General features: G+C 69.2%; 49 protein-coding genes (2 of these 49 running past the window's edge). 19 read left to right on the top strand and 30 right to left on the bottom strand.

The genetic code is table 11. From position 1 onward, the window contains the following. Both oxlT and ABVN73_RS23925 read left to right on the top strand, forming a co-directional pair. A protein-coding gene (oxlT, locus tag ABVN73_RS23930; protein WP_353861079.1) for an oxalate/formate MFS antiporter crosses the window boundary here: on the top strand, positions 1-1,120 show its 3' portion. The gene continues 209 nt to the left of window position 1, outside the view; 1,120 of the gene's 1,329 nt are visible here — the last part of the coding sequence; its start codon lies off the left edge, out of view; the stop codon is at positions 1,118-1,120. Between the two features lie 167 nt (positions 1,121-1,287). Beyond that, a complete protein-coding gene (locus ABVN73_RS23925) occupies positions 1,288-1,773 on the top strand; it encodes a hypothetical protein (protein ID WP_353861078.1) in 486 nt (161 codons plus the stop codon). A gap of 90 nt (positions 1,774-1,863) precedes the next feature. Here ABVN73_RS23925 and ABVN73_RS23920 read toward each other — a convergent pair whose 3' ends face one another. Genes ABVN73_RS23920 through ABVN73_RS23905 form a run of 4 tightly spaced genes read right to left on the bottom strand, consistent with a single transcriptional unit; the run spans position 1,864 to position 4,084 of the window. Next, a complete protein-coding gene (locus ABVN73_RS23920) occupies positions 1,864-2,586 on the bottom strand; it encodes a Bax inhibitor-1/YccA family protein (protein ID WP_109469072.1) in 723 nt (240 codons plus the stop codon). 60 nt (positions 2,587-2,646) lie between these two features. Next, on the bottom strand, positions 2,647-3,213 hold the full coding sequence (locus tag ABVN73_RS23915; RefSeq protein ID WP_353861077.1) for a hypothetical protein: 567 nt from the start codon (positions 3,211-3,213) through the stop codon (positions 2,647-2,649). Further along, entirely contained in the window at positions 3,213-3,533 is a 321-nt protein-coding gene (locus ABVN73_RS23910; RefSeq protein WP_353861076.1) for a hypothetical protein, read from the bottom strand. Before ABVN73_RS23910 ends, ABVN73_RS23915 begins: the two co-directional genes overlap by 1 nt. Positions 3,534-3,535: 2 nt before the next feature. Continuing rightward, positions 3,536-4,084: a sigma-70 family RNA polymerase sigma factor gene (locus tag ABVN73_RS23905; RefSeq protein WP_353861075.1), complete on the bottom strand. Its 549-nt coding sequence runs from the start codon at positions 4,082-4,084 to the stop codon at positions 3,536-3,538. Positions 4,085-4,261: 177 nt separating this feature from the next. Here ABVN73_RS23905 and ABVN73_RS23900 point away from each other — a divergent pair, with 177 nt between their 5' ends. Continuing rightward, positions 4,262-4,546 (top strand): HU family DNA-binding protein, encoded by a 285-nt coding sequence (locus ABVN73_RS23900; protein WP_014241890.1) that lies wholly within the window; start codon positions 4,262-4,264, stop codon positions 4,544-4,546. Positions 4,547-4,632: 86 nt separating this feature from the next. Beyond that, positions 4,633-4,827 carry a hypothetical protein gene (locus tag ABVN73_RS23895; protein ID WP_353861074.1) on the top strand — a complete coding sequence of 65 codons (195 nt, stop codon included), beginning with the start codon at positions 4,633-4,635 and terminating at the stop codon, positions 4,825-4,827. 9 nt (positions 4,828-4,836) lie between these two features. Here the strand turns inward: ABVN73_RS23895 and ABVN73_RS23890 are convergent, their stop codons facing one another. The 7 genes from ABVN73_RS23890 to ABVN73_RS23860 all read right to left on the bottom strand — a co-directional run bounded on the left by ABVN73_RS23890 (position 4,837) and on the right by ABVN73_RS23860 (position 12,385). Continuing rightward, complete coding sequence (locus ABVN73_RS23890; protein WP_353861073.1) at positions 4,837-5,211, bottom strand: response regulator; 375 nt, start codon at positions 5,209-5,211, stop codon at positions 4,837-4,839. 113 nt (positions 5,212-5,324) lie between these two features. Continuing rightward, complete coding sequence (locus ABVN73_RS23885; RefSeq protein WP_353861072.1) at positions 5,325-6,056, bottom strand: helix-turn-helix domain-containing protein; 732 nt, start codon at positions 6,054-6,056, stop codon at positions 5,325-5,327. 177 nt (positions 6,057-6,233) lie between these two features. Then, a complete protein-coding gene (locus ABVN73_RS23880) occupies positions 6,234-7,541 on the bottom strand; it encodes a four-carbon acid sugar kinase family protein (RefSeq protein WP_353861071.1) in 1,308 nt (435 codons plus the stop codon). Continuing rightward, positions 7,538-8,809: a ribulose-bisphosphate carboxylase large subunit family protein gene (locus ABVN73_RS23875; RefSeq protein ID WP_353861070.1), complete on the bottom strand. Its 1,272-nt coding sequence runs from the start codon at positions 8,807-8,809 to the stop codon at positions 7,538-7,540. Before ABVN73_RS23875 ends, ABVN73_RS23880 begins: the two co-directional genes overlap by 4 nt. Before the next feature lie 8 nt (positions 8,810-8,817). Continuing rightward, a complete protein-coding gene (locus ABVN73_RS23870) occupies positions 8,818-9,357 on the bottom strand; it encodes a VOC family protein (RefSeq protein ID WP_035679790.1) in 540 nt (179 codons plus the stop codon). A 44-nt stretch (positions 9,358-9,401) separates the two neighbouring features. Beyond that, positions 9,402-11,252, bottom strand: a complete 1,851-nt coding sequence (locus tag ABVN73_RS23865; protein ID WP_353861439.1) for a TRAP transporter large permease subunit — start codon at positions 11,250-11,252, stop codon at positions 9,402-9,404. A gap of 89 nt (positions 11,253-11,341) precedes the next feature. Then, entirely contained in the window at positions 11,342-12,385 is a 1,044-nt protein-coding gene (locus ABVN73_RS23860; RefSeq protein ID WP_353861069.1) for a TRAP transporter substrate-binding protein, read from the bottom strand. A 134-nt stretch (positions 12,386-12,519) separates the two neighbouring features. Between ABVN73_RS23860 and ABVN73_RS23855 the strand changes: the two genes are divergently transcribed. After that, positions 12,520-13,605, top strand: coding sequence for a LacI family DNA-binding transcriptional regulator (locus ABVN73_RS23855; RefSeq protein ID WP_353861438.1), 1,086 nt, complete (start codon positions 12,520-12,522; stop codon positions 13,603-13,605). On the opposite strand, the gene ABVN73_RS23850 is transcribed toward ABVN73_RS23855, so the two are convergent. From ABVN73_RS23850 to ABVN73_RS23800, 11 genes are all read right to left on the bottom strand, one after another. After that, entirely contained in the window at positions 13,571-14,509 is a 939-nt protein-coding gene (locus tag ABVN73_RS23850) for a DMT family transporter (RefSeq protein WP_063922713.1), read from the bottom strand. The two genes, ABVN73_RS23855 and ABVN73_RS23850, sit on opposite strands and share 35 nt — an antisense overlap. 236 nt (positions 14,510-14,745) lie before the next feature. Next, positions 14,746-15,690 (bottom strand): 3-keto-5-aminohexanoate cleavage protein, encoded by a 945-nt coding sequence (locus tag ABVN73_RS23845; RefSeq protein ID WP_353861068.1) that lies wholly within the window; start codon positions 15,688-15,690, stop codon positions 14,746-14,748. 60 nt (positions 15,691-15,750) lie between these two features. After that, complete coding sequence (locus ABVN73_RS23840; protein ID WP_353861437.1) at positions 15,751-17,298, bottom strand: acetolactate synthase large subunit; 1,548 nt, start codon at positions 17,296-17,298, stop codon at positions 15,751-15,753. 26 nt (positions 17,299-17,324) lie between these two features. Continuing rightward, positions 17,325-18,386 carry a histone deacetylase family protein gene (locus ABVN73_RS23835; RefSeq protein WP_353861067.1) on the bottom strand — a complete coding sequence of 354 codons (1,062 nt, stop codon included), beginning with the start codon at positions 18,384-18,386 and terminating at the stop codon, positions 17,325-17,327. Positions 18,387-18,447: 61 nt separating this feature from the next. Then, positions 18,448-19,677 carry a Zn-dependent hydrolase gene (locus ABVN73_RS23830; protein ID WP_353861066.1) on the bottom strand — a complete coding sequence of 410 codons (1,230 nt, stop codon included), beginning with the start codon at positions 19,675-19,677 and terminating at the stop codon, positions 18,448-18,450. Between the two features lie 27 nt (positions 19,678-19,704). Beyond that, positions 19,705-20,670, bottom strand: coding sequence for a 2-dehydropantoate 2-reductase (locus ABVN73_RS23825; protein WP_353861065.1), 966 nt, complete (start codon positions 20,668-20,670; stop codon positions 19,705-19,707). A gap of 10 nt (positions 20,671-20,680) precedes the next feature. Beyond that, complete coding sequence (locus ABVN73_RS23820) at positions 20,681-22,345, bottom strand: ABC transporter ATP-binding protein (protein WP_353861064.1); 1,665 nt, start codon at positions 22,343-22,345, stop codon at positions 20,681-20,683. Further along, on the bottom strand, positions 22,345-23,217 hold the full coding sequence (locus ABVN73_RS23815) for an ABC transporter permease (protein ID WP_353861063.1): 873 nt from the start codon (positions 23,215-23,217) through the stop codon (positions 22,345-22,347). The genes ABVN73_RS23820 and ABVN73_RS23815 overlap by 1 nt, the downstream gene beginning before the upstream one ends. Continuing rightward, entirely contained in the window at positions 23,214-24,194 is a 981-nt protein-coding gene (locus ABVN73_RS23810) for an ABC transporter permease (RefSeq protein ID WP_014241864.1), read from the bottom strand. Before ABVN73_RS23810 ends, ABVN73_RS23815 begins: the two co-directional genes overlap by 4 nt. Before the next feature lie 122 nt (positions 24,195-24,316). Continuing rightward, the gene (locus tag ABVN73_RS23805) at positions 24,317-25,927 is read right to left on the bottom strand and encodes an ABC transporter substrate-binding protein (protein WP_353861062.1); all 1,611 of its coding nucleotides are present in this window, start codon (positions 25,925-25,927) and stop codon (positions 24,317-24,319) included. 25 nt (positions 25,928-25,952) lie between these two features. After that, positions 25,953-27,227: an ArgE/DapE family deacylase gene (locus tag ABVN73_RS23800; RefSeq protein ID WP_353861061.1), complete on the bottom strand. Its 1,275-nt coding sequence runs from the start codon at positions 27,225-27,227 to the stop codon at positions 25,953-25,955. 275 nt (positions 27,228-27,502) lie between these two features. Here ABVN73_RS23800 and ABVN73_RS23795 point away from each other — a divergent pair, with 275 nt between their 5' ends. The 4 genes from ABVN73_RS23795 to rffA all read left to right on the top strand — a co-directional run bounded on the left by ABVN73_RS23795 (position 27,503) and on the right by rffA (position 33,684). Beyond that, on the top strand, positions 27,503-28,501 hold the full coding sequence (locus tag ABVN73_RS23795) for a LysR family transcriptional regulator (protein WP_353861060.1): 999 nt from the start codon (positions 27,503-27,505) through the stop codon (positions 28,499-28,501). Positions 28,502-28,807: 306 nt separating this feature from the next. Next, positions 28,808-31,621: a carbohydrate-binding domain-containing protein gene (locus ABVN73_RS23790; protein WP_353861059.1), complete on the top strand. Its 2,814-nt coding sequence runs from the start codon at positions 28,808-28,810 to the stop codon at positions 31,619-31,621. Positions 31,622-32,195: 574 nt separating this feature from the next. Further along, complete coding sequence (locus ABVN73_RS23785) at positions 32,196-32,321, top strand: hypothetical protein (RefSeq protein WP_353861436.1); 126 nt, start codon at positions 32,196-32,198, stop codon at positions 32,319-32,321. A 73-nt stretch (positions 32,322-32,394) separates the two neighbouring features. Further along, positions 32,395-33,684, top strand: a complete 1,290-nt coding sequence (gene rffA / locus ABVN73_RS23780) for a dTDP-4-amino-4,6-dideoxygalactose transaminase (RefSeq protein ID WP_353861058.1) — start codon at positions 32,395-32,397, stop codon at positions 33,682-33,684. Positions 33,685-33,776: 92 nt separating this feature from the next. Here the strand turns inward: rffA and ABVN73_RS23775 are convergent, their stop codons facing one another. Genes ABVN73_RS23775 through ABVN73_RS23750 form a run of 6 tightly spaced genes read right to left on the bottom strand, consistent with a single transcriptional unit; the run spans position 33,777 to position 43,546 of the window. Then, entirely contained in the window at positions 33,777-35,042 is a 1,266-nt protein-coding gene (locus ABVN73_RS23775; protein WP_353861057.1) for a glycosyltransferase, read from the bottom strand. After that, positions 35,039-36,409, bottom strand: a complete 1,371-nt coding sequence (locus ABVN73_RS23770; protein WP_353861056.1) for an O-antigen ligase family protein — start codon at positions 36,407-36,409, stop codon at positions 35,039-35,041. The genes ABVN73_RS23775 and ABVN73_RS23770 overlap by 4 nt, the downstream gene beginning before the upstream one ends. Beyond that, positions 36,406-37,632, bottom strand: coding sequence for a glycosyltransferase (locus tag ABVN73_RS23765; RefSeq protein ID WP_353861055.1), 1,227 nt, complete (start codon positions 37,630-37,632; stop codon positions 36,406-36,408). Before ABVN73_RS23765 ends, ABVN73_RS23770 begins: the two co-directional genes overlap by 4 nt. After that, a complete protein-coding gene (locus tag ABVN73_RS23760) occupies positions 37,619-38,896 on the bottom strand; it encodes a hypothetical protein (RefSeq protein ID WP_353861054.1) in 1,278 nt (425 codons plus the stop codon). Before ABVN73_RS23760 ends, ABVN73_RS23765 begins: the two co-directional genes overlap by 14 nt. Then, entirely contained in the window at positions 38,893-41,133 is a 2,241-nt protein-coding gene (locus ABVN73_RS23755; protein ID WP_353861053.1) for an NAD-dependent epimerase/dehydratase family protein, read from the bottom strand. The genes ABVN73_RS23760 and ABVN73_RS23755 overlap by 4 nt, the downstream gene beginning before the upstream one ends. A 52-nt stretch (positions 41,134-41,185) precedes the next feature. Continuing rightward, a complete protein-coding gene (locus tag ABVN73_RS23750) occupies positions 41,186-43,546 on the bottom strand; it encodes an AAA family ATPase (RefSeq protein WP_353861052.1) in 2,361 nt (786 codons plus the stop codon). Positions 43,547-44,106: 560 nt separating this feature from the next. Here ABVN73_RS23750 and ABVN73_RS23745 point away from each other — a divergent pair. The 9 genes from ABVN73_RS23745 to ABVN73_RS23705 all read left to right on the top strand — a co-directional run bounded on the left by ABVN73_RS23745 (position 44,107) and on the right by ABVN73_RS23705 (position 54,447). Then, the gene (locus ABVN73_RS23745; protein ID WP_200476798.1) at positions 44,107-45,054 is read left to right on the top strand and encodes a UDP-glucuronic acid decarboxylase family protein; all 948 of its coding nucleotides are present in this window, start codon (positions 44,107-44,109) and stop codon (positions 45,052-45,054) included. Positions 45,055-45,130: 76 nt separating this feature from the next. Continuing rightward, positions 45,131-46,729, top strand: a complete 1,599-nt coding sequence (locus ABVN73_RS23740) for an undecaprenyl-phosphate glucose phosphotransferase (RefSeq protein WP_353861051.1) — start codon at positions 45,131-45,133, stop codon at positions 46,727-46,729. A 51-nt stretch (positions 46,730-46,780) separates the two neighbouring features. Continuing rightward, positions 46,781-47,860 (top strand): NAD-dependent epimerase/dehydratase family protein, encoded by a 1,080-nt coding sequence (locus ABVN73_RS23735; RefSeq protein WP_353861050.1) that lies wholly within the window; start codon positions 46,781-46,783, stop codon positions 47,858-47,860. Next, positions 47,857-48,663, top strand: a complete 807-nt coding sequence (locus ABVN73_RS23730; RefSeq protein WP_353861049.1) for a WecB/TagA/CpsF family glycosyltransferase — start codon at positions 47,857-47,859, stop codon at positions 48,661-48,663. Before ABVN73_RS23735 ends, ABVN73_RS23730 begins: the two co-directional genes overlap by 4 nt. 195 nt (positions 48,664-48,858) lie before the next feature. Further along, positions 48,859-50,103 (top strand): glycosyltransferase family 4 protein, encoded by a 1,245-nt coding sequence (locus ABVN73_RS23725; RefSeq protein WP_353861048.1) that lies wholly within the window; start codon positions 48,859-48,861, stop codon positions 50,101-50,103. Positions 50,104-50,161: 58 nt separating this feature from the next. Next, the gene (locus ABVN73_RS23720; protein WP_353861047.1) at positions 50,162-51,241 is read left to right on the top strand and encodes a GDP-mannose 4,6-dehydratase; all 1,080 of its coding nucleotides are present in this window, start codon (positions 50,162-50,164) and stop codon (positions 51,239-51,241) included. Between the two features lie 27 nt (positions 51,242-51,268). Then, positions 51,269-52,276 (top strand): SDR family NAD(P)-dependent oxidoreductase, encoded by a 1,008-nt coding sequence (locus tag ABVN73_RS23715; RefSeq protein ID WP_353861046.1) that lies wholly within the window; start codon positions 51,269-51,271, stop codon positions 52,274-52,276. An 80-nt stretch (positions 52,277-52,356) separates the two neighbouring features. Then, positions 52,357-53,793 carry a UDP-glucose/GDP-mannose dehydrogenase family protein gene (locus ABVN73_RS23710; RefSeq protein ID WP_353861045.1) on the top strand — a complete coding sequence of 479 codons (1,437 nt, stop codon included), beginning with the start codon at positions 52,357-52,359 and terminating at the stop codon, positions 53,791-53,793. A gap of 123 nt (positions 53,794-53,916) precedes the next feature. Then, the gene (locus ABVN73_RS23705; RefSeq protein WP_353861044.1) at positions 53,917-54,447 is read left to right on the top strand and encodes a DNA-binding response regulator; all 531 of its coding nucleotides are present in this window, start codon (positions 53,917-53,919) and stop codon (positions 54,445-54,447) included. Here ABVN73_RS23705 and ABVN73_RS23700 read toward each other — a convergent pair. Then, positions 54,416-55,129 carry a response regulator transcription factor gene (locus ABVN73_RS23700; protein ID WP_353861043.1) on the bottom strand — a complete coding sequence of 238 codons (714 nt, stop codon included), beginning with the start codon at positions 55,127-55,129 and terminating at the stop codon, positions 54,416-54,418. The two genes, ABVN73_RS23705 and ABVN73_RS23700, sit on opposite strands and share 32 nt — an antisense overlap. An 806-nt stretch (positions 55,130-55,935) precedes the next feature. Here ABVN73_RS23700 and ABVN73_RS23695 point away from each other — a divergent pair. Further along, complete coding sequence (locus ABVN73_RS23695; RefSeq protein WP_353861042.1) at positions 55,936-56,703, top strand: response regulator transcription factor; 768 nt, start codon at positions 55,936-55,938, stop codon at positions 56,701-56,703. 203 nt (positions 56,704-56,906) lie between these two features. Here the strand turns inward: ABVN73_RS23695 and ABVN73_RS23690 are convergent, their stop codons facing one another. After that, on the bottom strand, positions 56,907-57,092 hold the final stretch of the coding sequence (locus ABVN73_RS23690; RefSeq protein WP_353861041.1) for a response regulator transcription factor. It continues 687 nt past the right edge of the window; only the last 186 of its 873 coding nucleotides appear in the window; its start codon lies beyond the right edge, outside the window — the gene reads right to left on this strand; it ends in the stop codon at positions 56,907-56,909.

Here is a 57,092-nt window from a genome sequence, read left to right as displayed (position 1 = left end):
CCAGACCTGGCTGACCCCCATCGAAGGCTACTTCATCGACCGCTACGGCCCCCGCGTCATCGTCGCCTTCGGCGGCGTGATGACCGGCCTCTCCTGGATCATCGACAGCTACGCCGGCTCGCTCGGCATGCTCTATGTCGGTTCGGCCATCGGCGGCATCGGCGTCGGCTGCGTCTACGCCACCTGCGTCAACAGCGCCATCAAGTGGTTCCCGGACAAGCGCGGCCTCGCCGTCGGCCTGACCGCGGGCGGCTACGGCGCCGGCTCGGCCCTGACGATCCTGCCGATCGCCAACATGATCCATTCCTCGGGCTATCAGGCGGCCTTCTTCTGGTTCGGCCTGCTGCAGGGCACGATCATCCTCATCGCCGCCTACTTCCTGCGCGCCCCGCAGAAGGACCAGGTGAAGGCCTCGACCAAGGTCCTGCAGTCCCGCCGCGACTACACGCTGAAGGAAGCGCTGCAGACGCCGGTCTTCTGGGTCATGATGGTCATGTTCATCTGCACCGTGTCCGGCGGTCTGATGGCGGTGGCCCAGCTCGGCGTGATCGCCCACGATCTGGGCGTGAAGGAAGCCCCGATCAGCCTGTTCGGCATCACCATGGCGGCTCTGCCCTTCGCGCTGATGCTCGACCGCGTGATGAACGGCATCTCCCGTCCGCTGTTCGGCTTCATCTCCGACCACATCGGCCGTGAAGCGACGATGTTCATCGCCTTCACCTTCGAAGGCATCGGCATCCTGATGCTCAGCCGCTTCGGCCACGACCCGATCATGTTCCTGATCCTGTCGGGCATGGTGTTCCTGGCCTGGGGCGAAGTGTACAGCCTGTTCAGCGCGACCTCGGCGGACACCTTCGGCACCAAGCATGCGGCGAAGATCTACGGCGTGCTCTACTGCGCCAAGGGCATCGCGGCCCTCCTGGTCCCGCTGGGCAATCTGCTGATGGAAGCCACCGGCACCTGGGCGACCGTGCTCTACATCTGCGCCACCATGGATCTGTTCGCGGCGGTCTGCGCCATCACCGTCCTGCGGCCCATGCTGCGCAAGCACCATGCCCGCAACGCCGAACTCGCCGCCCAGCAGGGCAGGGGGCCGGTCACGGCGGCAGCCAGCCCGTAACCTCCGCTTCAGCGGATCGACCGGAAGGGGACCACGCGCGTGGTCCCCTTTTCGGTGTTCCGGGCCGGCCTCCCACAACGGGGAAAGAGTGGAACGGGCCGGAACGGAACGGGGCGATGAGGCATGTCGGCGGAGGGGGCATGGGCAATCGACAGCGGGGGGAAGGAATGGCAAAGGACGACGGCAGTTTCCGGCTGGTGATCGCCTGTTCGCTGGGCGGAGTGGCGGTCAGCGTGGCCCTCGGCTCGCTGCTGCTGTCGCGTTGGACGCCCCGGACGGAGAACACGGTGGTCGAGCGGGCGATCCACAACATGGACCGGGAGACCTGCGAGCGGGTTCTGCACTCCTTCACGCAGCCGCAGCCGGTGGGCACCCGCGTGCTGTGGCTGTGGGCGGAGGAATCGACGCCGGGCGTCTTCACCGGCGCACCCTGGACGTCGCGGGTGACCGGGCCGGGCGTGCAGACGGCCGCCGCCGGAGCCGGGGCGGGTGCGGGAGGGGGGGCGGGCCGCTCCCCCCGCCCCTACGCCTTCGACCCGGCCTCCCAGGCGGCGCCGGACGCGGCCTGCTCCTTCCCGAACAACTCCCTGCACATCGTGTCGGTGGAGTATCCGCCCAAGCCGGACGCCGCGCCGGCGACGGGCAAGCCGTAAAGGCGGGCAAGCCGCAAAAAGGAAAAGGGCCGGCCGCGGGAAGCGGCCGGCCCTTTCCGGCAGGCGGTGGCGCCGGATGGATGCGCCGCCTTACTCCTCGCGGTTGCCCATGAGCTGGAGGAGCATCTGGAAGAGGTTGATGAAGTTGAGGTAGAGGGAGAGGGCGCCCATGACGGCGAGCTTGGTGTTGCCCTCGTGCCCGTAGCCCTCGGCGTACTCCTCCTTGATGCGCTGGGTGTCGTAGGCGGTCAGGCCGGTGAAGATGACCACGCCGATGACCGAGATGGCGAACTGCAGCGCGCTGGAGCCGACGAAGATGTTGACCAGGCTGGCGATGACGATGCCGATCAGGCCCATCATCAGGAACGAGCCCATCTTCGACAGGTCGGCCTTGGTGGTGTAGCCCCACAGGCTCATCGCCGCGAACATCGCCGCGGTGATGAAGAACACCCGCGCCACGCTGGCCCCGGTGAAGACCAGGAAGATCGACGCCATCGACACGCCCATCACCGCGCAGAAGGCCCAGAACAGACCCTGCAGCGCACTGGCCGACATCGCATGGAAGCGGAAGGACAGCACCATGATGAAGGCCAGCGGCGCCAGCATCACCACCCACTTCAGCGGGGTCGTGAAGATCGGGACGTACAGCGCCGGCGTGCTCGCCACGAACAGCGCCACCAGCCCCGTCACGCCAAGGCCGAGCATCATGAAGTTGTAGACCCGCAGCATGTGCTTGCGCAGGCCCTCGTCGAACGCCGCGCCGTAGGCCGGCGCCGCGCTGCCGAATTGGTTGCCGTAGAAGGGTCCGCTCATTGTCTCACCATGTCCTTCGGATGCTTGTCGTTCAGAGGCTTGTCGTTCAGCGCGCTTGGTTCAGAACCACGCCATGCGGGCGTCGCGGGCGTGGGCCAGGATTTCCTTTTCCGGCTGCTCGCCGCACAGCGCGTAGACCGTCGTCCCGACCTGCCAGTAGGCGACCGAGACGTTGCCGATGCGCTCGGCCTGGGGTTCGGTGACGGCGAAGCGGTCGACCTCGCTGGCGAACAGCGTGATCAGCTGCGACCCGCCGTGGCGGTAGGCCGCCTGCACCGCGACCCCGCCGTCCCAGGCCACGGTGCGCAGCCCGTCCGGCGCCTGCCCGATGTCGAGCTGCGGGATCGGCACCGCGACCTCCGGATTGGTGGAGGCCAGACGGTTCACCAAAGAATTTGCGGCGTCGGCGAAGGGCTTGAAGTCGATCCCGCTGTGCAGCGCCTGCTGGTGGGTCTGGGCCGCGATGGTGATGTAGTGGGTGGCCGCGTGGGCCGTGGCGACCGGGTTGACCGACAGGGACGACACTGCGCTGTGCGCCGTCCAGCCCAGCCCGACGAGGCACAGCGCCGCGACGGCGCGCCGCCCGCGGCCCGAGCCCGTGGCGGCCCGCGCCCGCGCCCGGTTCATCAGCTCCGCCGCCGGGCGGCGCCACAGGGCGCCCCACTGCTTGCGGCGCGGCAGCGGCGCGCCGGCGCCGACCGCCGGCTGGGCCGGGGTGGGGCCGGTTCGGCGGCGGGTTGGGGCGTGACCATCTCGGCCGCCGCCTTTTCCACGGCGGGTCCGGCCATGAACAGGCCGATCTCGTCGCGGACCCGCATGTCGTGCATGACGCGGGCGGCCTCCTCCGGATTGGCCTCCAGATAGGCTTCCACCTCGATGCGGCGCTGCGCGTCAAGCTCGCCGTCCACATAGGCGTTCAGGTCGATGTCGCTGATCGGTTCGTTCATCGTCATTTCACCACGCGCAACGGGGGGCGCTGGACCCGGTCTGATTGGCTTCGGTCGGACTGGTCTGACGCCGGCTGGCGCCCGCCGCCCGTCTTGGCCCGCAGCGCGTCGCGCGCACGGCCCAGGCGGGACATCAGGGTGCCCACGGGGATGCCCAGGCATTCGGCGGCGTCCCGGTAGGACATGCCGTCGAGCGCCACCAGCACCAGGGCCTCCCGCTGTTCGACCGGCAGGGTCATCAGGGCCGCTATGGTCTGGCCGAGATGGACGTGGCTCATCTGCGCCGGCGGGGAGCCTTCCTCCGCCATCGAGATCAGTTCGCCGGTCGCCTGGCGTTCGGCCTGCTGGCGCCGCCAGCGGTCCACGAAGGTGTTGTGGACGATGGCGAGCAGCCACTTGCGCAGGTCGCGCCCGTCCGTGAAGGACGACGCCCCCTCGATGGCCTTGACGAGCGCCTCCTGGACGAGGTCCTCCGCCTGGTCGGGGTCGCGCATCAGGACCAGGGCGTAGCGCCGCAGAACGTCCAGATGCTGTCCCAGCTCGTCTTTCATCACCGTCCCGGATTGGTTCTTCACACTCGGCATACGGATCATGCCGTGGCTTAATCCGTTCCGGGGGAAAAAATCGCCACGGGATTGGCTTGCGCGCGGACGCCGGGCGGAGTAGGTCAGAAGCGCCTGGAGCCCTGGAGGATGCTGGGGTTCCGCCATGAACAAGGGGAGTAGGGAATGACGAAGGCCGATCTCATCGACGCGATCGCCGGCAAGCTGGGCGGCACCAAGGCCGACGCCGGCAAGGCGCTGGACGCGGTTCTGGAGAGCCTGCAGGACGCGCTGGTCAAGGGGGAGACGGTCAAGCTGCCGGGCTTCGGCCAGTTCGAGATCGCCGAGCGCGGCGAGCGCACGGGCCGCAACCCGCAGACCGGTGCGGAGATCAAGATCGCCGCCTCCAAGGCGCCGAAGTTCTCCGCCGGCAAGGCCCTCAAGGACGCCGTCAACGGCAAGGCCGAATAAGCCTTCCGCAAGGACGATCCTTGTATCGGATGAAGGGGCGGCGGCAACGCCGCCCCTTTCGTCTTTCCAAATTTCTTGGTGACGTCATGAGCAGCAACAGCGTCTACCGCTGGATCAAGGTCGAGGGACGATGGGAGCCGGCACAGCAACTGGCCGATGGCTCCTACATGCCGATCGGTGACATCGTGCCGCTGTCCGCCCGCAGCGTGAAGGTCGGCCCGGTGATCGAACCGCCGCCCCGCAACGCCGCACCCAAGGACGGCGTCGACGAGCAGGGCTGACTCCCGGCTTTACCCGGCCGTCCCGGTTTGGTCGAGCATCGCGCGGACCGCGCCGATCGCCGACTGGAAGCTGAAGGGCTTGTGCAGGACGCGCAGCCGGTCCGACTCCGGGTGCCAGAGGGCGCCGCTGTCGGCGGTCATGACGATCACCGGCAGGGTGGGCCGCCGCGCCCGCGTCCGGCGAATCAGCTCGTTGCCATCCATCACCGGCATCCGCAGGTCGGTCATCAGCAGCGACGCCGGGCCGTTTTCCAGGGCGGTGATGGCCTCCAACCCGTTGTGGGTCAGCGTGACGCGCAGACCCTGGCCTTCCAGCGTATCGGCGAGGGCCAGGGCTTCGAGACGTTCATCCTCGGCGACGAGGATGTGGGGGACGGACTCCATGATTCGGCCTGACGGTGCAACGCAAAGGGAGTAAGGGGTACGTTGCGGCCGGCCGAATGGATTTCCCTTGATTGCGGAGGGTGATCGGAACGCTGGCGATCAGGCGGCGTGGATCAGGCGCATTCGGCGAGTTCCGCCAGGGCTTCGGCGTCCAGCAGTTCGACGCGGCCGCCGTCGAGGATGCGTATCAGGCGCGAGGTCTTCAGCTTGGTGAAGCCGCGGGACACCGTCTCGGTGGTCAGGCCGAGATGGTCGGCGATGTCGCAACGGCTCATCGGCAGGGCGATGGTCCGGCCCGAACCGGCGCGGCGGCCCAGCGCCAGCAGGAAGCTCGCCAGCTTTTCCAGCGCCGACTTGCGGCCCAGCAGCAGCATCTGGTCCTGCGCCGCCACCAGCTCGGAGGTGGTGACCGACAGTAGCCGTCGCGCCAGGGCGGGCTGGGAGTCCAGCAGGGCGTCGAGCTGGCAGCGCGGGATGCGCTGGACGGTGGAGGCGGTGATCGCCTCGGCGGAATAGAGGTAGCGGTCGGCGAAGGCCAGCCCGACCATGTCGCCGGCCTGGAGGAAGCCGATGATCTGACGGCGCCCGTCCGGCAGCAGCTTGTAGAGGCGGATCATGCCGTCGACCACCCGGAAGACGGCGTCGGCGGCCTCGCCCTCGGCGAAGATGGACTGCTCGCGGTCGAACACCCGGAACTGGGCGATGTCGGCCAGCGGGTCGGCGTCGTTGGCGGCGAAGCCGGCGGCATGGCGGGAGGGGGCGACACGCGGCATCGCCATCGCGACGGCCTGATGGCCGTGCGGAACGCGCGTCGGCTGGGCGGCGATGGCGGTGTGAGCGTGCATGTCGGGCCCCTCGGCGTTCGTGGAAGCGGCCCGTCCCCGTGGGGCAACCGCTCGATGAGCCGAAGTTATGCGCTGCGGGGTACCCTGTGCAGTTCGGTCTTGTACCTAAGGGGCTTTGCGTACGTAAGACTACCTAGGGGCCATGGGTGACGGGTGGGCGGAGGGGAGCGAGGACGCTCACCCTCCGTGCACCAGCCGTTCGAACAGGTCCTCCGACCCCATCTGCCCGCCCTTGAGCATCAGCTCGACGCCATCGGTGGGCGGGTGGGCGCTGTGGGTCAGGCTGACCGTCACGCCGGGGCTGAGCGCCGTCCGGAAGGACAGGCCCCACAGGCCCAGCGCCTTGACCGCCTTGCTGGAGGTGTCGCCCCCGGCGATGCCCAGGCGGCGCAGCGGCACCGCGCGGGCGACCGAGGCCACGAAGTCGGCGGTGGCGTCGGCGATGGCGGCGGACTGGGCGGTGTCGGGCGTCTCGCCCTCCGCCGGGGCGGTCCACACCAGCACGTTGCGGCCCTGGCCAAGAAGCGCCGCGATCTCGGCCCGCAGCCGCTCGCGGTAGGCGGCATCGCGGCACAGGGCGCCCGCGTCCGCCGGCATGCGGTGGAAGGAGGAGGCTGCGGCGATCTGCCGGCGCGTGACCGGCGACAGGCTGCCGGCCAGGACGAAGACCGGCCCCTCCGCCGGGGCCAGGGGCGTGTCGCCGACCGTGTCGTCGCGCTCCCATTGGGTGCCCAGCGCCTGGACCACCCCGCTCGGCCCGACGGTCAGAAGGGGCGAGCGCCGCGCCCGCTCCCAGATCAGCCGCCCGACGGGCGCCAGATCCATCGGCTGAGCGATGTCCAGCAGGACGGCGGATACGCCGCCCGCCACCATCCGGTCCAGCTTTTCGTCCAGAGCCCCGCTGACCAGCCCGTAATCCGGGTAGTGCAGGGCGCCCATCCCCTCCAGCCCCTGCGCGGCGAGGTGAAGGCGCAGGTCGGCCTCCGTCATCGGCGTCACCGGGTGGGCCTTCATCGTCGGGTGGCGGTCGATGCGGTGGACCGTCCCGCCCGTGCCCGCCGCGGCGAACAGCGTGCTGAACAGGCAATAGCGCCCGATGTTCGGCTGGCCGCCAACCACCGGCAGGAAGCGGTTGGGGAAGAAGGGCCGCAGGGCCGCCACCGCCGCCCCGATGCTGCCGACCTGCGGCGCGCTGTCGAAGGTCGAGCAGCACTTGTAGTGCATCACCGGCACGCCGAGCCCGGCGAAGAAGCGCCCCACCGGCTCCAGCTCGGCCCGCAGGGCTTCCGGGTCCATGGTGCGCGACGCCCCGGCGATCCCCAGCGCGTCCAGTGGGCCGAGCCCGGCCAGCCGCTCCGCGTCGGGGATCTCCAGCAGCAGCAGCGCCCGCTGCCCGGCCTTCGCCAGCGTGGCCAGCGTGTCGGTGGCCCCGGTGAAGTCGTCACCGTACCAGCCCAGCCGGGGCGGCGGGTGCGCCGCCGTCACTTGCCCGCTCCGAAGAACTCCATGGCGCGCTTCAACTCCGGCCGGGTCGCTGCGGCGTCCGGCAGGGTGACGCCCTCGCGCACCGCCGCCCAGGCCTGACGGATGCTGGTCACGCCGGCGGCGGGGCCGTCCGGGTGGGCCATGATGCCGCCGCCCGACATGAACAGCAGATCGTCCGTCCCCACCGCGTCCCAGGTGACGGGAACGGTCCCCGCCCACTGGCCGGACGAGAAGGCCGGCATCACCGCGTCGTCGCAGCCCTCGGCCAGCGGGGCGAGGCAGGACGTGGCGCCGTCGATGACCTCCGCGTCGGGCTGGGCGAACTTGCCCTGGAGGCCGTGGACGTGCATGTGGTCCACCCCGGCCAGCCGCCACAGCGTCTGGTAGGCGTCGAAGCCGATGCCCAGGCTGGGGTGGCGCGACAGGGCGCCGAAGCCGTTGCGGTGCCCGTGCAGCACCAGCCCGCTGTGACGGCGCAGCGTCTGCACGGCGGAGAAGCCGCACCAGTTCAGGCTGACCATCACGCAGCTTCCGCCCTCGCGCTCCACCAGATCGGCGTGGCGGCGCATGGCGTCCGTCTCGTCGCTGATGTTGAACGCGACCATGACGTGCTTGCCGGTGCGGTCCTGGTGGCGGCGCACCCGGTCCATCACCGCCGGCACGCGCTGGGCCAGCGGGGCGTGGACCGGATCGGCGCAGATCTCGTCGTCCTTGATGAAATCCAACCCGGCGGCGCAGAGCGTGCCGACCAGCTCGCCGGTCTCCTCCGCCGACAGGCCGAGGTTCGGCTTGATGATGGAGCCGACCAGCGCCCCGCGCTCCACCCCGGTCAGCCGCCGGGTGCCGGCCACGCCGTGCCGCGGCGCGTCGAAGCGCTGGCGGTACGCGGCGGGCAGGCGGACGGAGTCGAGCCGCAGGCCGGTGACCTCGCCCAGGTCGAACAGGTTGCCGGCCACCGTCGCGGCCAGCGTCGGCAGGTTGGTGCCGACGTTGCCGATGGGGAAGCTGATGGTAACGCGGGCGCGCCGCCACGGTCCGGGCCGCTTCTGCCGCTCCAGCCATGTGTTCGGCAGGCTGGGGGAGGCGGCGGGTTCCAGCTCCTCCACCCGCTCCACCACGGCGCGGGCGCGGGCGCGCAGGTCGTCCGTCTCGCCGTGGACGCGGGTGAAGGTGCCGCAGGACTGCTCCCCCGCCATGATCTCCGCCACCTTGGCGGGGTCCATCGGGGTCTCGATCAGATAGGTCGCCTCGAAGCGGTCGGAGCGCATGGCGATGCTCACAGCCGGCTGAGGTCGGGGAAGGGCCGGACCGGATCGCGGCCGTCCCAGTCGAGGGAGGCGTTGCGGATCAGGTCGAACATCTTGCCCTTCGGCCCGGCGACCTCCGACAGCTCGATCACCGTGCCGGGGTGGTACTCGGTGTCGAAATAGACGAAGCGGCCCTTCTCGCCGACCTCGCCGCTCATCACCGGCTTGAAACCCTGACCGGTCAGCCGCTCCAGGTCGGCGTCGTAGTTCTCGGTCCAGTAGGCGACGTGCTGGAGGCCGGTGCGGCCCGCCTTCAGGAAGTCGCGGTACATCGACGGCGCGTCGTTGCGGGTCTGGATCAGCTCCATCTGGAGCGGACCGGAGTTGGCGAGCGCCACCGAGTTGTGAACCTCGTACCGCTCTCCGCGGTAGGTGTAGTTCTTGATCGGAACCCGCTCGTTGTAGAACCACGGGCCGATGCCCAGGGTGCGGCTCCAGTAATCCATGGCGGCCTCGATGTCGTCGACGACGTAGCCAGCCTGCCGGATCTGGCCGAAGAATCGGCTCATGAAGGAACTCCTGATTTTATCGTTATGGGGGGACCGGCAAGACTTCAGTAGGGAAGGAAGCCGGTGGAAATCCACGGAATGGCGGCGACCACGATCAGGCCCACGAGAAGGGCGGCGACGTAGCCCCAGATGTGCTTCAGGCCTTCGTCCGGGCTGACCTTGCTGATGGCGCAGGCGCCGTAGTAGCCGACGCCGAAGGGCGGGGCGAACAGGCCGATGCCCATGGCGAAGATCACGACCATCGCGTAATGCACCTCGTGCACCCCGGCGTCGCGGGCGATGGGGAACAGCAGCGGGCCGAACAGGACGATGGCGGGGATGCCCTCCAGCACGCTGCCCAGGATGATGAAGGCGACGATGGAGATGGCGAGGAAGCCGTAGCCGCCGCCGGGGATGTCGGCCATCCACAGGGCCAGCGCGCGGGAGAAGCCGGACTGCGTCAGGCCCCAGGCCATGGCGGTGGCGCAGCCGACGATGAAGATGATCGCCCCGGTCAGCGACGCCGTCTCGACCAGCATCGGCTTCAGCCGCGCCCAGTCGAACTGGCGGTAGACCAGCAGACCCATGATGGTGGAGTAGGCGATGCCGATGGTCGACACCTCGGTCGCCGTCGCCACACCTTCCACCACCGCGGCGCGGATGACGAAGGGCAGCAGGATGGCTGGCAGGGCAGCCACGGCCAGACGGGCGATCTCCGACGCCGGCGGGCGGCGGATGTGGCTCAGATCCTCGTGGCGGTAGCGCCACCAGACGACGACGCAGAGCGCCGCGCCCAGAACCACCGCCGGCAGCAGGCCGCCCGCGAACAGCGCCGCGATGGACACGCCGGTGACCGAGCCGATGGTGATGAGGACGATGGAGGGCGGAATGGTCTCGGTCTGCGCGCCGGTCGCCGACAGCAGGGCCACGAGGTCGCCGGGAGGGGCGCCGCGCTTCTTCATCTCCGGGAACAGCACCGGCGCGATGGCCGCCATGTCGGCGATCTTCGAGCCGGAGATGCCCGACACCAGATACATCGCCCCGATCAGCACGTAGGACAGGCCGCCACGCACATGGCCGAGCAGGCTGGCGAGGAACTGGATCATGGCGCGGGCCATGCCGGTCATCTCGATCAGCAGGCCGAGGAAGACGAACAGCGGCACCGCCAGCAGGATCAGGTGCGACATGCCCTCATCCAGCCGCCCGACCATGACGAGCAGCGGGGTCGAGGTGGTCAGCGCCAGATAGCCGAAGGTGGCCAGCGCGAAGGAGAAGGCGATGGGAACGCCGCCGAACACGCAGGCGGCGACCACGCCGACGAAGAAGATGACGAGGTTGGCCTGCCCCAGCGGCTTCAGCACCGGGCCGGCCAGCCAGAAGGCGACGGTGACCGCCACGGTGAGGGCGATCGCCGCCAGGGTCAGCCGGAGGTTGCGCGTCCGCATCAGCCGGATCAGCGCGACCACGGCCATCAGCCCCAGCCCGGTCGGCAAGGCCGCCGCGCGCCAGGCGTTGCTGATCTCCAGCGCCGGGGTGACGATGAACTGCTCCTCCATGGCGTAGTCCAGGGCGGGGTGCAGGATCATCGCCAGGAAGGCGATGGGTGCCGTGATCGCCAGCGTCTCCAGCAGGGCGCGGGCCGTGGGGCCGACGCGGCTGACCAGACCGGTCATCCGCATGTGCTCGCCGCGGCGCAGCGCCACCACGGCGCCCAGCATGGACAGCCACAGGAAGAGGATGGAGGCCAGCTCGTCCGACCACACCAGCGGCGCGTGGAAGACGTAGCGCGCCGTCACCCCGGCCAGCAGGATGGCGATCTCGGCCAGAACGATGAGGGCGGCGGCACCCTCCACCGTCGCGGCGAGGCCGCGGTCCAGCCGATCGGTCCAGGAACCGCCGGACGCGGCCCCTGGCATGGCGCCGCCCTCGTCGAGCGCCGTCGCGTGGTGAGACAAAGCCGCACCCTCCCTTTCCGTGTTGTCCACAGCCGTTCTTCAGGCCGGCGTCAGGCGAGCTTGCCGACGGCGCCTTCCAGCAGCGCCCAGGCCTCGTCGCCGAAGCGGCCCTTCCATTCGCCGTAGAAGCCGCTGTCGCGGAGCTTGGCGCGGAAGCTGTCGGGCGACGGCTGGTTGAAGGCGAGGCCCTTGGACTGGAGGTCGGCCTGCACCGACTGGTTCAGCGCCTTGATGTCCTCGCGCTGCTGGACGCCGGCGTCGTTGATCGCGGTGGAGACGATCTTCTGCAGGTCGGGAGGCAGGCCGCGCCAGGCGCGCCCGTTGGCGATGAACCAGAAGCCGTCCCAGATGTGGTTGGACAGGGCGCAGTACTTCTGCACCTCGTACAGCTTGGCGACCTGGATGATCGGCAGCGGGTTCTCCTGCGCGTCGACGATGCGCGTCTGCAGCGAGGAATAGACCTCCGAGAACTGCAGGCTGGCCGGGGCGGCGGACAGCGACTTGAACATGGCGATGCTGAGCGGGCTGACCGGCACGCGGATCTTCAGCCCGTCCATGTCGGCGGCGGTCTGGATCGGCTTGGCCCCGCTGGTCATCTGGCGGAAGCCGTTGTCCCACATCTTCTCGAAGGCGTGCAGGCCGACCTTGGAGATGGCGCCGCGCACATGCTCGCCCAGCTTGCCGTCCATGGCGGACCAGACCTGCCCGTAGTCGGCGAAGGCGAAGCCGACGGCGTTGATGGCGGCCACCGGGACCAGCGTGGCGATGACCAGCGCCGAGGGCGTGAAGAAGGTGATGCCGCCGCTGCGCACCTGCGACAGCATGTCGGTGTCGCCGCCGAGCTGGTTGTTCGGGAAGATCTGGATGTCGACGCGGCCGTTCGTCTCGCGGCGGATGCGCTCCGCCGCCTCGTGCGAGCGGACGTTCAGCGGATGGGTCAGCGGCAGGTTGTTGCCGTACTTGAAATCGAACTCGGCGGCGCGGGCGATGCGCGGCGCGCCGATCAGGGTGGCGGTGCCGGCCCCCGCAGCGAGTCCGATCGCCGGCGTGGCGGCCAGCCCCTTGAGCATCGTGCGGCGCGACAGCGGGTTCATGCTTTCCTCCCGGGAAACGTTGATGTAGTTTGATGTTCGACGGTGATTGTTGGTTGGACGGTATGTGCGCGAATGGCCGGTGTCAAACGCGAATGATGATGTGATTTGATGGGATCGGAGGGTTTTGAACCGTGATGCAGGATGATGCGGACGCCGTCGCCGCAACCCCCGAACATTCCCGCGGGCTGCCGCGGATCGCCGACATCGCGCGGCTGTCGGGCGTGTCCACCGCCACCGTGGACCGCGTGCTGAACCACCGCCCCGGCGTGCGCCCGGCGACCGTGCAGCGCGTGATGAAGGCGGCGGCGGAACTCGATTACATCCCGGAATCGGACCTCAGCGCGGCGCTGGCGCCCAAGCCGACGCGGCTGGCCTTTCTGCTGCCGGACGGAACGAACCGTTACCTGACGCGGCTCGGCCAGCTCATCCGCCAGTCGGAGGCGGCGCTGGCCCCGCTGGGCATCCGCGCGCAGGTGGAGTTCATCAAGAGCTTCAACCCGGACCTGCTGGCGCGCAGCCTGCTCCAGCACTGGCGCAAGGTCGACGGGGTGGCCTTCATGGCGCTGGAGCATCCGGCGGTGCGCGAGGCGGTGAACGAGCTGGCGGCGCGCAACGTGCCGACGGTGACGCTGATCTCCGACGTGCAGAACTGCCGGCGGGCGGCCTATGTCGGACTCGACAACCGGGCGGCGGGGCGGACCGCGGGCTATCTGTTCGCGCGCTTCCTCGGCGGGCGGGCGGGGAAGGTCGCGATGATCGCCGGCAGCCTGAGCTACCGCGCGCACGAGGACCGCGAGCTGGGATTCCTGAACGTCCTGAAGGAGATGGCGCCGGCCCTCGAGGTGGTGGGCCTGCGCGAGGCCCACGACGACGAGGCCAAGAGCTACCGGCAGACGCGGACGCTGCTCAGCCACCACCCCGACCTCGCCGGCATCTACACCATCGGCGGAGGGGCGGAGGGCGTGGCCCGCGCGCTGAAGGAGGCGCGGCGGGAGCGCGAGGTCGTCTTCATCGGCCACGGCTTCACGCCGGAGACGCGGGCGCTGCTGATCGACGGCACGATGGAGGCGGTGATCACCCAGGACCCGCGCAGCGCGCTGATGGGCTGCGCCGCCGTCTTCGCCAATCTGCGCGCGGGCCGCGAGGCGATGCACGGCGTGGAGCCGCCGCGCATCGAGGTCATCTTCAGGGAGAACCTGCCCCCCGCGGCTCCGCCGTGACCGGCGCTGGGGTGGGCACGGGCCGCTTGTCGCGCACCATGACGACCAGCAGGACGGCGCAGAGGATCAGCGCCAGCGCGGCGTAGGTGCGCAGCGGCGGCGTCTCGCCCAGCACGACGATGGCGCCGGTCACGCCGATCACCGGCACGATCAGCGAACTGACCGAGGCCTGGGCGACGCTCAGCCGCCGCACGATGGCGAACCACAGCAGATAGCCGCCGACCATCGCCACCAGGATGTGGAAGACCAGCGCGACCAGCACGCGGGGCTCCAGCGCCAACGTCGGGGCGGGGTCGAGGGCCAGCGCGAAGGGCAGCACCACCGGCAGGGAGATGGCGAACTGCCAGCCGGTGATGGCGTTCGGCCCCATGGTCCAGGCCGTCCGCTTGATCAGGACATTGCCCAGCGCCCAACTCAGCGCTCCGGTCAGCATGAAGGCGGGGCCGAGCGGCAGGGCGCCCAGCCGCAGCAGATCGGGGCCGAGCAGCACGGCCAGGCCCGTCAGCCCGCAGGCCAGCCCCATCCACTGGCGCGGCCCCGGACGCTCGCCCAGGATGGGGATGGCCAGCAGCGTCGCCCAGGCCGGCATGGTGTAGGCGATGATCGCCGCTCCGGAGGTCGCCATGTTCATCTGCCCGAAGGCGGAGCAGATGTTGAAGCCCGCCATGTTCAGCAGCGCGACGGCGGCCAGAGGCCAGCGCTGCCCGCGCGGCACGGCCAGCGATTCCCCGCGCGACCGCGCGTAGGCGAACAGCACCGCCGCCCCGACGGCGAAGCCCAGGCTGCGCAGCGTCCAGGGCTGGATCTGGGTGAGGATGATCTTGACGGCGGGCCAGTTCAGGCCCCAGCAGACGCTGATGAGGCCGACCAGCGACAGATCCAGCGCCCGAGCGCGGCTTATCATGGCATGGGATTCCGGGTGTGGGGTGGATGCGCGACCTTCACAACTCAAATTCCCTCTCCCCTCCGCTCACGCGCAAACGAAGTTTGCGCTGACGCGACAGGCGGACCTTTGGTCCGCCGAAAGCGGGAGAGGGTTGGGGTGAGGGGGATGCACGTGGCGGGACGTCCGGCAAAAGCGCAACCCCCTTACCGGCCCTCCGGGCCACCCTCTCCCCAGAGGCGAGAGGGTTCTGCCGGTCAGAACCTTACCGCGTCGCCGCCCTTCAGGGACAGCATGGCGCGAGCCTCGTCCGGCGTCGCGACCTCAAGGGCCAGCCCCTCGATCAGTTTGCGGACCATGGCGACCTGTTCGGCGTTGGAGGTGGCGAGACGGCCCGGACCGGCCCACAGATTGTCCTCCAGCCCGACGCGCACGTTGCCGCCCAGGGCCAGCGACTGGGTGGCGATGGGCATCTGGTTGCGCCCGGCGCCCAGCACCGACCACACATACTGCTCGCCGAACAGCCGGTCGGCGGTGCGCTTCATGTGCATCACGTCCTCCGGATGCGGGCCGATGCCGCCCAGGATGCCGAACACCGACTGCACGAACAGCGGCGGCGTCACCAGCTTGCGGTCCAGGAAATGGGCCAGCGTGTAGAGGTGGGAGATGTCGTAGCACTCGAACTCGAAGCGCGTCCCGTTGCCGGAGCAGGTCTTCAGGATGTGCTCGATGTCCTTGAAGGTGTTCTTGAACACGAGGTCGCGGCTGTTTTCCAGATAGGTGCGCTCCCAGTCGTGCTGGAACTCGCTGAAGCGGTTCAGCATGGGAAACAGGCCGAAATTCATCGAGCCCATGTTGAGCGACGCGACTTCCGGCTGGAACTGCGCGGCGGGGCGCAGCCGGTCTTCCACCGTCATGGCGGCGCTGCCGCCGGTGGTGATGTTCACAACGGCCTTCGTCGCCTGCTTGATGCGCGGCAGGAAGCGCTGGAACAGCTCCGGGTCCTGGGTCGGGCGGCCGGTCTCCGGGTCGCGGGCGTGCAGGTGGACGATGGCCGCCCCGGCCTCCACCGCGGCGATGGCCTCCGACGCGATCTGGTCCGGCGTCACCGGCAGGTGCGGCGACATGCTGGGCGTGTGGATGGAGCCGGTGACCGCGCAGGTGATGATGACTTTGCGCGCGCTCTTCTTGGGCGTCGTCATGTTGTCCTCCCTTGTCTCCTCCCCCGCCCCGTGAGGGGGCGAGGGGGATGGTGTTGTCCGTCAGATCACCGCTTCGATCAGGAAGGGGCCCTTGCGGGCGAAGGCGGCCGACAGCAGGCGGTTGAAGCTCTCCGCGTCGGTGGCCTGTCCGCCCTCCACCCCCATGCCGCGGGCGAGCGCCACCCAGTCGAGGTCGGGGCGGCCCAGCTCCGTGCAGTTGCGGGCGTTCGGCCCCATGTCGCGGAAGCCGAGGTTGCCCAGTTCCCACTGCAGGATGCCGTAGCGGCGGTTGGCGAAGATGATCGTCACCACGTCGGCCTGCTCGCGCGCCTGGCTCCACAGGGCCTGGAGCGTGTACATGCCGCTGCCGTCCGCCTGCACGGTCACCACCTTGCGGTCGGGGCAGGCGATGGCCGCACCCAGCGCCAGCGGCATGCCGATGCCGATGGCCCCGCCGGTGATGGTCAGCCAGTCGTGCGGGCGCGCCCCGGCGCAGGCCGTGTAGACCATCGGGCTGGAGGAAATCCCCTCGTCCACCACGATGGCGCCCTCCGGCAGCAGGGCGGCCAGCGACTGCCCGACGCTGTCGGCGGTGAGAGCGCCGGTCGCCGGGGAGGGCGGGGCGAGCGGCTGCGCCGGAGCCGGCGTGCCGGCGGCGCCCACCGCCTCGACCAGCCAGCGCAGGGCGGCCAGGGCGTCGCTGCCCGGCGGGGCGACGGTGTGGATGCGGCAGTCCTCCGGCGCCAGACGGCTGGGCTTGTCGGGGTAGCCGAAGAAGCCGACCGGCTCCCCCGAACCGATCAGGACGACGTGCTTGGCCCCGGCCAGCGCGGCGATGCCGAGGTCGATGGGGTAGGGGAAGCGCTCCACCGTCACGCGGCCCGCCCCGCGCTCGATGCGGGTGGCGCCGGTGTGGGCGTAGAGTTTGGCGCCGGTCGCGGCGGCGATTTGCCCGGCCAGCGCCAGCCCCTCCGCGCGCGTGGCGCGGCCGTTCAGCAGGACCACCACCCGCTCCCCGCTTCGCAGGGCGTCGGCGGCGGCGCGCAGCGCCTCGGCGTCCGGGGCGGCGGGGACGGGCGGCTCCACGATGATCGGCTCCGCCGCCGCCGTGTCGTCCCAGGAGGAGTCCGACGGCAGGATCAGGGTGGACACGCCGCAGGGCGGGGTCAGCGCGGCGCGGATGGCCTCCGCCGTGTCCGCGGCGACCGAGGCGGCGTCCGGCACCGTGCGCACCCAGGCCGACATGGGCTTTGCCAAGCCTTCCACGTCGGAGGTCAGCGGCGCGTCGACGCCGCGGTGCCACGTCGCGTGGTCGCCGACGATGTTGACCATCGGCACGCGGGCGCGCCGGGCGTTGTGCAGGTTGGCGAGACCGTTCGCCAGCCCCGGCCCCAGGTGCAGCAGCGTCGCCGCCGGCCGGTCGGTCATGCGGGCGTAGCCGTCAGCCGCGCCGGTCGCCACGCCTTCGAACAGCGTCGGGACGCAGCGCGCGCCGGGCATGCTGTCGAAGGCGGCGAGCGCGTGCAGCTCCGACGTGCCGGGGTTCGCGAAGCAGGTGTCGACGCCGTTCGCCATCAGCGTCCGGACCAGCATTTCCGCGCCCGGGATTTTCGCGCCCGGGATTTTTACGCCGCTCATCGTGCCGCCTCCGTAAGCCCGCCCTCGAAACCGTCCAGGAAGCTGGCGAGATTCACCGCCAGCGCGTCGCAATCGTAGCCGCCCTCCTGCACGACCACGGTCGGCAGGCCGGCGCCGGCGATCTTGCGGCCCAGCGTGGCGAAGCCCGGCGTGGTCACCTTGAAGAAGGCCAGCGGGTCGCCGACGTAGGTGTCGAAGCCCAGCGACAGCACCAGCGCCTCCGGCCCGAAGGCGGCGATGTGGCTCAGCGCCCCGTCCACCGCGTCGAGGAAGGTGGACTCCTCGGTGCCCATGGGCAGGGGGATGTTCAGGTTGCTGCCGAGGCCGCGGCCCTTGCCGCGCTCGTGCGCGTAGCCGGCGAACCAGGGATAGAAGTTGTTGGGGTCGCCGTGGATCGACACGACCAGCACGTCGTCGCGCTCGTAGAAGATCGCCTGCGTGCCGTTGCCGTGATGGACGTCCACGTCGAAGACGGCGACGCGCGGCGCGCGGCCCTGCTGGGCCAGCACCGGCAGCATCGCCTGGGCGGCGACGGCGGCGTTGTTGATGTAGCAGAAGCCCCCGGCCATGTCGCGGGACGCGTGGTGCCCCGGCGGGCGGCACAGGGCGTAGGCCGCGCGCTCCCGACCGCTCGCCACCATCAGCGCCGCGTGGACCGCCGTGTCGGCGCCGCCGCAGACGGCCTCCCAGGTGCCGGCGCCGATCGGGCAGGCGGTGTCCGCCATGTGCCAGCCCGCCTGGCCGACGATGCCCGTCGGGTACTCGGCCATGTCGGTGTTGCGGTGGACGTTGGGGACGATGACCTCCGACGCGTCCGGCAGGGCCGACCAGCGGGCGTGGGCGGTTTCCAGGAAGCGCAGGTAATCGGCGGAATGGACCGCCGCGCGCGGGCCGGCGCCGTAGGACGGCGGCTCCTCCACCGTCACGCCGCGCGCCCGCAGGGAGCCGACGAGCGCCTCCGCCCGCTCCGCCTTCTCGGGCGAGGGCTTCGGCTGGCCGCGCACCAGGAAGGTCGGCGGACGATGGCGCAACTGGGCCTCGGCAAAGACGTAGCGCATTGAAAAGGCTCCCGGAGTGAATTGATACCCTCTCCCGCCTGGGGAGAGGGGGAGGTGGATGTTACCCGGCCGCGGCCAGAACCGCGTCCGCCAGGACCGCGCAGCCGGACGCGGCGTGTTCGGGCTTGATGTTCTCCGCCTCGTTGTGGCTCAGGCCGTTCTCGCAGGGGATGAAGATCATCGCCGTCGGCACCTTGCGGGCGACATAGACCGCGTCGTGGCCGGCCCCGGACACGATGTCGCGGTGGCTGAGGCCGCGCCGCTCGACCGAGCGGCGGACGTGGCCGACCAGCTCCGGCGCGAAGGGCGTGGTCGGGAAGGCCCAGAAGTCGGTCAGCTCCAGCGTCAGGCCGCGGTTGTCCGCGATGGCGGCCAGCCGCTCGCGCAGCAGGGCGTCCATGCGGGCCAGCGCGTCGGGGTCCGGGTTGCGCAGGTCGATGGTGAACCAGACGCGGCCCGGAATGACGTTGCGGGAGTCCGGGTGGACCTGGACGCGCCCGATGGTCGAGCAGGCGTCGCCGCCGACCTGCAGCGCGATGGCCTCCACCGCCTCCATCATCACGGCCGCGCCAGCCAGCGCGTCGCGGCGCAGGCGCATGGGCGTCGGCCCGGCGTGGGATTCGCGGCCGGTCACCGTCGCCTCGTACCAGCGCTGACCCTGCGCGCCGGTCACCACGCCGATCTCGACGTCCTCGGCCTCCAGAACCGGACCCTGCTCGATGTGCGCTTCGAAATAGGCGCCCATGGCGTGGCCGGTGACCGGGACCTCGCCCTTGTAGCCGATGCGCGCCAGCTCGTCGCCCAAGCGGACGCCGTCGGTGTCGCGGATGTCCAGCACATGGTCGAGCGTGAAGACGCCCATCGCCACGCCGGACCCGAGCATCGGCGGGGAGAAGCGCGCGCCCTCCTCGTTGGTCCAGACGATCAGGTCGATGGGGGCGTCCGTCTCGATGCCCTGGTCGTTGAAGCTGCGGATGACCTCCAGCCCGGCCAGCACGCCGTAGATGCCGTCGAAGCGGCCGCCGGTCGGCTGGGTGTCCAGATGGCTCCCCATGCAGACGGCGGGACGGTCGGGGTTGCGGCCCGCGCGGCGGGCGAAGATGTTGCCCACCTCGTCCACCGTCACGGTGCAGCCGGCCTCCTCGCACCAGCGCACGAAGAGGTCGCGCCCTTCCCGGTCGAGGTCGGTCAGCGCCAGCCGGCACAGGCCGCCCTTCGGCGTCGCGCCGATCTTCGCGAGGTCCATCAGGGTCCGCCACAGGCGGTCGCCGTCGATGCGCAGATCAGACATGGTCCCTATCCCGATCCCAATTCCGAATTAGTGTTGAGTCTCGGCGCGAGCCGCGGTCAGCAGCCCGGTCACCGTGGGCAGGCTCAGCCCCGCCCTGTTCGCCAATTCCAGCGGCGCGTCCAGCACCGCCTCGATCTCCGCCCGCCGGCCCGCCGCCACGTCGGCGCGCAGCGCCGGACGGATGCGGCCCGGATGCTGGGCCATGGTCCACACGTCCCCGACCTTCGCCTTCGCCGGATGGCCGAGCGCCGCCGACAGGGCCAGCACCTCCTCCACCACCGCGGCGAAGGTCGGCTGCAGAGCGTCGTCGTGGGCGATCTCCTGCGCCGTCTTGCCGGTGGCGAGGCCAAGCAGGCCGAAGGCGAAGGGCGCCAGCAGCGCCGTCCACACCTCCGCCCGGATGTCCGGCACGGCCAGGGCGTTGAAGCCGCCCGCCCCGAACAGGGCCGCCAGATCCTTGACGTCCTTGTTTCCCGCCACCGGGCCGAGGGCGAGCCGCAGCCCGCCGAGATGCCGCAGATAGCCGGGGGTCCGCCGCTCCACCGCCACGCGGGCGACGGCGCCGACGATGCGGTCCGCCGGGATGGCGTCCGACAGAAGCCCTTTCGGATCGACCGAGGACAGTGGGGCCGCAGCCGACGGACCGCCGATGGCCTCATCCGCCGGGTACCACCAGGGGATGCCGCCGACCACCGGCACCAGCCGCGTCTGCGGCCCGAGCAGGGGCAGAAGCAGGTCCAGCACGTCGGTCAGCAGGGGGGATGGCACCGCCAGCACCACCACGTCCTGCGGGCCGAGCGACAGCGTGTCGTCGGTCACCTGGGGCCGCACCGTCACCGGACGGCCCGAGGGGCCCTCGACCGTCAGCCCGTCGCGCCGCAGTGTGTCGAGCGTCCGCCGCCGGGCGACCAGCGCGGCCGGCAGTCCGGCGGCGGTCAGCCGCGCGGCGATCAGACCGCCGACCGCCCCGGCCCCGATGACGGCGACCTTCATGCCCGCCCCGTCAGGCGCTGTTGCGCAGGGCGGCCGACCGCCGCGCCACCGGAACCACGTCCTCCGGGATGGTCCAGCCCTTGCCGGGGATGGCGTCCAGGAGGGTGCGGGTGTAGGCGTGCTGCGGGTTGCCGAACACCTCCTTCGCCGGGCCGATCTCGACGATGCGGCCCTTCTGCATGACCGCGATGGTGTCGCAGATCTGGGCGGCGATGCGCAGGTCGTGGGTGATGAACAGCATCGACAGGTTCAGCCGGTGCCGCAGATTCTCCAGCAGGTCGAGCACCTGCGCCTGCACCGACACGTCAAGCGCCGACACCGGTTCGTCGGCGATCAGCAGCTTCGGCTCCAGCGCCAGGGCGCGGGCGATCGAGATGCGCTGGCGCTGCCCGCCGGAGAACTCGTGCGGGAAGCGCTCCGCCGCCGAGGCGTCGAGCCCGACGAGCTTCAGCAGCGCCTTCGCCTTGTCGAGCGCCTTGTGGCGGTCCTCGCCGAAGGCCACCGGCCCCTGGGTGATGATGTCGCCCACGGTGTGGCGCGGGTTCAGCGAGGCGTAGGGGTCCTGGAAGACCATCTGCACGTGCCGCCGGTAGGGCCGGAAGGCCGGGCGCGACAGCGACAGCAGATCGACGCCCTCGAACAGGATCCTGCCCGAATCCGGCTTGATCAGCCCGACGATGGAGCGGCCGAGCGTCGACTTGCCGGAGCCGGACTCGCCGACCAGCCCGACCGTCTCGCCCTGGTGGATGGTCAGCGACAGGTCGTCGCCCGCCACCACCTTGCGCCCCGGCGTGAAGAAGCCGCCGCCGAGGTGGAAGGTCTTGCACACCTTCTCCGCCGTCAGCACCGGCTGGCGCGCGCGGGTGAAGTCCTCGCGGTGCTCGATCAGGTGCGGGACGGCGGCGATGAGCTGGCGGGTGTAGGGATGCTGCGGCCGGTTCAGCACCTCCTCGGCGGTGCCGATCTCGACGATCCGGCCGCGCTGCATCACCGCCACGCGGTGGGCGATCTCCGCCACCACGCCGAAGTCGTGGGTGATGAACATCACGCCCATGCGGCGCTTGGCCTGGATGTCCTGGATCAGCTCCAGGATCTGCTTCTGCGTGGTGACGTCGAGCGCGGTCGTCGGCTCGTCGGCGATCAGGATGTCCGGCTCCACCGCCAGCGCCATGGCGATCATCACGCGCTGGCGCTGGCCGCCCGACAGGCGGAACGGGTAGCTGCGGCGCAGATGGTCCGGCTCCGGCAGGCCGACGGAGGCGAGAAGCTCCACCACGCGCGCCCGGCGGGCGGCGCGATCGAGCGTGGTGTGGTAGCGCAGGACCTCGTCGATCTGGTCGCCGACCCGCATCAGCGGGTTCAGCGCCGTCATCGGCTCCTGGAAGATCATGGCGATGCGGCCGCCGCGAAGCGCGCGCTGGTCGCGCTCCGGCAGGCTGAACACGTTGGTGCCCTGGTGACGGATCTCGCCGGCCGAGACCGTCACCGCCTTGGGCAGCAGGCCCATCACGGCGTGCGCGGTCATCGACTTGCCCGACCCGGACTCGCCGACCACGCAGAGGATCTCCCCGTGCTCCAGCGCGAAGGTCAGGTCTTCGACCGCGTGCGGGCGGTCGGCGCCGCGCGGCAGGTCGATGGTCAGGTGGCGGACGTCGAGGAGAGGCGTCTCGGTCATCAGGAACGGCCCTTTCGCGCCAGCTTGGGATTCAGCGCGTCGTTCAGCCCCTCACCCACGAGGTTGAGGGCAAGCACGGTCAGAAGGATCGCGATGCCGGGGAAGAAGCTCATCCACCAAGCCTGGCGGATCACCGTGCGGGCGGCGCCCACCATGTAGCCCCAGCTCATCAGGTTCGGATCGCCGAGCCCGAGGAAGGAGAGGGAGCTTTCCAGCAGGATCGCCGTCGCCACCATCAGCGAGGCCGACACGATGATCGGGGACAGGCTGTTGGGCAGGATCTGGCGCCAGATGATCGTCATGTTCGACTGGCCGGTGGTCACCGCGGCGTGCACGAACTCGCGGCTCCGCAGGCTCATGAACTCGCCGCGCGCCAGCCGCGCCAGCGGCGGCCAGGAGACGATGGCGATGGCCAGCACGATGGAGGTCAGCGACGGCGTGAAGATCGCCACCAGCACCACGGCCAGCACGAAGTTCGGGATGGTCTGGAACAGCTCGGTGAAGCGCATCACCAGATCGTCGACGCGCCCGCCGTAGAAGCCGGAGACGGCCCCCAGGAACACGCCGATCAGCACCGCGACGGCGGTCGAGGTCAGCCCGATCAGCAGCGACACCCGCGCCCCGTGGGCGATGCCCGCCGCGATGTCGCGGCCCAGCGTGTCGGAGCCGAGCAGCGCGTCCTCCGACAGCGGCGGCTGGAAGGGCATCGCGGTCATGTCCCACGGGCTGTCCGGATAGAGCACGTCGGCGAAGGCCGCCATCAGGACGATCAGGGTGAGGAAGGCCAGCCCGATCACCGCGCCCTTGTTGCGGGCGAAGGCGCTCCAGAAGCCGGAGCCCTTGCGGGACGGCGTGATGGCCGCGGCGGTCATGGCGCCACCTCGATGCGCGGATCGACGAGGGAATAGATCAGGTCGGTCAGCAGGTTGAACACCACCACCACCACCGAGGTCAGAAGGAAGATGCCGAGCAGGACCTGATAGTCGCGCTGCAACACGGCCTCGAAGGCGAGGCGCCCGATGCCGGGGAGCGCGAAGACGGTCTCGATCAGGATGGAGCCGCCGATCAGGTGGCCGGCCTGGAACCCCGCCACGGTGATGACGGGCAGGATGGCGTTGCGCAGGATGTGCACCGACACGATGCGCCATTCCGGCAGGCCCTTGGCCCGCGCCGTCTTGACGAAGTCCATGTCGCGCACCTCCAGGATCGAGGCGCGGGTCAGCCGGGTGTAGACGGCCATGTAGAAGAGGCCGAGCGTGGTCACCGGCAGCACGAGGTGCTTGGCCCGGTCGAGGAAGGCGTCCCAGCCGGTGTAGCCGGCGCCGATGCTCTCCGTGCCGAAGGCGGGCAGCCAGCCGAGATTGACCGAGAAGAGAAGGATCAGCATCAGCCCGATCCAGAAGATCGGCGTCGCGTAGGCGGTCAGGCCGACCACGGTGATGGCGGTGTCCGACCAGGTACCGGCGCGCATCGCCGCCAGCGTGCCGAGCGCCACGCCGCCCAGCAGGGCCAGCACGAAGGCGGTCAGCGTCAGCGACAGGGTGACGGGCAGGCGGTCCATCAGCAGGTCGAAGACGGGTCGCTGCTGGCGGTAGGAGTAGCCGAGGTCGGCCTGCACCACCTTGGACATGTAGGTGCCGAGCTGCTCGTACAGGGGGCGGTCGAGGCCGAACTGCTGGCGGAGCTGTTCGACGAACTTGGCATCGGCGGCCCCGGCCTCGCCCGCCATCACCGCGGCGGGATCGCCGGGCGCTGCGTGGACCAGGAAGAAGTTGAACACGGCGATCGCCAGAATGACGAAGACCGCCTTCACCAGCCTCTGTGAGATGAATAGGGCGATGCGGGGCATGGAAAGCACTCCTGCGGCGACGGGTGCCCCCTCCCTAACCCTCCTCCGCCTTCGGCGGTGGAGGGAATTTCGCCCCCTCTCCCGCGAAGCGGGGGAGGGATGGGGAGGGGGCAAGCGCGCCCTTACTTCTTGACCATGTAGACGCTGTCGTAGCTCTCGTTCACGCCGATGGCGGTCGTGACGGCGTTCTTGAAGCGCTTGTCCACGAAGGTCGGGAACTCCATCTCGAGCAGCCAGGCCACCGGAACGTCCTCGACCAGGATCTTCTGGGCGGCGGAGTAGAGCTGCTGGCGCTCCTCGTCCTTGTTGGTCTGGGCGGCCTGGGCGAACAGCTTGTCCACCTCGGGGTTGGAGTAGCCCATGGTGTTGGAGAACATCACGCCCTTGCGGATGTTTTCCGAGACGTAGGTGCGCGTGACGCCGAGCGCCGGGTCGCCGTACTGGTAGACGAAGTTGAAGCTCAGGTCGTAGTCCCAGTTGGACACGCGGTTGACCCAGCCGGCGGCGTCGGTGGTCTCCAGCGTCACGTCGACGCCGACGCGCTTCATCGCCTGCTTCACATACTCGCCGAGACGGGTCCAGGTCTCGCCGTAGGGCATGACGAGCAGGCGGACCTTGGCGCGGGTGCCGTCGGGGCCCTTCTTGTAGCCGGCCTCCTCGAGCAGGGCCTCGGCCTTCTTCGGGTCGAAGTCGTACTTCCGGACGTTGGCCTCGTGGAAGCGGGTGACCGAGTTCACCGGGCCGGTCGCCGGACGGCCGAGGCCGAACCAGATCTTGTCGCGGATGAACTTGCGGTCGATGGCGTGCATCATCGCCTGCCGGAAGCGCTTGTCGTCCAGCGGCTTGTTGCGCGTGTTGATCTCGATCCAGGACAGCGGCGCGAAGAACTCGTAGCCCTTGGTCGTCATCTCGACGTTGGGCAGGCCCTTCAGGCGCGGGACGTCGAAGGTCTCGATGTCGTTGAACTGGGTCTGCTGGACGGTGCCCTGCTCCACGGCGACGGCGCGCGAGGCGGCGTCGGGGATCACGCGGAAGTAGATGTCGTCCAGGTACGGCTTGCCGGCCTTCCAGTACTCGTCGTTGCGGACGAGGTGGATGTAGGAGCCCTTGTTCCACTCCTTGAACTTGAAGGGGCCGGTGCCGATCGGGGTGGCGTTGGCCGGGTTGGCCTTGAAGTCGGTGCCTTCATAGATGTGCTTCGGCATCATCGGGGCCGACGACACCTCGAAGGCCTGGAGGAACGGGCCAAACGGCTCCTTCAGCGTGAACTGGACGGTGTGGTCGTCCAGCGCCTCGATCTTCTCGCACTTGGAGAAGGTGGCGCGGGCGCGCGGGTGGGTCTCCATCAGGAACTTGGTGGTGGAGAAGACCACGTCGTGGGCGGTGAAGGGCTTGCCGTCGTGCCACTTGGCGTTCTTCACCAGCTTGAAGGTGTAGACCTTGCCGTCGGGCGAGACCTCCCAGCTTTCCGCCAGTTCCGGCTGCGGCTTCAGATCGAAGCTGAAGGTCAGCAGGCCCTGGTAGATCTTGCCGGCGACCGTCTGCGTCGGACCCTGCTGGTTCAGGCCCAGCACCAGGATCGGCGGTTCCGGCTGGACGATGATGTTCATCGTGCCGCCGCGCTCCTGCGCCGCGGCCACGCCGGGCACGGTCAGGGCCAGCGGCGCCGCCAGGGCGGCGGCCAGCGCCGCGGCGGTCAGGGTTTGGCGAAAATGACGCAAACGATTGCTCATGTCTGAAGCCCCCTTATTGTTGATTCTAATCAGCGATCGGTTCCAGGCCGCACCAGTCGGCCATGAACAGGGCAAGCACGGCGGTTACCTTCGCCATGCTGTCGAGCGAGACGGATTCGTCGATTCCGTGAATGCGCTCCGCCTCCGGGCCGTAGCAGGTGGCCGGCGTGTCGCCGTAAAGCACGAAGTTGCGCACGTCGGTGGTGCAGGTCTGGGCCAGCTTCGGCGCCGGCGTCCCGAAGATCGAGCGGTGCGCGGCGTCCAGCGCCTCCAGCATCGGGTGATCGGGGTCCAGCGTGCAGCCCTCGGCCTGGAAGCCGCGGAAGATGACGCGGGCGTCGATCCCCTTGAGATCGGAGTCGCCGCGGCAGGCCTCGGCCACCACGCGCTCGATCTCGGCGCTGACCTCGGCGGCGGCGCGGCCCGGCGGGAAGCCGAAGCGCAGCTCCATCCGGCAGCGGGTGGGGACGGAGGACGCCCACTCGCCGCCGTCGATGTGCCCGACGTTCAGATTGTAGGGGTGGTGGTGGTGCGCGTAGGCGGGATGCCGCCCGTCGGGGTGGTTCCAGGCCGACTCCAACGCCTTCAGATGCTTCAGAACGCGGAAGGCCGCCTCGATGGCGTTCAGGCCGGCGCCGGTGTCGAGCACATGGGCGGGGCGGCCGGTCACCTCCAGCTCGCAGCGGATCACGCCGATCTGGGCGATCTGCAGCGTGTGGTTGAAAGGTTCCGGGATCACCGCGGCGTCGGCCCTGTAGCCGCGGGCGACGCAGGCGAGCGCGCCGTTGCCGGTGCATTCCTCCTCGACCACCGACTGGAGATAAACCGGGGCGGCGGGCTGGACGCCCAGGCTTTGCAGCGCCTTGAAGGCCATGACGTAGGCGGCGATGCCCGCCTTCATGTCGCCGGCGCCGCGGCCGTAGAGGCGCCCGTCGCGGACCACCGGCTCGAAGGGCGGTGCGGACCACAGCTCCTCCGGCCCGGTCGGCACCACGTCGATGTGGCCGTTCAGGATCAGCGACTTGCCGGCCGCGCGCCGGGGCTTGTGGACGCCGACGACGTTTTCGCGGCCTTCGTAGGAGATCAGCGAGGGGGACCAGCCGGGCTGGGCCTTCAGGGCGTCCTCGTCGATGGCGAAGCGGTCGACCTCCAGGCCCATGTCCCGGAAAATCCGTTCCATCAGGTCCTGCGCCGGACCTTCCTGCCCCAGCAGGCTGGGACTCCGGACCAGATCGGACAGCAGGCTCACTCCATCCTCGCGCAGCTTCGCCACCGCGCCCAGGATCGCATCCCGGTCCACGGCTGCAATGCTCCGCCCACCCTCGTGGGATGCGGGCATGACGACTCCGTTCTTACCACTCCGCCGCGCAGTCGTCCTTATGGGTCGGCAAATCCCCGGAAAGAAACTGTGGCGATTTCGACTTTCGGACTATGACCCCGGTTTTGCCCGGTTGGGCGAAGCCGGGGGTCGACCGCTGACGACCGGCGTATTACAATTCAGCTTCTCATCCTCCGCCAAATCGATAATCCTCATTGCCGACATAAGCAGGATTTATGGCGATGGGATTTCCCCCGATGACGGCGCGCGACCTGGAACGGCTCGGCCACCAGCTGGACTGGAACCTGTTGCGCACCTTCATGGTGATCGTGCAGGAGCAGGGGCTGACCCGCGCGGCGCAGCGCCTGGGGCTGACCCAGCCGGCGGTGTCCCAGGCGCTGAAACGGCTGGAGGACCAGATTGGCCGCAGCCTGATCGAACGCGGGCAGGGCCGCTTCCGGGTGACCGAGGCGGGCGAGATCATCTACGCCGAGGTGCTGGAGATTTACGGCAACATCTCCCGCTTCGCCGTCCTGATGCGCGATATCCGCGAGGAGATTTCAGGCCATATCCGAATCCTGCTGGCCAGCCGGATCCAGTCGCTGCTGTTCGACGCCCTGCTGGAGCGCTTCCACGCCACCCACCCGCAGGTGACCTTCCGGCTGGACGTGATGGCGAGCGCCGACGTCCATATGGCGATCCAGCAGAAGACCGGCTCGCTCGGCCTCTGCCTGATGCGGGAGCCGCCGCCGCTGGTCGAGCACGCGTTGTTCGCCCGCCAGATCTACGGCCTCTACTGCGGGCCTCGGCACCAACTGTTCGGCCGCACCGGCCTGACGCTGAGCGATCTGCGCAGCGAGGGGTTCGTCTCCTTCACCTCCGACCAGATCGGCGGGGTGCTGTCGCCGCTCGCCGTCTTCCGCGCGCAGGAGGGGATCGAGAGCCGGATCGTCGGCGCCTCGGTCAATCTGGACGAGGTGCGGCGCATGATCTCGGTGGGGCTGGGGATCGGGCCGCTGCCCCGCCATGTGGCGGAGCGCGACGTGCGCGACGGCCTGCTCTGGCCCCTGCCGCCGGAGGAAGGGGTGGCGCCGGTGGACATCCATCTGCTGTGGAACCCCGCCTCCAAGATGAACCGGGCGGAGCGCGCCTTCATCGAGCATTGCCGCGCCGCCACCGCCGGCATCCCGCTCGACCTGCGGTTCGATCCGGTGGCGGTGAGCGAGTGGGTCGACCGCCAGTTCGGCGGCGACTGATCCTTCCACGTTTCTGACGTCCTCCAGGGATTGCGCCGTCATCCGGCGGATGACGCGGCGCGGGCGCTCGCGCGGCTGCAAGAGGCCGCAAGCAAAAATTCCCATTCTCTTTTCCACGCTTTGATAAGCGGAAGATTCCTTTTTGAAAAACAGAGACTTCCCGGAGTCTTCGCAAAGGAAGCCGGGAATCTCACAAAAATGCCTCGCCGGCAAATCCATCCGAATTGGTAGTAGTGTCATATGCCAAAGGGCGAAAACGCCAAAGAACTCATACCAGAAGACAACATCTTAAGAGAGCATTGACACATGGCCAACCTGTACGGACCGAAGACGCTGACGGCCCCCTCTGGTGCGATCGTCATAGCACCCGGCGCCAACATCCAGTCCATCGTCAATGGCGCTCCCGCTGGCGCGACCTTCTGGTTGCAGCCGGGCGAGTACCGTCTCCAGTCGATCACGCCCAAGGACAACCAGACCTTCATCGGGGCCGAGGGCGCCGTGCTGAACGGGTCGAAGCTGCTGACCGGCTTCACCCAGGACAGCGCCGGGCGCTGGGTGATCGGCGGGCAGACCCAGCAGGGTGAGCGCCGCGCGACCGACGAGGCGACGCCCGGCGCGATGCGCGCCGGCTATCCGGAGACCGTCTATGTGGACGACAAGCCGCTGACGCCGGTGGACGCGCTGTCGAAGCTGAAGGCGGGAACCTTCTACTTCGACTACAACGCCGACAAGATCTATCTGGGCGACAACCCGGCGGGGCACAAGGTGGAGGCCGGGACCACCGCGCACGCCTTCGGCGGCACCGCCAAGGGCGTGACGGTCAAGAATCTCGTCATCGAGAAATACACCCCGCCGGCGCAGGAAGGCGCCATCCAGGGCGACGCCAACTGGACCATCCAGGACAACGAGCTGCGGCTGAACTACGCGGTCGGCGCCACGGCGCAGGACGGCAGCAAGTTCATCGGCAACTACGTCCACGACAACGGCGAGATGGGGCTCGGCGGCGCCGGCGCCAAGATCCTGGTCGAAGGCAACGAGATCGCGCGCAACGGCGCCTGGTCGGGCATCGACGTGTTCTGGGAGGGCGGCGGCACCAAGTTCGCCTACACCACCGACCTGGTGGTCCGCGGCAATTACTCGCACGACAACACCGGCTTCGGCCTGTGGACCGACATCGACAATGTCGGGACCCTGTACGAGAACAACGTCCTCGTGAACAACAGCGGCGGCGGCATCACCCACGAGATCAGCTACGACGCCGTCATCCGCAACAACGTCATGGTCGGCAACGGCGCCAAGCCGCAGGCCGAGGGCTGGCTGTGGGGCGGGTCGATCCAGATCCAGAACTCGCAGAACGTCGAGGCCTACGGCAACAAGATCGACATCACCGGGGTCAAGGGCGCCAACAGCATCGTGATGATCCAGCAGGACCGCGGCGCCGGCGAGTTCGGGACCTGGAAAACGACCAACAACAAGATCCACGACAACATCATCGTCTCGAAGGACGGCAACGGCCAGTCGGGCGGCGTCGCCGACTACAACGAGGCCGGCATGCTGAACGGCGGCAACGTGTGGGACAACAACACCTACTACATGCCGGACGGCGACCGCTGGCGCTGGGGCGACTTCCCGGAAGGCGACAGCTGGTCCGCCTACATGAACGCGACCACGCAGGACGAGCATTCGACCCTGTCCCAGGCCTACCCCTCGACCGCCGGCTGGACGACGGTCACGCCCACCGCCCCGCCGGCCCCCACCCCGACGGACACCACGCCGCCCACGGTCAAGGTGAGCATCGCCGACAGCACCGTGACCAAGGGCGAGGCGCCGCTCGTCACCTTCGCCTTCAGCGAGGCGGTGAAGGACTTCGCGCTGGCCGACACCACGGTGAAGGGCGGCACGCTGAGCGGCTTCAAGACGGTGGACGCCTCCACCTACACCGCCGTCTTCACGCCCTCGACCAACACGAAGATCACCGACGCCAACGTCGCGGTGAAGGCCGGCAGCTACACCGACCTCGCCGGCAACGCGGGCAAGGCGGGCGCCTCCGCCGGCTTCGCGGTGGACACGACGGCGACCACGCCGACCGTCCCGACCACGCCGACGGCCAGCGTCACGACGATCAAGGTCAACGCCTCCGGGTCGGCCGCGGGCGGTGTGAACGCACATTTCAAGGTGCTGGTGGACGGCAAGGCCATCGGCGACGCCACGGTCGGCACGGCGGCGAAGGACTACAGCTTCACCACCAGCCTGACCGCCGGGCAGCCGCACAAGGTGCAGATCCAGTACGACAACGACGGCTTCGTGAACGGGCAGGACCGCAACCTGTTCGTCAACAAGATCACCATCAACGGCACCGCCCACAACCCGACCGACAGCATCGTCAGCTACGACAAGGGTGCCCTGGACGGCAAGGACGTGGTCAAGGGCCAGTCGTCCCTGTGGTGGGGCGGCACGCTGGTGGTCGACGCCCCGGCCAAGGAATTCCCCGCGGGCGGCTCGCTGCCGCAAAGCGGTCCCAGCACGACGACGATCACCGTCAACGCCTCCGGCGCGGCGGCCGGCGGGGTGAACGCCCACTTCAACCTGCTGGTCGACGGCCAGAAGGTCGGCGAGGGCGTGGCCGGCACGGCGGCGAAGGACTACAGCTTCACCACCAGCCTGAGCGCCGATCAGGCGCACAAGGTGCAGATACAGTACGACAACGACGCCGTGGTGAACGGGCAGGACCGCAGCCTGTTCGTCAACAAGGTGACCATCAACGGCAAGTCCGTCCTGCCCACCGACGGCAACGTCACCTATGACAAGGGCGCGCTGGACGGCAAGGACGTGGTCAAGGGCCAGTCCGGCCTGTGGTGGAACGGCACGCTGGTCGTCGACGCCGACAAGAGCTTCTTCCCCTCGGCCACCCCGGTCGGCGAGGCCACGGCGCTGGCGCTCGACGCCGGGACGGACAGCGTGTGGAGCCACGTCGCCGCCCAGCAGGCGGCGTCCGCTCCGGCGGCCGCGGCCGACGCGGCGGTGACGGCGAACAGCCTGTACGGGGCCATGCCGGTCGAGGCCGGCTATGACCCGCTGTTCGACCACGCCGACCCGTCGCTGCTGAGCCACGCGGCCTGACGCGACCCAAACGGCGAAGGGCGGTCCAACCAATATTGGACCGCCCTTTGGCGGTTGTCGAAACCGCAGGACCCTTGGGGGCTTGCGACGGTCCCGGCTGGTCTCGATCGTCGCGTGCCCGGAACCGGGCGGGGAAAGGCCTCCTGCGCCAGCCGGTCCGCCCCGACGGGATGCGGTCGCGGCACCTGGCGGGTGACGCCGATCCGGTGCGGGTGTTTCGGCGCACCGGCGCACCGGCGCACCGGCGCCCAGCGTCCGAGCGTGCCGGCAGTCCATGGCACCCCGTCCTTCTCGTGGCGATGGAGCCGATACCGTTCCGTCTCATCGCGATGGCGGGCCAAATGAACCCTGCTTTCCATGCCTCCCGCCATGGAACCGGCCGCGCCTCCTTGGGGCCATTCACTTGCCGTTGGGATTACGCATCGTCCCGAAGGAGTCTCTGACGGGTAAGCGCATCACCATCATTCAATCTAGCTACGTGTCCGGGAAAGGTCCCTTTGATATCATCCGCTCGATAGACGGATTTTCCCTGTTCGACTGCGTGTCGTTTGCTTGATGCGGCTGGGGCGACCGCATCAGGACGGCGCAGGGTGCGCAATGGCTGTCAATCCCGACCGACACCAACGGACGCCATCAAAAGGCCATCCAGGAAACACGGATTGCCGGCCCCTTGCGCGGGCGAGCGGTGGAGGGCGCTTAGCCGCGCCCCTTTCGCCGCGCTCGCTCCCCAACTCAGGGCGGTCCACGGCGAGTTCGAGCGCGAGGTGATGCTGATGAGCGACACGAAGATTGGCTTCAACCGCCCCACGGTGGCCGGCAACGAACTGGAATACATCCGCCAGTCCCTGGAGCAGGCGCACCTTTCCGGAGATGGGGTCTTCACCAAACGCTGTCACGCATGGCTGGAGCGGCGGCTTGGGGCACCGCAGGCCTTGCTGACCCATTCCTGCACGGCCGCGCTGGAGATGGCCGCCCTTCTGACCGGCGTCGGTCCGGGGGATGAGGTCATCATGCCCTCCTTCACCTTCGTGTCCACCGCGAACGCGTTCGTTCTGCGCGGAGCGGTGCCGGTCTTCGTGGACATTCGCCCGGACACGCTGAACATCGACGAGCGTCTGATCGAGGCGGCGATCACGCCCCGCACCCGGGCCATCTGCGTGGTGCATTACGCCGGCGTCGCCTGCGACATGGACGCGATCTGCGCCATCGCCGCCCGGCATGGTCTGGCGGTGATCGAGGATGCCGCCCAGGCGCTGATGTCCGCGTACCGCGGCCGTCCGCTCGGCACCTTCGGCGCCTTGTCGGCCTTCTCCTTCCACGAAACCAAGAATCTGATCTCCGGCGAGGGCGGCGCCCTGGTCGTCAACGATCCGGATCTGATCACCCGCGCCGAAATCATCCGCGAGAAGGGCACGAACCGCACGCGCTTCCTCCGTGGCGAGGTCAACAAATACACCTGGGTGGACGTCGGTTCGTCCTATCTTCCCTCCGACTTGCTGGCGGCGTTTCTTCTCGCTCAATTCGAGAATGCCGAGCGGCTGGACGAGGAGCGCCATGCCTTGTGGAACGCCTACCACGAGGCTTTGGCACCGCTGGAGCAACGCGGCCTGTTGCGCCGTCCGCTGATTCCGGCGGAGTGTCGGCACAACGCGCATCTGTATTTTGTCCTGGCGCGCACAGCCCGCGAGCGCGACGCGCTAATCGCCCATCTCCGAACGAACGGCATACAGGCGCCGTTCCATTACGTGCCGCTTCACACCGCGCCGGCGGGACGGCGTTTTTCCCGCGCCGCGGGGGAATTGCCCGTGACGACCGACCTCTCCGCAAGGCTGCTGCGTCTTCCGATGTGGTACGGTTTGGGTGCCGGAGCCGGGCAGGTGGTCGAAGCCGTGCAGGACTTTTTCCGCACGGCCCACGCGAGGGCGGCAACGACGACGGGCTATACCGCCGCGAAGGTGTTGGCGCGCAATATGGCTTGGGTGCGAAGCCCATCCGGCGAGGTTCTGCCAACGCCACCGGAGGGCGCGACCGGCATGCCCCTCCCGATCACGCGAACGCAGTGAATCGAGAAGGTTCCACGGTTGGAAAATGATGGAAGCGATCATTTTCCAACCGCATCAACCCTCCCGGCATCGACCTGTTCCCAGGCGTGCTCTTATGCCGGCGCCGGCGTGTAGAGGTCTGGCGTGATCCGGCAGCTCGCGAAATCCTGGGCGCGCGCGTGGGCGGCACGGCTCATGGCGCGCAGGCGCGGGCGGTCCCGGTCCAGGGTCACGATGGCGTCGGCCAGCCCGTCGATCACCTCCGCCGCCGCGCGCCCGCGGCAGGGAACGGCGAAGCCGCAGGAGGAATCGATCATGATTCCCGAGCCGCCGAGATCGAGGCAGATCACCGGTTGCGCGTTGGCCAGCGCCTCCATGATGACGTTGGCGGCGGAATCGTGCAGGCTGGGGAACAGAAGCGCGTCGGAGCTTCGCAGGACCTCCATGTAGTCGGGATGCGACAGCCACTCGATGAAGTCGACATGGTCGGCGATGCCCAGCCGGTCGGCGAGGGTTTTCCATTCCTCCGACTGGGGACCGCTGCCGATCATCTGAAGGCGCGCCCGCGCCCCCTTCTCCAGCGCCCTGGCCAGCGCGGTCAGCGCGTAGTGGCCGCCCTTCCAATAGAGGAAGCGGCCCGAGAAACGCAGCTTCAGCGGCGCCCCGGCATCGCCGCCGGTTTCGGCCTTCATCGGCACGAAGCGGTCGGGCGGCAGCGAGCAGCCGAAATGCTGGCGCGCCTTGTGGCGGTCCCCGGCGGGCAGGACATGGCGGCTTTCATGGGTCTTCACATAGATCAGGTTGTAGCGCCGGTAGGTCATGCGCAGGAAGGGGTCGATGCGCGTCATGGCGATGGCGGCGTCGCGGACCAGCTCCGTCGCGATGGCCTTCCATCCCAGCGGGCGGATCAGCGGCCAGGGTGCCCGCTCCCCGCCGCCGACCGGGCCGATCACCGACAAGGGCGCCAGCCCGCCGCAGAAGGCGGGAAAACGGATTCCGCCGATGGTCACGTTGTGGATGATATCGAAGGGTTGCCGGCGCACCAGCTCCTTCACCACGGCCCGGCAGCGCCATTGCCACGCGATGTAGGAGAGCTGGAACCGCGTCTTGCTGTCGTGGTGCGCCATGGTGTCGGGGCGGTCGATGAACACGAAGTCGTCCGGTTCGAAGGCGGTTTCGCCGCGTTCGATCTTGCCCAGGATCTTCGGGCGCAGGCGCCCCTGAGTCACCACCGTCACGCGGCAGCCCGAGCGCTTTAGCCCCTCGCCCCAGTTCCAGCCGTTGGCGGATTCCGACCCGCTGTCCGGCTCGCAGGCGAAGGCCACCAGAAGGACCGACTTTCCGGAATTGGCGGACTCGCCGGTGGACGGCACGCTCATCGTTCATCCTCCCTCAATCGATGCGACAGCTGGCCATGTGGCAGCGCGGACCGGTTTTCGAGTTCGTTGCGGTAGATCAGGCCGGCGGCGATGCCGACGCCGAACAGGACCCAGAACCAGATGCCCAGCATCGGCCCCTCCAGCGTCACGTCGAAGGAGGCGTTGATGACGATGGACAGCCAGTAGCAGAAGAGGAGGACGAACAGCCGCGCCCAGGCGCGGTCGCCGTTGCGGCGGGCCAGCAGGAAGGCGCGCATCATGAAGACCGACCAGCTTCCCAGCAGCGCCGCCCACAGGGCGAAGCCGGGCACCCCGGCGCGGGCGAGGATCGTCATGTGGGCGTTGTGCGGGCTGCGCAGCACCTGCCCGTCCTCGGCATCCACCACCTGGAACCCGTCGTCGTCGGCCAGATTGATGCCGAAGCCCTTGCCGTCCCAGAAATGGTCGCCCTGCACGGTGTAGCCGATGATCTTGTCCCACCACATGATGCGCCACTGCTTGGTGCCGTCGAGCGTGGCGGTGTCGGTGGTGCCCAGGATGCTCATCGCGTTGGTGACGAGCTGGTCGACCGACAGCTTGCGCGACGAGACCTCGATCTCCAGGTTCAGCACCAGCGCCACGATGACGGTGACCGCGGCGATGCCCAGCAACGGGGCGAGCTGCCGACTGCGCGGCACCAGGGCCAGCGCGATGGCCAGCGGCACGACGATGGCGAGCATCCCGCCGCGGCTGTGCGCGGCGACCAGCGCCATGCCGAACACCAGCATCGCGAGTTGCAGCAGGTTCAGGCGGCGGAAGCCCAGCAGCACGAACAGGGCGATGCCCGCGAAATGCACGCCGACCTCGCCGGGGCGCAGGCTGATGAAGGGAACGCCGTAGCGCGGCCAGGTGGGGATCTGCGCGTTCAGAAGCTGGAACAGCGGGTAGACGACCGGCATCACCGTGACGAAGAACACCGCGAAGCCGCCATAGGCCAGCACGAGGCGGCGCAGCCGGTCCGGCTCGTCGTAGAGCACGGCGATGACGACGAAGGCGAGCAGCCCGTACATCACGATCACGCTGTCGCGCAGCGCGTCGAAGCTGTAGGTGCCGAAGAAGGGCAGCGTGCGCGCCAGCACCCAGACGATCAGGATCGCCAGCAGCGTTCCCGGCAGGCTGGACACCGTGGCGAAGACCCCGCCGGTGCGCAGCATGACCAGGAGGCCCGAGAGCAGCAGCACCTCCCCGATGAACAGCGGCGGCGCCCCGATGTAGGCGAAGCCGCGCCCGGCCAGGGAATAGCCCAGCAGGACGATCATCAGGAAGGTCAGGTAATGGTCGGCGGCGCGGGTCCGGCCGCGCTTCGGCGTGGCGAGGACGGCGCTCATGACGGGCGTCCATAGGCGGCGGCGCGCAGCCGGGCGGCGATCCGCCCCCAATCGCCGATCGCCACCACCATGCGGTGGGCGTTGGCCGCCATGGCTTGCCAGGCGCCGGGGCCGGTGCGCTCGGCCCGCGCCAGCGCGTCGGCCACCGCCTCCGCCGTCAGGGCGGACACGCCGAAGCCGGCGCCGTGGCTTTCCACATAGGGGACGAGGCCGGTCTCCCGCGTCACGATCAGCGGCAGACCGGACAGGGCGGCCTCCAGGCCGCCGGTCGGCATCACGTCGTAGCGCGAGGTCAGGGTGAAATAATGCCAGCCCGCCATCATCGCCGCCTTCTCCGCCCCGAAGACCGGGCCGTGGATGCGGATGCGGGTGCCGAGGCCGTGGGCGTTCGCCCGCCGTTCCAGCTCGGCGCGGGCGGGGCCGGACCCCGCCAGTTCCAGCACCCCGCGCCCACCGGCGCGGCGGTAGGCGGCGAAGCCGTCGATCAGCAGGTCCACGCCCTTGTGGTCGATCTCGTAGCGCGCGCAATAGCCGAAGGTCAGACGGTCGCCGTCCGGTGCCGCGCGCGGAACGGCGGCGGGAAGGCCGCCGCGCCGCGCCGACCAGGCGGTGTTGGGGAGCAGGCGGATGGCGGCGCCGGGGGCGACCCGGCGGACAATGGCCGCCTCCTCCTCGGTGATGGCGTGGACGAAGCGGGCGCGGGCGAAGGCGGGAGCGTCGAAGACGCGCAGCCACGCCGCGGGCAGAGGGCGGCGCACCCGGCCCGCGATGTCGTAGACGTGCGAGCACTGGCCGTGCAGCGTCACGCCGTAGGCGACGCCGCGCCGGTGCAGCCCGCGGGCGAGTGCCGCGAACAGCGGCTTCACCGCGCCATGGATGTGAACCACCGTGTCCGGTCCGGCGCCCTCCAGAAGGCGGTCGAGCGTCGCCTCCGCGATGGTCAGCGACCGCCCGGACAGCCGCGGCCCGCCGAGGGGAAAGCGCTGCGCCGGGCAGTCCGCCGGGATGCCGGTCAGGGCGTCCGGATCGTCGGAGAACAGGCACAGCCGCGCCTCGTCGCCCATGGCCCGCTGCTCCGCGATCAGGCTGCGCACCACGTTGTGCAGCCCGTTCGCCGAAGAGGGATGGGCGATGGCCGGCTGGATCACGACGTGCCGGAGGTCGAGCGGACGGACTCCGGCTTCGTCCATGGTGAATGAGGCGCTGCCGTCAGCGGGCGACATGGGCGGTCCTCGTCTTGGAGAGGTAATAGTGGGCGGCGCCGACGCGCAGAAGGCTGGAGAACAGCAGGGCCATGCACACCCCGGCGACGCCGTACATCGCCGCCAGCGGACCGACCGCCGCGAACACCGCCAGCGTCCCGGTGACGTTCACCACCAGCGCGAACTGGCTGCGCTGCACGCCGTAGAAGTAGCTGCAGACCATCTCCGCCAGATAGCCGGCCAGCGCCCCGATGGAGAGCAGGCGCAGCGGCCAGTCCTGGTCGGCGTAGGGCGACATGGCGCCATAGACGACGTTCAGCATCTGGTGCGGGATCAGCAGGCCGAGGCTGTAATAGACCAGCAGCGGTGCCGCACCGATGACGACGTAGCCGCGGATCGCCAGCCACGCCTGCTCGTCGGGGTGAAGCCCGCCCGTGTTGGACGACAGGGTGCTGCGGCCGCGCGCGGCGATCTGGGGAACGAGGTTGCCCATGCCGATGATGATCGGGTTGGCGATGTTCACCAGATTGACCACCGCCTGGAACGCCGCGGTCGACGCCATGCCGTCCATCGCCGCCATCAGCCAGACGAGGCTCTGCACCCGCAGCATCAGGAACAGGTTGTTGGCGAGCGCCCAATGCCCGATCGACCAGAAGCGGCGGACGACCGCCGGCAAATCCGACAGGCCGTCGAAGCGCGGGCGCAGGATCGCGAAATGGACCACCGCCCCGGCCAGCGCCGGACCGGTCATGGCGATGAACACCCGTTCCAGCGTCAGGTGGCCGCCCAGCGCCATCAGGTTCAGAACGGCGATCTGGCCCAGGTAGGTGACGCTGTCGCCCCACAGCGCCTTGTCGTGCTTCAGCCCGGACATCAGCCCGCGCCGTCCGATCTCCTGCACCTGCCAGACGATGAAGTAGAGCACGGCGGGGCCGACCAGCTCCGGCATGCCGAGCCCATAGCCGACCAGCGCCACGATGCCGGACAGCGGCAGGATCGACCCGGCGGTCATCAGGACGGCGCGGCCCGCCAGGGTCCGGCGTTCGGCGCGGTCCAGCACCGCGCCCTCCACCGACAGCGGGTACTGGATCAGGCTGACATTGACGACCTGGAGCGCCAGCAGGACCGAGAGGAAGAAGACGAAGGTCCCGTATTCCTCCGACGGGAAGGTCCGGGCGAGCTGGATGTTGATGGCGAACATGCCCAGGCTGACCACGCCCTGGTCGGCGAGGGTCCAGAAGCTGCGCACCAACGAGGCTGGAAGCGACGCCGGGATCATTCTCATGCGCTGCCGACCCGCGTCGTCTCGGTGGGGGCGGGCAGGGGATGCCGGTCCTCATTGGCAGGCCGCGCGGCGGCGGGAGCGGTGCGCGGAACGTCGCGGTAGGCCCAGCGCAGATAGTCCGCGGTCAGCGCCATGCCGTCCTCGAAGGCGAAGCGCGGCTCGTAGCCGAGCAGGCGCCGCGCCTTGGTCAGGTCGATGAGCGCCCTGGCCTGATAGAGCGCCAGCTTCTGCGCGTCGGGCAGCCAGAGCTGGTTGCGGCTGGCCTTCTTCTTCAGGAAATAATGGACCATCACGAGGTGGCGAAGCCGCGGCGGCAGGCGGTCGAACCCGCCCTGGAGCAGCCGGCGGGCGGGGCGCCAGCGCACGATGATCTGGATGATCTTCTTGGGGTCCTGAAGCACCATGGCGATGTCGCGCCGCAGGCTCTTCATCTCCTTGCGGATGGCCTCGGCGGGCTGGAAGCGCAAGCTGTCCACGCCCAGCGCCTCCTGGAAGCGCCCGAAGACGGCGGCCCAGGGCGGGGCGTCGGGTCCGGAGATCACGAAGCGCTCCCCGATGGCCTGGGGGCTGCGGGTCGCCGCGATCATCGCGTCCACCAGATCGTCGATGTAGACGGCGTTGCACAGCCCGCCTTCCTGCGGCAGCACCACCGTGCCGCTCAGCAGCATCTCGGCGGGGGCGTTCGTCCACGGCTTGCAGAAGGGGCCGTAGACGATGGAGGGCTGGAGCACCACCCCCGGCAGGCCGCGCGTGCGCGCCGCGTCGAGCACCATGGCTTCAAGGTCGAGCTTGTTCTGGACGTAGCTCCAGGCCCGGTCGCCGTCGCGGGTCTCCTCCGACAGCGGGCCGTCGGGCAGCGGTTCGTAGACCGAGAAGGTGCTGAGATGGACGAAGCTCTCCACCCCGTTGGCGAGGCTGGCGTCGATCAGCGCGTTCATCCCGTCGATGTTCTGGCGGCGCGACCGCACGTCGTAGGCGCAGTGGAAGACCCAGTCGGCGCCGGCCACCGCCTTGCCGATGGCTTCGCGGTCCAGCAGGTCGGCGCGGATGATCTCCACTGGGAAGCGGGCCAGACGCACCGCCTGCGCGATGTCGCGGACGATGCAGCGGACCCTGGCGCCATGCTCCAGGCACAGCCGCTCGACCAGCCGTCCGCCGATGAAGCCGGCGGCGCCCGTCACCACGACCGTCGGCCCGTCGGCATGGGGAGATGCCGCCGGCGCCGGGCCAACCACCCAGGGCAGGGCCAGCGTCTTGCGGCTGGCGTAGCAGCGCTCGATCAAGGCGGTGGAGGGCAGGGCCTCGCGCCCGCCGACGGCGGCCGGGCGCCCCTCGCGGATGGCGTCGGCGAAGTCCTTCAGCTCTGCCTGGAACAGGTCGCCGAAGATCTGCGGCGGGATGTGGTTGGCCGAGAAGCCGTCATGGACGAAATCGAGGATCTGCGGCACGTCCGAGACGATCTGGTTCTCGTAGAGATGGACCTCGACGCTTCCCTTGGTGCCGTGGACGCGGATGGTGTTGCGCAGGGCGCGGGTGCGGCTCAGCTCCAGCGTCCCGGTGGCTCCGGACGCCATGGTCAGGGACAGCCGGCAGTCGGATTCCAGCCCGCCGTAGCTGTCGTCGCTGTAGTCGACCTCCGCCGCCTCCCCGAACCACCACAGCAGCAGGTCCAGCGTGTGCGACCCGGTGTCGAGCAGCACGCCGCCGCCCGCCCCGTCGCGCCGCAGCATGGCCGGCGAGCTGATGCCCCAGTTGTAGACGAAGCCCTCCCGCGCCTCGAAGCGCAGGACGCGGCCGAGCTGGCCGGAGTCGATCAGCGCCTTCAGCCAGCGGACGCCGTTGACGTAGCGGCGCATCAGCCCGACGGCGAGCACGCGCCGACGCTCCTCCGCGGTCTGCACCATGCGCTCGGCGTCGGCCAGCGCGACGGCCAGCGGCTTTTCCATGAAGACGTGCTTTCCGGCCTCCAGCAGGCTCTGGCCGACCGGCGCGTGGAACATCGGCGGGGCCGCCACCAGCGCCGCGTCGAAGCCGTCCGCCGCCTCCCGCCAGTCGGCCACGGCGACGGGGGCGCGGTTGCGGCCGAGCATGGCCTGCACCGCCTCCAGCCTCTCCGGCGAGGGATCGACGAGCACGCTCGGCCGCCAGCCCAAGCGGAGCAGAGCCGGCAACAGGTGGTGGCTCACGATGCTGCCGCAGCCGATGATGGCAAGCCGCGGGAACTCGGCGTTGGTCATGGAATCCTCGCTTTTGGGATTGCCGTCGCGTGGGCGCCGTCCGTCGGCGCCGTCAATGCCGCGCGGGCGCGTGCAGGGCGTAGTAGTAGGCGTCGTCCTTGTGGCCGTACTTGACGTGCTTGGACGCGACGACCCGCGACAGCACGACGCCGCCGACCGCGCTGTCGACCGACCTCAGCTTGTTCAAGCCGGCCGTCACGGTGTCCAGCGGGGTGTGCTGCCAGCGGACGACGTAGATCACGCTGTCGGCCAGGAAGGACAGGGCCAGCGCGTCGGAGAACAGCATCACCGGGGCGGAGTCGATCACCACCACGTCGTAGTTGTGGCGCGCCCACTGGATCAGGTCGCTCATCGCCTGTGAGCTGATGCGGTCGTGGGCGTCGGAGGTGCCGACGGCGTTGCCCAGCACCCCGAGGTTGGTGGTTTCCTGATGGATCAGGTCGTCGATGCCGACGCGGCCGTCCAGCAGGTCGGCGACGCTGCCTTGCGGCCGGTAGCCCAGCAGCGTCGCGATGGAGGGACGGCGGAAGTCCGCGTCAATCAGCAGCGTGTTCAGCCCCAGACCGGCCAGCGACCGCGCCAGATTGGCCGCCAGCATCGATTTGCCTTCCTTGGGGATGGAGGAGGTGACGAGCAGCACCTTGGGCGGCGTCCCCCGCTTGCGCGGCATGCAGGCCATGGTGCGCACCGTCTGGATCGCCTCGCGGAAGGCGCCGATCTCGCGGGCGCGGCGGCTGTCGGGGCGGTTTTCGGGGTACAAGGGCAGGTTCCAGACCGCCTCGTTGCGGGGGAGCGCCGGGACCATGCCGAGGCAGGGCACGCCGGTCGCCCGCTCCACCTGGGTCGGCGTGCGCAGGCCGGAGCTGAGCCGCTCCAGCAGCAGCACCAGCGCCACCGCCAGCGCCGTGGAGCCGACCAGCCCGACGCCCAGCGACATGCGCAGCTGCGGGAAGGCCGGGCGGATCGGCGGCAGCGCCGGGGCGCTGAGATGCGCGTCCAGAGCGCCGGTGTTCTTCAGCGCCATCGTCTGCTCGTAGCGTTCGGCGAGGCTGCGGTAGAGCGTGCGGTGCGCGTCGGCGGCGCGCTCCAGGTCGCGGAGCTGGATGCCGGTCGCCTCGATGCCCTTCTGCTGGTCCTGCAGGTCGGCGATGCTCTTCAGCAGGGTGGCCTCGCGGATGCGCGCGACCTCCAGGTCGGCGTCCAGCCCCTTCTGGATCTTGCCGACCTCGTCGCGGATGCGGGCCTTCAACTCGCCGATGCCGCGGCGGAGATTCACGATCTCCTGGTGCTTGTCGCCATAGACCTGCTGAAGCTCGGCCAGCCGGCGCTCCAGCATCGCCTCGGCCTCGCGCAGCTTCTGGATCAGCGGGGAGGCCAGCACCTCCGGGATCGCCGCGGCGTTGTTGGCGGCGGTCTGGTCGCGGGCCTGGCGCACGCGGGCCTCGGCCGCCGCCTTCTGCGCCTGCGCGGCGGTCAGCTGGGTGGCGAGTTCGTTCATCTGCTGCTGGACCATGTTGCGCCCGTCGGGCGGCAGCTCCAGCAGGCTGTTCTCCTTGCGGAAGCTGCGGATGGCCTCCTCGGCGCCGCGCACCGCCTCGCGCGCCTCTACGAGCCGCCCGCCGAGCCACTGGTTGACCCGTTCGGTCAGGTCGCGGTTCATCTCCGTCCGGTAGTCCAGATAGGCTTGGCCGAAGGCGTTGGCGATGGCGGCGGCCTTCGCGGGATCGACCGACGACGCCTCGATGATGATGGTGAAGGAGCGGTCGTCGTTGCGCGCCTCGATCCGGCGCAGCAGCGTGTCGATGGTCAGCAGGCGGGCTTGATTAGGGTCGCGGGCGACCGGCCCGTCGTCGGCGCGGAACAGGGCGGTCGTCTCCTGCACGATCCGGCGCAGCACGTCGTTGCCTTCCGGCGGCAGCGCGCCGACGCCGGCCTTGGTGACGCGCTTCAGCCAATGGTCGTCCGCGCCGTCCAGCGCCTTGAGCGTCGGGTTGAATTCGGCGTCGTTGAGCAGGCCGAGCTTTTCCACCACCCGCTCCGCCAGGGCGCGCGAGCCGACGATGGACACCTCGCTGCGCACGGCCGGCGCCTCGGGAGTCAGGTTGGACACCACCGACTTGAACTCCGCCAGTTCGACCCGCCGGGAGTCGAGTTGAACCATCGCGGTGGCACGGTACATCGGCTTCAGCGACTGCATGACGTAGGTGATGGTCGCCGTTCCCAGCAGGATGATGGTGAGCAGCAGCAGCTTGCGCCGCCACAGCACCGCCAGCGTGGCGAAGACGGTCGCCTCCTGCCGGCCGCGGACGTCGGAGGATTCCCCGCCGCCCGATTGCAGAAGACTGTCCGGAAGGACGCTGGCGTGCGCTTCGTGGCCTGGAAGCGTTCCGCCTTTGCCGATCGAAGATGTCACGTCGTCGCCCCTTTCGTCTTGCTGGCTGGCGGTCCGGCCCGGGATGGGCGTGGCGGATGGGTGCAAAGGACGCGCTGCGGCCTTCTTGTTTTCTTTGGAGATAACCGAGACTTCGGGCGTCGTCTGAAGAGCAGGTCCGAATGGATTGACCAAATGGACTGTGGTGTTCCGCTGCGCAATCGTTGCCGGACAGACTTCGAGTACCGTGAATGGCGCCGCGCAACAATTGAAAAAAAGAAGGGCCATCCGTCGCTGTGCTTACGACGGCGACCGTCATAAATAATCATATCCGATACCCCGTCCGCGTGTTTGACGGTCAACTCCGCGCCGGTCACAGTCTGCCGGGTGCAGCGGAGCCGGTTCAGGCTTCGAAACGCCGCACAATTCCAGACATGGCCGTGCATTTCCGCGTAAAGCCCGAGCATATGCACGCTTCGCATGGCGAAACGCTGCGCCTTGTCTCTGGACTTTAAAATATTCGCGGAAGCGGTTCGGCGCGGCGTCTCCGCGTTCCGCCGCCGTCCGGTCGTTACCCCCGGTCAACTCCATGGAGAGGCTCAATGACGTCCACGACTGAGCGCGTTCTTGTGACAGGTGGCGCCGGGTTCATCGGATCGCATCTGTGCGAGCGTCTTCTGGCCGCCGGGAAAGAGGTCCTGTGCGTCGACAACTATTTCACGGGTGCGCGTTCGAATATTGCGCATCTTCTCGACAATCCGAAGTTCGAGGCGGTGCGTCACGACATCACCTTCCCCCTCTATGTCGAGGTGGACGAGATCTACAACCTCGCCTGCCCGGCCTCGCCGGTGCATTACCAGTTCGACCCGGTGCAGACGACCAAGACCAGCGTCCACGGTGCCATCAACATGCTGGGGCTGGCCAAGCGGGTGAAGGCGACGATCCTCCAGGCCTCGACCAGCGAGGTCTACGGCGACCCCTTTGTCCACCCGCAGCGCGAGGATTACTGGGGCAACGTGAATCCCATCGGTCCGCGCGCCTGCTACGACGAGGGCAAGCGCTGCGCCGAGACGCTGTTCTTCGACTACAACCGACAGCACAAGGTCCCGATCAAGGTCGCGCGCATCTTCAACACCTACGGCCCGCGCATGAATCCGAACGACGGGCGCGTCGTGTCGAACTTCATCGTGCAGGCGCTCAAGGGCGATCCGATCACCATCTACGGCGACGGCTCGCAGACGCGGTCCTTCTGCTACGTTGACGATCTGGTCGAGGGGCTGCACCGGCTGATGGAAACGGACGGGACGGTGACCGGCCCGATCAACCTCGGCAATCCCGGCGAGTTCACCATCCTGGAACTGGCGGAGACCGTCATCCGGATGACCGGATCGCGCTCCCGGATCGAGCGGCACCCGCTGCCCCAGGACGATCCGCGGCAGCGCAAGCCGGACATCACCAAGGCCCATGCTTACCTAAAATGGATGCCGCACGTGCCGCTCGAAGAGGGGCTGGAGCGCACCATCGCCTATTTCGCCAAGACCTATTTCTGAGCGCGGTGACGCAGTCGGCAGCGCCGCCGCATCGCTGGGGTGCGGCGGCAGGGAATGGGCCAACAGGGAACGGCGGATGTTCGAACTCCCTTCACGAGACAGTTCGGCGAAGCCGGACTACGGCGCGCGCGTGGGGATGGCCTTTCAAGGCCCGCGCCCGGACTCCGTCTCGCCGGTCGCCGCGGCGGCCTCCGCCCCCGCCCTGCTGTGCGGGCTGGTCGCCGCGGACGCGCTGATGGTCGTCGGGACGGGGCTGGCGGCGGAGGGTATCGCCGCCCGAGTGCTGCGGGCGACCCCGGCCGATCCGGCCCTGTTCACGGGCGCCGTCACCTCGTTTGCAGGCGTCTTCAACGTCGCGGTCGGCCCGCTGGCCGTGCTGTCGCTGATGTGCTTCTACAGCGCGGGCTGCTACCGCAACCTGCGCCCCAGGGCGGTGCGGCGGACCATCGGCGCGCACGCCGGGCCGCTGTTCGGGGCCTGGACGGCGGCCTTTCTGGTGCTCGTCCTCCTGCTTGGTGTGACGGGGGACTTGCGGCGGTTCGACACGGCGGCGGCTGGGACGCTGTGGTTGTGGTACGGGCTCGGCCTGTTCGGGCTGACGGCGCTGCGCAGTCTGGTCCTCCGGCTGGCGCGCGGCTGGAACCTGGCCGGCGGTCTGCGGCAGCGGACCCTGCTGGTCGGCACCAACGATTTGGCCTTCGAGTGGCTGGACCGGCTCCAGCGGACGGAGGGGGCGGGCTATCAGGTGATCGGCGCGGTATCCACTGCGGCGGACCGGCCGTCGTCCGTCACCGCCCCGCCCTTGAGTACCGCCCGGATGGCCGGCGTGCCGGTGCTGGGGGGTGTGGCCGGGCTGGTCGAGCAGGTGCGCAAGAACCGCATCGACCTCGTGGTGGTGGCCCTGCCCTGGAGCGCCGAGGCCGAGATCACCGACATCCTGGAACGGCTGCGCGTCCTCGCGGTGGACGTCCGCCTGCTGCCGCACCGGCTGATCGCCCGCACCGCGGGCCTGTCGGTCGATGCGACGGCGGGCATTCCGCTGCTCGGCGTCATCCATCACCCGCTGGCCGGCTGGCGCGGCGTGCTGAAGCGGTCGGAGGATCTGCTGATCGGCGGCGCGGCGCTGGCGGTCCTGGCGCCGGTGCTGCTGCTGGCCGCGGCGGCCATCAAGCTGGAAAGCCCCGGCCCGGTGCTGTTCCGCCAGAAGCGCTTCGGCTTCAACAACGAGGAATTCGAGATCTGGAAGTTCCGCACGATGCACACCGACCGCGGCGACCAGTCGGGCGCGCAGCGGACGGTGCGCAACGACCCGCGGGTGACGCGCGTCGGGCGCTTCCTGCGCCGCACCAGCATCGACGAACTGCCGCAGCTCTTCAATGTGCTGCGCGGCGACATGTCCATCGTCGGGCCGCGACCCCATCCCGTCGCCATGAAGGCTGGGGACGTGCTGTACCACGAGGCGGTGGAGAACTACGCCTGCCGCCACCGGGTCCGTCCCGGAATCACCGGATGGGCGCAGGTGAACGGGCTGCGTGGCGAGATCGACAACCTCCACACCGCCGCCCGCCGCGTCGAACACGACCTCTACTACGTCGACAACTGGTCCCTCGGGCTGGACGCCGAAATCATGGTGCGCACCGCCCTCCTCCTTTTTTGGGACCGCAACGCCTACTGACGAAGACGCCCCTGCTGAACCAACAAACAAACCGCGAAGGAGTTTGACGCCATGTCCGTCGCCCTTGTCACCGGTTCCTGCGGATTGATCGGCTCGGAGAGTTGCCTGCATTTCGGTGCGCTGGGAATGGACGTCGTCGGCATCGACAACGACATGCGGCGCACCTTCTTCGGCGACGAGGCCTCGACCGCGTGGCAGCGCCAGACCCTGGAGCAGACGCTGCGCCAGCGCTACCGCCACCACGCCATCGACATCCGCGACGCCGCGGCCATCGACGCGCTGTTCGAGCGGCACGGTTCGGCCATCTCCCTGATCATCCACACGGCGGCCCAGCCCTCGCACGATTGGGCGGCGCGCGATCCGCAGATGGATTTCTCGGTGAATGCCAACGGCACGCTGAACCTGCTGGAGGCGGCGCGGCGGCACTGCCCGGACGCCGTGTTCATCTTCACCTCGACCAACAAGGTCTACGGCGACACGCCGAACCGCCTGCCGCTGATCGAGACGGAGACGCGCTACGAGATCGACCCGTCCAACCGCTACGCCGGCGGCATCGCCGAGGACATGTCGATCGACGCCACCCTGCACAGCCTGTTCGGCGCCTCCAAGGTGGCGGCCGACGTGCTGGTGCAGGAATTCGGCCGCTATTTCGGGATGAAGACGGTGTGCTTCCGTGGCGGCTGCCTGACCGGGCCGAACCATTCGCCGACGCAGCTTCACGGCTTCCTGGCCTATCTGATGCGCTGCGCCGTCACCGGCACCCGCTACGACGTGATCGGCTACAAGGGCAAGCAGGTCCGCGACAACATCCACAGCAACGACCTGATCGCCGCCTTCCAGGCGTTCTACGACGCGCCGCGCAGCGCCGAAGTCTACAACATCGGCGGCGGGCGGGCGAGCAACTGCTCCATCCTGGAAGCGGTGGCGCTGTGCGAGGAGATCACCGGGCGCCCGATGGATCTGGCCTTCAAGGAAGCCAACCGCATCGGCGACCACATCTGGTGGGTCAGCTCGCTCGGCCGGTTCCGCTCCCACTACCCGTCCTGGGACATCCGGCACGACGTCCGCAACATCCTCACCGATATTCACGACAGCAATCGGCGCCGCTGGCGCGTGGAGGCCGTGGCATGATCGACCATGGGAAAAAGGAAGTGCTCGGCGTCTATGTCAACGCCGTCGATTACGAGGCCGGCGTGCACGCCATCATCGACGCGGCGGAGCAGCGGAAGCCCTTCGCGGCCAGTGCGCTCGCCGTCCATGGCGTGATGACCGGGGCGCTCGACCCCGAGCACCGCTACCGCCTGAACGCCATCGACCTCGTGACTCCGGACGGCCAGCCGGTGCGCTGGGCGCTGAACCGGCTGCACGGCGCCGCTCTGCCGGACCGCGTCTACGGCCCGAACCTGATGCTGCGCACCTGCGCGGCGGCGGCGGCGAGGGGGCTGCCCATCTACCTCTACGGCGCCACGGCGGGGCTGCTCGACACGCTGACCACGGCGCTGATGGAGCGCTTCCCTGGCCTGATCATTGCCGGGGCCCGCCCGTCCGCCTTCCGCACCCTGAGCGCCGAGGAGCGCGCGGCGGTGGACCGCGAGATCATGGAGTCCGGCGCCCGCATCGTCTTCGTCGGGCTGGGCTGCCCACGCCAGGAGACCTGGGTCTATGAGCACAAGGCGGCGCTGTCGATGCCGCTGATCGCGGTCGGCGCGGCCTTCGACTTCATCGCCGGGAAACAGCCGCAGGCGCCGATGTGGATGCAGAATTCCGGCCTGGAATGGCTGTTCCGGCTGTCCACCGAACCGCGGCGGCTGTGGCGGCGCTACGTCATGCTGAATCCGGCTTTCCTGTTCCTGCTGGCCTGTCAGGCGGTGCAAATGCCGCTGGTCCGCAGCGGCCAGGCGCGCCGCCCGAAAGGAGAGCTTCGATTTGGCTAGAGGCTTGCCGGTGCTTCGCAGTTGCCAAACAAAACAAGCGTTTTTATAAATGAAACACCGTCAGATGCTGGTTTTGTCCGCCGTTTTAAAATGAAACGGCATGGTATCGGCGGATTTACCTGAGCAACCTCGGAACAATGCCTTGAGCCGCGACCGCTGCGGTCCGCGCCTCCATGACAGTCGGGGATTCCTGCAATGAGCCTGAAGATCCTGTCGGCGATCGTCGTGCCGCCGCATCTGGCGGTCAGCGGCGCCAGCAAGGCGGCGGAGAAGCTGAGCGTCGCGCTGCAGGCGCACGGTCGCATCGACATCGCGAACATGGGCATGGCGAGCCGGGTGCCGATGGACCCCGGCAAGCCGGGCGAACGGATCGAAGTCCGGACCTCAAGCCCCTTCGTCGGGCTCGATTCCGTGCTGCCCAACCGCGCGAAGACCCTGTTCTACCAGTCGAGCATCCCGGCGCTGATCCGCCATGGCTCCTACGATCTGGTGCACATCCACAACCCGATCCCGGCGCTGGAGATGATGCGGGTGGCCCGCGCCTGCGTGGCGAAGGGCGTGCCCTACGTGGTGTCCACCCACGGCTTCGTGGAGATCGGCAACCCGGCGGCCTTCCGGCGTATGGACGCGGCGCGGCGGCTGGCCTGGGACCTGCTGATCGACCGTCCGGTCCGCTACGTCGTCCGCAACGCGGCGGCCATCTGCGCAATCTCCCCGGTGGACCTGCCCATCGTCCGGAACTTCGGCTTCACCGGGGGCGACATCGCCGTCATTCCCTACGGCGTGGACCGCCCGAACGACTGGGGCGCGCCGACCCCGGCGGACCGCGACATTCACGGCAAGTTCGGCATCCCGGAGCGCAAGGAGGACGGCGGTCCATTCACCGCCTTCTTCCTCGCCAACCACACGGCCAACAAGGGGTTGGGCGTGCTGCTCGACGCCTTCGTCGGCCTGTCGATGCCGTTCCGCCTGATCGTCGGCGGCGAGAAGCGCGACTTCGTCGATTACGAGGCGTACCAGCGCCGCTGCGGGCCGGGCCAGACCATCCACCTTACCGGCAATCTGGCCGAGGCGGAGGTCGCGGCCATGTTCCGCCGCTCCGATCTGTTCGTCTTCCCGACCCTGGCCGACACCTTCCCCAACGTGATCCTCGAGGCGATGGCCTTCGGCGTCCCGGTGGTGGCGAGCCGGGTCGGCGGCATCCCGTATCAGGTCGACGACGGCTGCGCGGTGATCGTCGAGCCGGGCGACGCGCTGGCCCTGCGCGCCGCCGTCGAGCAGCTCGCCACGGATCCCGAGCGGATGGCGCGGATGGGCCGCCACGGCCGCCTGCGCGCCGCCCAGCGCTTCGACTGGGCCGCCGCCGCCGCCGAGACCCACCGGCTCTACGACGCTGTGATCCGCCGCCCGGCGGGCGCCGCCGTCCTCAAGGCCGCCTGAACCCCGCCTGACACCCTCTGCCCAACCGGTAAAAGCCGCAGCAATGGAGAAGAATCCTATGGAAGGCAAAACGCTCGTGACCGGCGGGGCCGGCTTCGTCGGCTGCAATCTGGTCAAGAACCTGCTGGAGGACGGGCGCGACGTCGTCGTCCTGGACGCCCTGCTGCGGCCGGGCAGCGAGCGCAACGCGGCGTGGCTGCAGACCCTCAACGCCGGCTCCCGCCTGACCTTCATGAAGGCCGACGTGCGCGACTTCGCCGCCGTCAAATCCTGCATGGCCGGGGCGGAGGAGGTCTACCACCTTGCCGGGCAGGTCGCGGTGACCTCGTCACTGGACGACCCGCGCACCGACTTCGACATCAACGCGCTCGGCACCTTCAACGTGCTGGAGGCGGCGCGCCGCATGAAGACTCCGCCGAAGGTGGTCTTCACCTCGACCAACAAGGTCTATGGCGGGCTGGAGCATGTGGCGGTGGAACAGACCGGCAGCCGCTACCGCTTCGCGGACCGCCCGCTCGGCGTTTCGGAGGCGGAGCCGCTGGACTTCCATTCGCCCTACGGCTGCTCCAAGGGGGCGGCGGACCAGTATGTGCGCGACTACGCCCGCATCTACGACCTGCCGACCGTCGTCTTCCGGATGAGCTGCATCTACGGCCCGCGCCAGTTCGGCAACGAGGACCAGGGCTGGGTCGCGCATTTCATCATCTCGGCGCTGAGCGGGCGTCCGATCCACATCTACGGCGACGGCATGCAGGTGCGCGACGTGCTGTTCGTGGAAGATCTCGTGCGCGCCTTCCGCCTCGCCACCGAGAAGATCGAGGTCAGCCGCGGGCAGGTCTTCAACATCGGCGGCGGGCCGGAGAACACCATCTCGGTCTGGCGCGAGTTCGGGGAGATGCTGTCCACCCTGCGCGGCGCGCCGGTGGAGGCCGACTTCTCCGATTGGCGGCCCGGCGACCAGCCCTGCTACGTCAGCGACATCCGCAAGGCGGAGCAGGTCCTCGGCTGGCGCCCGCAGGTTGACCGCGACACCGGCATCCGCCGCCTGTGGGACTGGGCGGAGCGCTATCTCGCGCAGAACGGCCTGCCCACGGACCAGACCCAGTTGGAAGCGGGCCGCATCGCCCTCAGCGCGTAATCCCATTCCTGTGCGGTGGAGGAATCAATGGACGTTCTTGTAACGGGCGGGGCCGGGTTCATCGGCTCCCACATCACGCACCGCCTCGTGTCGCTGGGCCACCGGGTGACGGTGATCGACAACGAGTCCACCGGGCTGCGCTCCAACGTACCGGCGGAGGTGCGCTACATCCGCGGCGACGTCACCAACCCCGCCGACCTCGATGCGGCGTTCGAGGAGGTGCCCGACGCGGTCATCCACATCGCCGGGCAGGTGTCGATCATCCGCGCCTTCAGCAACCCGGTCGGCGACCTGCGCACCAACGTGGAGGGGACGGTGAACGTCCTCCAGCAGTGCGTGGAGCGCGGGGTGAAGCGCCTTCTCTACGCCAGCTCGATGAGCGCCTACGGCAACGCCGAGGTGGTGCCGACGCCGGAAGACACCCCCTGCTCCCCGGTGTCCTACTACGGGGTGACGAAATACGCGGGCGAGCGCTACGTCCATCTGACCGCGGCGCGGCCCGACCTGCCGGGCGGTCTGGCCGTCACCTCCTTCCGCATGTACAACGTCTACGGGCCACGGCAGGCGGTGGACAACCCCTATCAGGGGGTGCTGGGCATCTTCCTGGGCAACATCATCCGCGGCGAACCGATCCGCATCTACGGCGACGGTAAGCAGACCCGCGACTTCGTCTTCATCGACGACGTGGTGGACGCCTGGGTCGGCGCGCTCGACAACCCGGCCAGCCACGGCAGGATCTTCAACCTCGGCAGCGGGCGGCAGACCAGCATCAGCGAACTGGCCGACCTCGCGCTGGGGGCGCTGGGGCGCACGCGGGCCGACCATCCCGTGCTCTACCACCCCGAACGTCCGGGCGAACAGCGCAGCGTGCAGGCGGACGTGACCTACGCCGGGGCGGTGCTCGGCTGGACGCCGCGCACGCGGTTGGAGCAGGGGCTGGCGGAAACCGTGCGCTGGGCTTTGCGCGAGAACGGCCGGGACGATGTCCAGCCGAGCGGCCAAGCGAACGGCATGGCAGAGCGCGCCGTGGCCTGACGGTCAATTTTCAAGCCGGCCAACCTTCGAGCCGGCCAGGGATGGCTTCGGCAACGCCATCAAGCAACAGGAGTGGAAGAATGCGGATCGCGGTTGTGGGGACCGGCTATGTCGGCTTGGTGTCCGGCGCCTGCTTTGCCGAATTCGGCATCGACGTGTGCTGTGTGGACAAGGACGAAACGAAAATCCGGCGCCTGAGGGGCGGCGAGATCCCCATCTACGAGCCCGGCCTCGACGTCCTCGTGGCGCGCAACATGGCGGCGGAGCGTCTGTCCTTCACCTCCGACCTCGCGGTCGCCATGGAGGGGGCCGACGTGGTGCTGATCGCGGTCGGCACCCCCTCCCGCCCCGGTGACGGCGGGGCCGACCTGACCTATGTCCACGCGGCGGCGGCGGAGATCGCGCGGACGATGTCCCGCTACACCGTCATCGTCACCAAATCGACGGTGCCGGTCGGCACCGGGCGCCATGTTGCCGCCATCGTGCGCGACATCAACCCGCGCGCCGAGTTCGACGTGGTGTCCAACCCGGAATTCCTGCGCGAAGGCTCGGCCATCGGAGACTTCATGCAGCCCGATCGCGTGGTGATCGGCGCCGACTCCGAGCGGGCGCGGGTGGTGATGGACACCCTCTACCAGCCGCTGATCCGCGCCGGGACGCCCTTCGTGCGCACCGGGATCGAGACGGCGGAGCTGACGAAATACTCGGCCAACGCCTTCCTCGCCTTCAAGATCACCTTCATCAACGAGGTGGCCGACCTGTGCGAGCGGGTGGGGGCCGACGTGCAGGACGTGGCGGCGGGGATGGGGCTGGACGGGCGCATCGGGCGTCCCTTCCTGAACGCCGGGCCGGGCTTCGGCGGTTCCTGCTTCCCCAAGGACACCGAGGCGCTGGTGCGCACCGGGCGGCAGCACGGCGCGCCGGTGCGGCTGATCGAAACGGTGGTGGACGTGAACCGGGCGCGCAAGCGGCTGATGGCCGGGCGGATCCTCCAGGCCTGCGGGCCGGACGCGGCGGGCAAGCGCATCGCCGTGCTGGGCATCACCTTCAAGCCCGACACCAACGACATGCGCGAGGCGGCGAGCCTGGAGATCATTCCGTTGCTTCAGCAGGCCGGCGCCACGGTCCACGCCTACGATCCCGCCGGCATGGAGGAAGGGCGCCACCTGCTGCCCGGCGTGGTCTGGCACGACGATGCCTACGCCCCGCTTGCCGAGGCCGACTGCGTCGCCATCCTGACGGAATGGAACGAGTTCCGCGCGCTGGATCTGGGCCGCGTCCGCAGCATGATGCGCCGCCCGGTGATGGTCGATCTGCGCAACGTCTACGACCCGGCCGCCATGGCGGCGGCGGGGTTCCATTATGGCTCCGTGGGGCGGCGCGATGTGCGGCCCGACGCGGCGAAGCGGCGCAAGGCGGCGGAGGCGATGCTCCTCAGCAACAGCTTCGCGGGTGACGCCTGTGTCCTGCCCTTCTCCGGACAGCTCGCGGCCGCCGCTTCCGACCTGGCGGATTGACGCGGGCTCGGTGCCCGTGGACTCCGGCCACGCACCGGTGCCCTGACCGGGCCGTCCCCGCTCCGGCGGCGGCGGCCCGGCGCGGGGGCCGGCTGGGATCTCCCGATTCCGAAAGACACAGCCATGTTCGGGTTGGACGCGTTGGCCGGCATCCGTCGAGACTTCATGCCCCGTGCGCCCGCCGGCGCGCGGGGCGGCGCCCATCCTCCCCGTTCCGATGAACGGACCGGCGGGCGGACGCCGATCGCCGTGCTGCTGATCGACGACCGCACGCTGTTCGGCGAAAGCCTCGCCGCGGCGATCAACGCCTTCGCGCCGGACGTGGCGGCCAGCCACCAGCGCAGCAGCACGGCGCTGGCCGACCTTCCCGCCGCCCTGCGCGGCGCCGATGTGGTTCTGGTGAGCATCGGGCGCGCCGACCCGGCCAAGGGCGGCATCGGACAGTTGCTGGACGCGCTGTCCGGCGGCCCGCCTCATCCTCCCGTGGCGGTTCTGGCCGACCGTCCCGGTGTGGCGGTGGCCGCCGCCGCGACCCGTCTCGGGCTGCGTGGGGTGCTGAGCGGACGGATGCCGCTGGCCGAGGTGATCGCCGCCCTGCGGCTGATTCATAAAGGCGGCACGGTCAGTCCGGATCCCGGCTCCGATTCCCGCTGATCGGCTCGCGAGCGGGCGGTTCGGCCGGCTGCCACGCCTTGCGCACGGCTTCGGCGCGGTTGGAGGCGCCCAGCGCCCGCAGGATGCCGCGGACATGGACCTTCGCGGTGTTCTCGCTGATCCCCAGCTCCTGCGCGATGACGCGGTTCGATTTCCCTTCGCGAAGCCGTTGCAGCACGCCGCGCTGACGCGCGGTCAGCGCCGCCCCGCCGGACGGCGCGGGCGGGTCGTCCTCCGTGGCCTCGCCACGCTGCAGCAGGCGGTTCAGGAAGGGGGAGGGGAAGAAGGTCCCGCCGCCGGCCACCAGACGGACCGCCTCGCGGGCGACGGCGAGACCGACGCTGGTCGGAAGGCACCCCCGCACGCCCAGACGGCTGGCCTCCAGCGGCAGATCCGCCTCATCGCCGTCGGACAGGACGACCAGCGGCGTGCCGCCGAAGGCACCGGCAAGGCCGCGCAGCGTCACAAGGACGCTGCCTCCGGGCGGAGTCAGGCTGGCGATGTTGCACAGCACGACGGCGGGCCGGGCTCCGGCGGCGAGGATCGCCTTCGCCTCGTCGAGGGAGGCCGCGGTCCGCACCTGGAGGGACGGATCCCGCAGGCTGAGGCCGGCGGACAGGCATTCGCGGGTCAGGGGGGTGTCATCGAGAAGAAGGGCCGCGACGCCCCGATGCTCGTTCATCGAACCGGGCACTGAATCAGGCATTGAACCGGCGACCGAACCGGGAGCGTGTGCACCGCCGCGGGGTGATGGAGCCGGCTTCCCGTTCGATGCCATGAAGAATGTCTCCCGACCGGTTTCCCAAACCCGATGCTGCACTGCACCCTTGCGACGGTCAACGTCAATCCCGTGCAGAAATAACCAGGACGGCCCTCGCCTTTACCTCCTATTTGAAACACTTCCCGTCGAAATTCGTGTATTTCGGTGAGGTTCCGGTGGTGGACATCCGGAAGCGCAGCGTTTTGTCTCCCTGATTTTTCCATTGGTCAGAGCGTGCCGCACCCTGACTTGCGCCATTCGGGACTGTTCTTTCGGGCGCCAAAGAGAAGCCGGCAGGCCGGAGGCCCCATCCGGCCCGGTCGCGGGATGAGGCTCAGTGCACGGTCTACGCCTTCCCCTCCGCACAAAGGCGTACGATCCCTGGGGAAGACGGCCCGAAGGGCGCCGAAATAGGTACGGACTAAAACGCGGACCTGTCACAACTTTGCGTCGAAGTGCGTATTTACCGGGCCTGTTGTTCTGGTAACGTTGGAAACATCAAATGCAAATCGCGCAAGCATTCCTGATGATCTTCCAACAGAAACACGCCAACCGGTCGGCAGGGAAAGGCGCTGAGAATGAAAAAAATGAAATCTTTCCGAGTATCCGCGAGCGGACGCGCTCACCCGAAAATTGAAACCCCTCTCCCCGGCGATGGCGGATCGCGGTCCGCAATCCTGGTTTGAAGAGATGGGAAGAATTGGCGTTTGACCGAAAAGGGGGAGCGGATGACGACGGACATCGAACATCAATCAGGGATCGCCCCAGGGATCGTGCCGGGCATCGCTCCAGGCATCGCCGTGGTCCTGGCCGACCCGAACAGCCTGACGCGGGACTGTTTCTCGCTCGGGCTCGGCACGCTGTGCCGGGACATGACCGTGCGGTCGGTGGCCTCGCTGAGGGACGCCGCCGGTGTCCTGGCGCGGGACGGGCGGCCGGAGGTCGTGTTGTGCAACATCGGTGCGCAGACAGGGCTGAACGACGTCCTGTGCGCGGCCATCCGCGACGCCGTGTCGGCCTGCCTGCCGGTGCCGCTGGTGATCATCTCCGACCGCGACGACGGCGGGATGATCTTGGAAAGCCTGCGCCTGGGCGTGCGCGGCTACATCGTGCCCAGCCTCGGGCTGGGGGTCATGCTGGAGGCGATCCGGCTGGTCGCCGCCGGGGGCACCTTCGTGCCGGCCACGTCGCTGCAATCGCTGATCGCGCCGGTGCCCGGCGGCATCGCCGTCCCGCCGCCGCCGCCGGGCGCCGACCTGCCGGTGACCGACCGGATCGGCGGGCTGACGCCGCGGGAAATGGCCGTGCTGACCTGCATGCGCGAGGGCAAGTCGAACAAGCTCATCGCCTACATGCTGGGCATGTGCGAGAACACCGCCAAGGCCCATGTGCGCAATGTGCTCAAGAAGCTTGGCGCCACCAACCGGACGGAGGCCGCCTTCATGGCGCACGCCCATCTGTCCCGCGGCGCGCCCCTGGAGTCGAATCAGCCCTGAGCGGACGGTCCCTGACGGACGAAGGGGCGCGGGAAAACGGTGCGGGGCGCCCCCGCGCCATTTTCCTGCGTTTTGCTGCGCCGGCTCATACCGCCGAGCGTGAATCCTGACCCATCAGGTTTTCGCTCGCCCTCAGGCGGCCTGCGCGGCCGCCGTCACGGCCCTTGCCGTCGAGCGCAAGTCGGAACCTCCGCTCGGCGGCATCACTCCTCCTCGCGCATGACGCGGCAGACCGCTTCCGTCCGGTTGGTGGCGCCGAGCCGCCGCAGGATGTTCCGCACATGCACTTTGACGGTGCTTTCCCGCATGCCCAGCTGGTGGGCGATGACCTTGTTCGGCTTGCCTTCCTGAAGGCATTCCAGGACGGCGATCTGGCGCGGGGTCAGTTG

The sequence above is a fragment of the Azospirillum formosense genome (genome assembly GCF_040500525.1).
Classification (GTDB): Bacteria; Pseudomonadota; Alphaproteobacteria; order Azospirillales; family Azospirillaceae; genus Azospirillum; species Azospirillum formosense_A.
The sequence above is the reverse complement of the archived record's forward strand: the minus strand, read 5'-3'. Positions and strand labels throughout refer to the sequence as shown.

Excerpts from the sequence above, each read along its gene's own strand:
- ABVN73_RS23730 (WP_353861049.1), top strand. The coding sequence starts at position 47,857 with ATGATCGACCATGGGAAAAAGGAAGTGCTCGGCGTCTATGTCAACGCC.
- ABVN73_RS23755 (WP_353861053.1), bottom strand. The coding sequence starts at position 41,133 with ATGACCAACGCCGAGTTCCCGCGGCTTGCCATCATCGGCTGCGGCAGC.
- ABVN73_RS23705 (WP_353861044.1), top strand. The coding sequence starts at position 53,917 with ATGTTCGGGTTGGACGCGTTGGCCGGCATCCGTCGAGACTTCATGCCC.
- ABVN73_RS23770 (WP_353861056.1), bottom strand. The coding sequence starts at position 36,409 with ATGAGCGCCGTCCTCGCCACGCCGAAGCGCGGCCGGACCCGCGCCGCC.
- ABVN73_RS23885 (WP_353861072.1), bottom strand. The coding sequence starts at position 6,056 with ATGCACGCTCACACCGCCATCGCCGCCCAGCCGACGCGCGTTCCGCAC.
- ABVN73_RS23830 (WP_353861066.1), bottom strand. The coding sequence starts at position 19,677 with ATGTCTGATCTGCGCATCGACGGCGACCGCCTGTGGCGGACCCTGATG.
- ABVN73_RS23760 (WP_353861054.1), bottom strand. The coding sequence starts at position 38,896 with ATGAGAATGATCCCGGCGTCGCTTCCAGCCTCGTTGGTGCGCAGCTTC.
- ABVN73_RS23810 (WP_014241864.1), bottom strand. The coding sequence starts at position 24,194 with ATGCCCCGCATCGCCCTATTCATCTCACAGAGGCTGGTGAAGGCGGTC.
- ABVN73_RS23820 (WP_353861064.1), bottom strand. The coding sequence starts at position 22,345 with ATGACCGAGACGCCTCTCCTCGACGTCCGCCACCTGACCATCGACCTG.
- ABVN73_RS23790 (WP_353861059.1), top strand. The coding sequence starts at position 28,808 with ATGGCCAACCTGTACGGACCGAAGACGCTGACGGCCCCCTCTGGTGCG.
- ABVN73_RS23765 (WP_353861055.1), bottom strand. The coding sequence starts at position 37,632 with ATGTCGCCCGCTGACGGCAGCGCCTCATTCACCATGGACGAAGCCGGA.
- ABVN73_RS23710 (WP_353861045.1), top strand. The coding sequence starts at position 52,357 with ATGCGGATCGCGGTTGTGGGGACCGGCTATGTCGGCTTGGTGTCCGGC.
- ABVN73_RS23860 (WP_353861069.1), bottom strand. The coding sequence starts at position 12,385 with ATGAACCCGCTGTCGCGCCGCACGATGCTCAAGGGGCTGGCCGCCACG.
- ABVN73_RS23695 (WP_353861042.1), top strand. The coding sequence starts at position 55,936 with ATGACGACGGACATCGAACATCAATCAGGGATCGCCCCAGGGATCGTG.
- ABVN73_RS23850 (WP_063922713.1), bottom strand. The coding sequence starts at position 14,509 with ATGATAAGCCGCGCTCGGGCGCTGGATCTGTCGCTGGTCGGCCTCATC.
- ABVN73_RS23720 (WP_353861047.1), top strand. The coding sequence starts at position 50,162 with ATGGAAGGCAAAACGCTCGTGACCGGCGGGGCCGGCTTCGTCGGCTGC.
- ABVN73_RS23845 (WP_353861068.1), bottom strand. The coding sequence starts at position 15,690 with ATGACGACGCCCAAGAAGAGCGCGCGCAAAGTCATCATCACCTGCGCG.
- ABVN73_RS23825 (WP_353861065.1), bottom strand. The coding sequence starts at position 20,670 with ATGAAGGTCGCCGTCATCGGGGCCGGGGCGGTCGGCGGTCTGATCGCC.
- ABVN73_RS23715 (WP_353861046.1), top strand. The coding sequence starts at position 51,269 with ATGGACGTTCTTGTAACGGGCGGGGCCGGGTTCATCGGCTCCCACATC.
- ABVN73_RS23900 (WP_014241890.1), top strand. The coding sequence starts at position 4,262 with ATGACGAAGGCCGATCTCATCGACGCGATCGCCGGCAAGCTGGGCGGC.
- ABVN73_RS23700 (WP_353861043.1), bottom strand. The coding sequence starts at position 55,129 with ATGAACGAGCATCGGGGCGTCGCGGCCCTTCTTCTCGATGACACCCCC.
- ABVN73_RS23855 (WP_353861438.1), top strand. The coding sequence starts at position 12,520 with ATGCAGGATGATGCGGACGCCGTCGCCGCAACCCCCGAACATTCCCGC.
- ABVN73_RS23910 (WP_353861076.1), bottom strand. The coding sequence starts at position 3,533 with ATGAACGAACCGATCAGCGACATCGACCTGAACGCCTATGTGGACGGC.
- ABVN73_RS23925 (WP_353861078.1), top strand. The coding sequence starts at position 1,288 with ATGGCAAAGGACGACGGCAGTTTCCGGCTGGTGATCGCCTGTTCGCTG.
- ABVN73_RS23905 (WP_353861075.1), bottom strand. The coding sequence starts at position 4,084 with ATGAAAGACGAGCTGGGACAGCATCTGGACGTTCTGCGGCGCTACGCC.
- ABVN73_RS23890 (WP_353861073.1), bottom strand. The coding sequence starts at position 5,211 with ATGGAGTCCGTCCCCCACATCCTCGTCGCCGAGGATGAACGTCTCGAA.
- ABVN73_RS23745 (WP_200476798.1), top strand. The coding sequence starts at position 44,107 with ATGACGTCCACGACTGAGCGCGTTCTTGTGACAGGTGGCGCCGGGTTC.
- ABVN73_RS23915 (WP_353861077.1), bottom strand. The coding sequence starts at position 3,213 with ATGAACCGGGCGCGGGCGCGGGCCGCCACGGGCTCGGGCCGCGGGCGG.
- ABVN73_RS23875 (WP_353861070.1), bottom strand. The coding sequence starts at position 8,809 with ATGCGCTCCGACCGCTTCGAGGCGACCTATCTGATCGAGACCCCGATG.
- ABVN73_RS23735 (WP_353861050.1), top strand. The coding sequence starts at position 46,781 with ATGTCCGTCGCCCTTGTCACCGGTTCCTGCGGATTGATCGGCTCGGAG.
- ABVN73_RS23795 (WP_353861060.1), top strand. The coding sequence starts at position 27,503 with ATGACGGCGCGCGACCTGGAACGGCTCGGCCACCAGCTGGACTGGAAC.
- ABVN73_RS23775 (WP_353861057.1), bottom strand. The coding sequence starts at position 35,042 with ATGAGCGTGCCGTCCACCGGCGAGTCCGCCAATTCCGGAAAGTCGGTC.
- ABVN73_RS23865 (WP_353861439.1), bottom strand. The coding sequence starts at position 11,252 with ATGCCAGGGGCCGCGTCCGGCGGTTCCTGGACCGATCGGCTGGACCGC.
- rffA (WP_353861058.1), top strand. The coding sequence starts at position 32,395 with ATGAGCGACACGAAGATTGGCTTCAACCGCCCCACGGTGGCCGGCAAC.
- ABVN73_RS23805 (WP_353861062.1), bottom strand. The coding sequence starts at position 25,927 with ATGAGCAATCGTTTGCGTCATTTTCGCCAAACCCTGACCGCCGCGGCG.
- ABVN73_RS23870 (WP_035679790.1), bottom strand. The coding sequence starts at position 9,357 with ATGAGCCGATTCTTCGGCCAGATCCGGCAGGCTGGCTACGTCGTCGAC.
- ABVN73_RS23920 (WP_109469072.1), bottom strand. The coding sequence starts at position 2,586 with ATGAGCGGACCCTTCTACGGCAACCAATTCGGCAGCGCGGCGCCGGCC.
- ABVN73_RS23835 (WP_353861067.1), bottom strand. The coding sequence starts at position 18,386 with ATGCGCTACGTCTTTGCCGAGGCCCAGTTGCGCCATCGTCCGCCGACC.
- ABVN73_RS23895 (WP_353861074.1), top strand. The coding sequence starts at position 4,633 with ATGAGCAGCAACAGCGTCTACCGCTGGATCAAGGTCGAGGGACGATGG.
- ABVN73_RS23815 (WP_353861063.1), bottom strand. The coding sequence starts at position 23,217 with ATGACCGCCGCGGCCATCACGCCGTCCCGCAAGGGCTCCGGCTTCTGG.
- ABVN73_RS23725 (WP_353861048.1), top strand. The coding sequence starts at position 48,859 with ATGAGCCTGAAGATCCTGTCGGCGATCGTCGTGCCGCCGCATCTGGCG.
- ABVN73_RS23740 (WP_353861051.1), top strand. The coding sequence starts at position 45,131 with ATGTTCGAACTCCCTTCACGAGACAGTTCGGCGAAGCCGGACTACGGC.